This window comes from Vogesella indigofera (assembly GCF_028548395.1).
Classification (GTDB): Bacteria; Pseudomonadota; Gammaproteobacteria; order Burkholderiales; family Chromobacteriaceae; genus Vogesella; species Vogesella indigofera_A.
Genome location: NZ_JAQQLA010000003.1, coordinates 509,860 through 564,771 on the forward strand (window position 1 = coordinate 509,860; position 54,912 = coordinate 564,771).

General features: G+C 65.2%; 57 protein-coding genes (2 of these 57 cut by a window edge). 27 read left to right on the top strand and 30 right to left on the bottom strand.

All coding sequences use genetic code 11. The features are described from left to right. The 4 genes from PQU89_RS04355 to moaC form a co-directional block, all read right to left on the bottom strand. Positions 1-294, bottom strand: partial view of a TOBE domain-containing protein gene (locus tag PQU89_RS04355; protein WP_272764780.1) — the 5' portion only. 462 nt of this gene lie to the left of the window's left edge; the window shows 294 of its 756 coding nt (coding positions 1-294); its start codon is at positions 292-294; the stop codon falls past the left edge of the window. Positions 295-377: 83 nt separating this feature from the next. After that, positions 378-1,031, bottom strand: coding sequence for a response regulator (locus PQU89_RS04360; RefSeq protein ID WP_120809926.1), 654 nt, complete (start codon positions 1,029-1,031; stop codon positions 378-380). Then, positions 1,028-2,929 carry a type IV pili methyl-accepting chemotaxis transducer N-terminal domain-containing protein gene (locus PQU89_RS04365; RefSeq protein ID WP_272764781.1) on the bottom strand — a complete coding sequence of 634 codons (1,902 nt, stop codon included), beginning with the start codon at positions 2,927-2,929 and terminating at the stop codon, positions 1,028-1,030. The genes PQU89_RS04360 and PQU89_RS04365 overlap by 4 nt, the downstream gene beginning before the upstream one ends. Before the next feature lie 23 nt (positions 2,930-2,952). Beyond that, positions 2,953-3,459, bottom strand: a complete 507-nt coding sequence (gene moaC / locus PQU89_RS04370) for a cyclic pyranopterin monophosphate synthase MoaC (RefSeq protein WP_120810102.1) — start codon at positions 3,457-3,459, stop codon at positions 2,953-2,955. Positions 3,460-3,536: 77 nt separating this feature from the next. On the opposite strand from moaC, the gene mobB reads away from it, so the two are divergent. The 4 genes from mobB to mobA are packed head-to-tail and all read left to right on the top strand — an operon-like array spanning position 3,537 to position 5,322. Further along, positions 3,537-4,031 carry a molybdopterin-guanine dinucleotide biosynthesis protein B gene (gene mobB / locus PQU89_RS04375; RefSeq protein WP_272764782.1) on the top strand — a complete coding sequence of 165 codons (495 nt, stop codon included), beginning with the start codon at positions 3,537-3,539 and terminating at the stop codon, positions 4,029-4,031. Beyond that, on the top strand, positions 4,028-4,279 hold the full coding sequence (locus PQU89_RS04380) for a MoaD/ThiS family protein (RefSeq protein ID WP_272764783.1): 252 nt from the start codon (positions 4,028-4,030) through the stop codon (positions 4,277-4,279). The genes mobB and PQU89_RS04380 overlap by 4 nt, the downstream gene beginning before the upstream one ends. Position 4,280: 1 nt before the next feature. Continuing rightward, complete coding sequence (locus PQU89_RS04385; RefSeq protein ID WP_272764784.1) at positions 4,281-4,742, top strand: molybdenum cofactor biosynthesis protein MoaE; 462 nt, start codon at positions 4,281-4,283, stop codon at positions 4,740-4,742. Then, positions 4,735-5,322: a molybdenum cofactor guanylyltransferase MobA gene (mobA, locus tag PQU89_RS04390; RefSeq protein WP_272764785.1), complete on the top strand. Its 588-nt coding sequence runs from the start codon at positions 4,735-4,737 to the stop codon at positions 5,320-5,322. The genes PQU89_RS04385 and mobA overlap by 8 nt, the downstream gene beginning before the upstream one ends. Positions 5,323-5,605: 283 nt before the next feature. Here mobA and PQU89_RS04395 read toward each other — a convergent pair whose 3' ends face one another. The 4 genes from PQU89_RS04395 to fdhD form a co-directional block, all read right to left on the bottom strand. Beyond that, the gene (locus PQU89_RS04395) at positions 5,606-6,250 is read right to left on the bottom strand and encodes a carbonic anhydrase (protein WP_272764786.1); all 645 of its coding nucleotides are present in this window, start codon (positions 6,248-6,250) and stop codon (positions 5,606-5,608) included. A 1-nt stretch (position 6,251) separates the two neighbouring features. Next, the gene (gene moaA / locus PQU89_RS04400) at positions 6,252-7,226 is read right to left on the bottom strand and encodes a GTP 3',8-cyclase MoaA (RefSeq protein ID WP_272764787.1); all 975 of its coding nucleotides are present in this window, start codon (positions 7,224-7,226) and stop codon (positions 6,252-6,254) included. A 188-nt stretch (positions 7,227-7,414) separates the two neighbouring features. Next, positions 7,415-8,296 (bottom strand): formate dehydrogenase accessory protein FdhE, encoded by an 882-nt coding sequence (locus PQU89_RS04405; protein ID WP_272764788.1) that lies wholly within the window; start codon positions 8,294-8,296, stop codon positions 7,415-7,417. After that, complete coding sequence (fdhD, locus tag PQU89_RS04410; RefSeq protein ID WP_272764789.1) at positions 8,280-9,161, bottom strand: formate dehydrogenase accessory sulfurtransferase FdhD; 882 nt, start codon at positions 9,159-9,161, stop codon at positions 8,280-8,282. Before fdhD ends, PQU89_RS04405 begins: the two co-directional genes overlap by 17 nt. Before the next feature lie 9 nt (positions 9,162-9,170). Between fdhD and PQU89_RS17140 the strand changes: the two genes are divergently transcribed. From PQU89_RS17140 to PQU89_RS04420, 3 genes are all read left to right on the top strand, one after another. Next, positions 9,171-9,269, top strand: coding sequence for a helix-turn-helix domain-containing protein (locus PQU89_RS17140; RefSeq protein WP_373322779.1), 99 nt, complete (start codon positions 9,171-9,173; stop codon positions 9,267-9,269). Next, positions 9,248-11,308: a sensor histidine kinase gene (locus PQU89_RS04415; RefSeq protein WP_272764790.1), complete on the top strand. Its 2,061-nt coding sequence runs from the start codon at positions 9,248-9,250 to the stop codon at positions 11,306-11,308. The genes PQU89_RS17140 and PQU89_RS04415 overlap by 22 nt, the downstream gene beginning before the upstream one ends. A gap of 68 nt (positions 11,309-11,376) precedes the next feature. Beyond that, positions 11,377-12,426, top strand: a complete 1,050-nt coding sequence (locus PQU89_RS04420) for a DNA-binding protein (RefSeq protein ID WP_272764791.1) — start codon at positions 11,377-11,379, stop codon at positions 12,424-12,426. Here PQU89_RS04420 and msrC read toward each other — a convergent pair. From msrC to PQU89_RS04445, 5 genes are all read right to left on the bottom strand, one after another. Further along, positions 12,404-12,904 (bottom strand): free L-methionine (R)-S-oxide reductase MsrC, encoded by a 501-nt coding sequence (gene msrC / locus PQU89_RS04425; protein WP_272764792.1) that lies wholly within the window; start codon positions 12,902-12,904, stop codon positions 12,404-12,406. The two genes, PQU89_RS04420 and msrC, sit on opposite strands and share 23 nt — an antisense overlap. A 101-nt stretch (positions 12,905-13,005) precedes the next feature. Then, positions 13,006-13,743, bottom strand: coding sequence for a beta-ketoacyl-ACP reductase (locus tag PQU89_RS04430; RefSeq protein ID WP_047965402.1), 738 nt, complete (start codon positions 13,741-13,743; stop codon positions 13,006-13,008). 125 nt (positions 13,744-13,868) lie between these two features. Then, positions 13,869-14,735: a ribosome small subunit-dependent GTPase A gene (gene rsgA, locus PQU89_RS04435; RefSeq protein WP_255907383.1), complete on the bottom strand. Its 867-nt coding sequence runs from the start codon at positions 14,733-14,735 to the stop codon at positions 13,869-13,871. Further along, a complete protein-coding gene (locus tag PQU89_RS04440) occupies positions 14,732-15,058 on the bottom strand; it encodes a 4a-hydroxytetrahydrobiopterin dehydratase (protein WP_047965400.1) in 327 nt (108 codons plus the stop codon). The genes rsgA and PQU89_RS04440 overlap by 4 nt, the downstream gene beginning before the upstream one ends. Continuing rightward, entirely contained in the window at positions 15,055-16,299 is a 1,245-nt protein-coding gene (locus tag PQU89_RS04445; RefSeq protein WP_272764793.1) for a M48 family metallopeptidase, read from the bottom strand. Before PQU89_RS04445 ends, PQU89_RS04440 begins: the two co-directional genes overlap by 4 nt. Positions 16,300-16,367: 68 nt before the next feature. Between PQU89_RS04445 and orn the strand changes: the two genes are divergently transcribed. The 7 genes from orn to PQU89_RS04480 all read left to right on the top strand — a co-directional run bounded on the left by orn (position 16,368) and on the right by PQU89_RS04480 (position 24,028). Next, on the top strand, positions 16,368-16,913 hold the full coding sequence (orn, locus tag PQU89_RS04450; protein WP_272764794.1) for an oligoribonuclease: 546 nt from the start codon (positions 16,368-16,370) through the stop codon (positions 16,911-16,913). A 34-nt stretch (positions 16,914-16,947) separates the two neighbouring features. After that, on the top strand, positions 16,948-18,597 hold the full coding sequence (gene pgi, locus PQU89_RS04455; RefSeq protein ID WP_272765000.1) for a glucose-6-phosphate isomerase: 1,650 nt from the start codon (positions 16,948-16,950) through the stop codon (positions 18,595-18,597). Further along, a complete protein-coding gene (locus PQU89_RS04460) occupies positions 18,590-19,075 on the top strand; it encodes a CinA family protein (protein WP_272764795.1) in 486 nt (161 codons plus the stop codon). The genes pgi and PQU89_RS04460 overlap by 8 nt, the downstream gene beginning before the upstream one ends. 290 nt (positions 19,076-19,365) lie before the next feature. After that, on the top strand, positions 19,366-20,319 hold the full coding sequence (locus PQU89_RS04465) for a BMP family lipoprotein (protein ID WP_272764796.1): 954 nt from the start codon (positions 19,366-19,368) through the stop codon (positions 20,317-20,319). A 131-nt stretch (positions 20,320-20,450) separates the two neighbouring features. Further along, positions 20,451-21,974 (top strand): ABC transporter ATP-binding protein, encoded by a 1,524-nt coding sequence (locus PQU89_RS04470; RefSeq protein ID WP_272764797.1) that lies wholly within the window; start codon positions 20,451-20,453, stop codon positions 21,972-21,974. Continuing rightward, positions 21,971-23,068: an ABC transporter permease gene (locus PQU89_RS04475; RefSeq protein WP_272764798.1), complete on the top strand. Its 1,098-nt coding sequence runs from the start codon at positions 21,971-21,973 to the stop codon at positions 23,066-23,068. Before PQU89_RS04470 ends, PQU89_RS04475 begins: the two co-directional genes overlap by 4 nt. Before the next feature lie 12 nt (positions 23,069-23,080). After that, complete coding sequence (locus tag PQU89_RS04480; RefSeq protein WP_272764799.1) at positions 23,081-24,028, top strand: ABC transporter permease; 948 nt, start codon at positions 23,081-23,083, stop codon at positions 24,026-24,028. Between the two features lie 65 nt (positions 24,029-24,093). Here PQU89_RS04480 and PQU89_RS04485 read toward each other — a convergent pair whose 3' ends face one another. Next, a complete protein-coding gene (locus PQU89_RS04485) occupies positions 24,094-25,059 on the bottom strand; it encodes a site-specific integrase (RefSeq protein ID WP_272764800.1) in 966 nt (321 codons plus the stop codon). Between the two features lie 390 nt (positions 25,060-25,449). On the opposite strand from PQU89_RS04485, the gene PQU89_RS04490 reads away from it, so the two are divergent. Continuing rightward, positions 25,450-26,448, top strand: coding sequence for a DNA-binding protein (locus PQU89_RS04490; RefSeq protein WP_272764801.1), 999 nt, complete (start codon positions 25,450-25,452; stop codon positions 26,446-26,448). A gap of 231 nt (positions 26,449-26,679) precedes the next feature. On the opposite strand, the gene trpC is transcribed toward PQU89_RS04490, so the two are convergent. The 4 genes from trpC to yjgA are packed head-to-tail and all read right to left on the bottom strand — an operon-like array spanning position 26,680 to position 29,584. Beyond that, complete coding sequence (gene trpC / locus PQU89_RS04495; RefSeq protein ID WP_272764802.1) at positions 26,680-27,471, bottom strand: indole-3-glycerol phosphate synthase TrpC; 792 nt, start codon at positions 27,469-27,471, stop codon at positions 26,680-26,682. Positions 27,472-27,483: 12 nt separating this feature from the next. Beyond that, positions 27,484-28,449, bottom strand: coding sequence for a YheT family hydrolase (locus PQU89_RS04500; protein ID WP_272764803.1), 966 nt, complete (start codon positions 28,447-28,449; stop codon positions 27,484-27,486). Further along, positions 28,446-29,024 (bottom strand): molybdopterin adenylyltransferase, encoded by a 579-nt coding sequence (gene mog / locus PQU89_RS04505; RefSeq protein WP_272764804.1) that lies wholly within the window; start codon positions 29,022-29,024, stop codon positions 28,446-28,448. Before mog ends, PQU89_RS04500 begins: the two co-directional genes overlap by 4 nt. Before the next feature lie 2 nt (positions 29,025-29,026). Next, a complete protein-coding gene (gene yjgA, locus PQU89_RS04510) occupies positions 29,027-29,584 on the bottom strand; it encodes a ribosome biogenesis factor YjgA (protein WP_272764805.1) in 558 nt (185 codons plus the stop codon). 110 nt (positions 29,585-29,694) lie between these two features. On the opposite strand from yjgA, the gene pmbA reads away from it, so the two are divergent. From pmbA to PQU89_RS04525, 3 genes are all read left to right on the top strand, one after another. Next, a complete protein-coding gene (gene pmbA, locus PQU89_RS04515) occupies positions 29,695-31,047 on the top strand; it encodes a metalloprotease PmbA (protein WP_272764806.1) in 1,353 nt (450 codons plus the stop codon). Positions 31,048-31,142: 95 nt separating this feature from the next. After that, positions 31,143-32,285, top strand: coding sequence for a patatin-like phospholipase family protein (locus PQU89_RS04520; protein WP_272764807.1), 1,143 nt, complete (start codon positions 31,143-31,145; stop codon positions 32,283-32,285). 57 nt (positions 32,286-32,342) lie between these two features. Beyond that, positions 32,343-32,837 (top strand): disulfide bond formation protein B, encoded by a 495-nt coding sequence (locus tag PQU89_RS04525; protein WP_047965386.1) that lies wholly within the window; start codon positions 32,343-32,345, stop codon positions 32,835-32,837. Positions 32,838-32,896: 59 nt separating this feature from the next. Here PQU89_RS04525 and PQU89_RS04530 read toward each other — a convergent pair whose 3' ends face one another. The 6 genes from PQU89_RS04530 to ptsP all read right to left on the bottom strand — a co-directional run bounded on the left by PQU89_RS04530 (position 32,897) and on the right by ptsP (position 39,925). Then, positions 32,897-33,019, bottom strand: a complete 123-nt coding sequence (locus tag PQU89_RS04530; protein ID WP_272757430.1) for a hypothetical protein — start codon at positions 33,017-33,019, stop codon at positions 32,897-32,899. Positions 33,020-33,226: 207 nt separating this feature from the next. Further along, a complete protein-coding gene (locus PQU89_RS04535; RefSeq protein ID WP_047965385.1) occupies positions 33,227-33,655 on the bottom strand; it encodes a BLUF domain-containing protein in 429 nt (142 codons plus the stop codon). A 10-nt stretch (positions 33,656-33,665) separates the two neighbouring features. After that, on the bottom strand, positions 33,666-34,388 hold the full coding sequence (gene folE / locus PQU89_RS04540) for a GTP cyclohydrolase I (RefSeq protein WP_272757429.1): 723 nt from the start codon (positions 34,386-34,388) through the stop codon (positions 33,666-33,668). Positions 34,389-34,710: 322 nt separating this feature from the next. After that, a complete protein-coding gene (locus tag PQU89_RS04545) occupies positions 34,711-36,411 on the bottom strand; it encodes a fructose-specific PTS transporter subunit EIIC (protein ID WP_272764808.1) in 1,701 nt (566 codons plus the stop codon). A 53-nt stretch (positions 36,412-36,464) separates the two neighbouring features. Then, a complete protein-coding gene (gene pfkB, locus PQU89_RS04550) occupies positions 36,465-37,424 on the bottom strand; it encodes a 1-phosphofructokinase (protein WP_272764809.1) in 960 nt (319 codons plus the stop codon). Then, complete coding sequence (gene ptsP, locus PQU89_RS04555; protein ID WP_272764810.1) at positions 37,421-39,925, bottom strand: phosphoenolpyruvate--protein phosphotransferase; 2,505 nt, start codon at positions 39,923-39,925, stop codon at positions 37,421-37,423. The genes pfkB and ptsP overlap by 4 nt, the downstream gene beginning before the upstream one ends. Before the next feature lie 159 nt (positions 39,926-40,084). Between ptsP and PQU89_RS04560 the strand changes: the two genes are divergently transcribed. After that, on the top strand, positions 40,085-41,065 hold the full coding sequence (locus PQU89_RS04560) for a LacI family DNA-binding transcriptional regulator (RefSeq protein WP_272764811.1): 981 nt from the start codon (positions 40,085-40,087) through the stop codon (positions 41,063-41,065). Positions 41,066-41,165: 100 nt separating this feature from the next. Here the strand turns inward: PQU89_RS04560 and PQU89_RS04565 are convergent, their stop codons facing one another. Genes PQU89_RS04565 through PQU89_RS04575 form a run of 3 tightly spaced genes read right to left on the bottom strand, consistent with a single transcriptional unit; the run spans position 41,166 to position 44,304 of the window. Further along, on the bottom strand, positions 41,166-41,813 hold the full coding sequence (locus PQU89_RS04565) for a TetR/AcrR family transcriptional regulator (RefSeq protein ID WP_272764812.1): 648 nt from the start codon (positions 41,811-41,813) through the stop codon (positions 41,166-41,168). A 2-nt stretch (positions 41,814-41,815) separates the two neighbouring features. Beyond that, positions 41,816-42,676 (bottom strand): mechanosensitive ion channel family protein, encoded by an 861-nt coding sequence (locus PQU89_RS04570; protein ID WP_272757423.1) that lies wholly within the window; start codon positions 42,674-42,676, stop codon positions 41,816-41,818. Between the two features lie 17 nt (positions 42,677-42,693). After that, positions 42,694-44,304: a peptide chain release factor 3 gene (locus tag PQU89_RS04575; RefSeq protein WP_272764813.1), complete on the bottom strand. Its 1,611-nt coding sequence runs from the start codon at positions 44,302-44,304 to the stop codon at positions 42,694-42,696. 170 nt (positions 44,305-44,474) lie between these two features. Between PQU89_RS04575 and PQU89_RS04580 the strand changes: the two genes are divergently transcribed. From PQU89_RS04580 to PQU89_RS04610, 7 genes are all read left to right on the top strand, one after another. Beyond that, positions 44,475-45,083: a riboflavin synthase subunit alpha gene (locus PQU89_RS04580; protein ID WP_272764814.1), complete on the top strand. Its 609-nt coding sequence runs from the start codon at positions 44,475-44,477 to the stop codon at positions 45,081-45,083. Positions 45,084-45,153: 70 nt separating this feature from the next. Further along, complete coding sequence (gene ribBA / locus PQU89_RS04585) at positions 45,154-46,323, top strand: bifunctional 3,4-dihydroxy-2-butanone-4-phosphate synthase/GTP cyclohydrolase II (RefSeq protein ID WP_272764815.1); 1,170 nt, start codon at positions 45,154-45,156, stop codon at positions 46,321-46,323. 45 nt (positions 46,324-46,368) lie between these two features. Continuing rightward, positions 46,369-46,836, top strand: a complete 468-nt coding sequence (gene ribH / locus PQU89_RS04590) for a 6,7-dimethyl-8-ribityllumazine synthase (RefSeq protein ID WP_047965375.1) — start codon at positions 46,369-46,371, stop codon at positions 46,834-46,836. A gap of 34 nt (positions 46,837-46,870) precedes the next feature. Then, the gene (gene nusB, locus PQU89_RS04595) at positions 46,871-47,320 is read left to right on the top strand and encodes a transcription antitermination factor NusB (protein ID WP_189352676.1); all 450 of its coding nucleotides are present in this window, start codon (positions 46,871-46,873) and stop codon (positions 47,318-47,320) included. Positions 47,321-47,376: 56 nt separating this feature from the next. Further along, entirely contained in the window at positions 47,377-48,318 is a 942-nt protein-coding gene (thiL, locus tag PQU89_RS04600; protein ID WP_272764816.1) for a thiamine-phosphate kinase, read from the top strand. After that, positions 48,302-48,793, top strand: a complete 492-nt coding sequence (locus PQU89_RS04605; RefSeq protein WP_272764817.1) for a phosphatidylglycerophosphatase A family protein — start codon at positions 48,302-48,304, stop codon at positions 48,791-48,793. Before thiL ends, PQU89_RS04605 begins: the two co-directional genes overlap by 17 nt. A gap of 61 nt (positions 48,794-48,854) precedes the next feature. After that, positions 48,855-50,543 (top strand): sensor domain-containing protein, encoded by a 1,689-nt coding sequence (locus PQU89_RS04610; RefSeq protein ID WP_272764818.1) that lies wholly within the window; start codon positions 48,855-48,857, stop codon positions 50,541-50,543. A gap of 86 nt (positions 50,544-50,629) precedes the next feature. Here PQU89_RS04610 and PQU89_RS04615 read toward each other — a convergent pair whose 3' ends face one another. From PQU89_RS04615 to PQU89_RS04625, 3 genes are all read right to left on the bottom strand, one after another. Then, positions 50,630-51,955, bottom strand: coding sequence for a DEAD/DEAH box helicase (locus tag PQU89_RS04615; RefSeq protein WP_272764819.1), 1,326 nt, complete (start codon positions 51,953-51,955; stop codon positions 50,630-50,632). A gap of 299 nt (positions 51,956-52,254) precedes the next feature. Beyond that, the gene (locus PQU89_RS04620; RefSeq protein ID WP_272764820.1) at positions 52,255-53,031 is read right to left on the bottom strand and encodes a hydroxypyruvate isomerase family protein; all 777 of its coding nucleotides are present in this window, start codon (positions 53,029-53,031) and stop codon (positions 52,255-52,257) included. Position 53,032: 1 nt separating this feature from the next. After that, a complete protein-coding gene (locus PQU89_RS04625; RefSeq protein WP_272764821.1) occupies positions 53,033-53,914 on the bottom strand; it encodes an NAD(P)-dependent oxidoreductase in 882 nt (293 codons plus the stop codon). A gap of 240 nt (positions 53,915-54,154) precedes the next feature. On the opposite strand from PQU89_RS04625, the gene PQU89_RS04630 reads away from it, so the two are divergent. Further along, positions 54,155-54,912, top strand: the 5' portion of a protein-coding gene (locus PQU89_RS04630) for a hypothetical protein (RefSeq protein ID WP_272764822.1). It continues 1 nt past the right edge of the window; 758 of the gene's 759 nt are visible here — the first part of the coding sequence; the start codon lies at positions 54,155-54,157; the stop codon is cut by the window's right edge — 2 of its three bases fall inside, at positions 54,911-54,912.

Here is a 54,912-nt window from a genome sequence, read left to right on the forward strand (position 1 = left end):
CTCCTGCTGCGAGCCGGCCTGCAGCGCGACGCCGGTTTTCTCCCACGCGTCCAGCAGCTGTTCGCCCAGCGCGGTCAGCCGCGTGCCGCCGCCGCCCTTGCCGCCGGTCAGCCGCGCCACCAGCGGTTGCGGACTGAGGTTGTTGATGTTGTCGATGTGCTGCCACGCCGCCTTGTAGCTGAGCTGGCACTGGCGCGCGGCGGCGCTGATCGAGCCGTGCTCGCGGATGGCGCGCAACAGCGCGATGCGCTGGCCGGTGCCCTTGCCGGCGAAGGGTTGCAGCAACTCGCTCATCGCTATTCTTTCGCTATTCAAAAACGGGATAACGTTAGCGCGAAACAAGGGGCTGTGCAAGCCCCTTGTCATGACGCGCCGCCTCAGGCCTTGTCCAGGCCGTGCTCCACCGCGTACACCGCCGCCTGCACCCGGCTGCTCAGGCTCAGCTTGCGCAGGATATTCTGTACGTGCACCTTGATGGTGCTTTCCGCCAAGTCCAGCGCACGGGCGATTTCCTTGTTGCTGGCGCCGGAGGCAAGGTAGCTGAGCGTTTCGCGCTCGCGCGGCGTCAGGCTGTCCAGCTCCTGGTTGCGCGGTTCGGCGACCGGTGCGCGCAGGCGCGCCACCAGCTTGGCGGTCATCTCCGGTGACAGCACGCTGTCACCGTCCACCGCGCGGCGGATGCTGCTGAGCAGGAAGTCGGCGTTGATGTTCTTCAGCAGGTAGCCGCGCGCGCCGCTCTTCATGCACTCGGCGAGGTCTTCTCCGTCCTCGGACACGGTCAGCATCAGCACCGCCAGCTGCGGCTGGGTGACCAGAATTTGCGACAGCGCGTCGCGACCGTGCATTACCGGCATGTCCAGATCCAGCAGCACCACGTCGGGCTTGAGCAGTTCGGCCTGCTTGACGCCTTCCAGCCCGTCGGCGGCCTCGCCGATGACCTCGAAATCCGGCTGGCGTTGCAGCAGCGCCTTGAGGCCGCTGCGGAACAGTGTGTGGTCGTCGACCAGTAAGATACGGATGGCAGTACTCATGCGGCTTGTCTTTCTGTGTGCGGCAGGGTGAGGGTGACGGTGGTGCCGCCGCCGTCCCGGTTTTCGATCTGGATGCGGGCGTTGATGCGCGATGCCCGCTCTTGCATGATGGACATGCCGACGTGGCGTGCCTGGCGCGCGGCCAGTACCGCGGCGTCAAAGCCGCAGCCGTCGTCGCTGATGCGCATCACGAAGTCGTCGTGATTGTCGATGTCGATGTCGACGCGGTGTGCCTGCGCGTGCTTGCGCACGTTGGACAGCGCCTCCTGCAGGATGAAGATCACCTGCAGCTGCTGTTCCGGGTTCAGCGGCAGGCCGTTGCCGCGCAGCTGGTACTGGGTCAGCACCCGTGCCTGCTGCTCGAAGCGCTTGAGCAGGGTGTTGACCGCGTCGGGGAAGTCTTCCTTGCTGATGCGGGTGCGGAAGTTGAGCAGCAGCTCGCGCACGTCCTCGTAGCACTCCTGCACCCCGGTCTTGATGAAGGCCAGGTTTTCGCGCGCCTGCTCGTCCTGGGTGTCGCCGAGCGCGCTCTCCAGCATCTGCACCTGCAGGTTGAGGAAGGACAGCGACTGCGCGATGCTGTCGTGCAGGCCCTGCGCCATCAGGTTGCGCTCTTCCGAGACCGCAAACTGGCGGTCGCGGGCGGCGAGACGCAGGTTCTCGATGGCGACGCCGAGGTGGCTACCCAGCGTCTCGATCAGGAACTGCTCCTGCGCACTGAGGCGGGTGTCGTCACGGAAATAGAGGGTGAAGATGCCGACGTTCTGCTGGTTGACGCGAATGTGGAAGATCGACACGCTGCGGAAGCCGGCGCGCTCGCAGTGTTTCTGCTCCTTTTGCGGCAGCTCGCGGAACAGGCGGATCACCGAGCTGGGCTGATCGACGGCGGCGCCGCAGTAGCAGCTGTCGATGTGGGCGCAGTCGTGGGTGTGGATCATGCCGTCCGGCAAGCCGATCTGCGCCACCGGCTCCAGCTTGCCGCGCTTGCTGTCGACGATGCGCACGCTGGCGGCGTCGGCATTGGTCAGCTGGATCAGGCGCTCGATGAAGCCCTTGCACATGGTGTTGAGATCGTGCGACTCGTGCAGGTAGGTGGTGACGCCGTACAGCGTGGTCAGCTGGCGGTTTTTCTCGTCCAGCGAGCGCGTCTTGTCGCGCACCTTGTCTTCCAGCGTCGCGTACAGCTCTTGAAGGCGGCCGGCCATCTGGTTGAAACCGGCGGACAGGATGGCGAATTCGTCGTTGCCGACTACCGGCACCCGGGTCGCCAGCTCGCCATCGCGCACCTGCACGATGGCCTCGCCCAGCTCGTTCAGCGGGCGGATGATCAGCAGGAACATCAGGTACATCATGGTGATGGCACCGATGATGGCCATCGCCATCAGCGTCATCTGGAAGAAGCGCAGCAGCGTGGTATTGCGCGCGTTGTCTTCCTCTACCAGTCGCACCAGCTTGTCGATGCGGTTGACGAAGGCGCCCAGGTCGACGCGGGTGGTATTGCGCCGCGGGTCGAGCTGCGCCTGCGCCATTTTCGGCAGCATCTCGTGCTGCCAGTAGCGGGCGATTTCCGCCGCCTGCGAGCGTACTTCGACATTGTCGGGCAGGAACAGCGGTCGAGCCGGGTCGCCCTTGCGCAGTCGCGCCATGGTATCGCTGAACTGGGCTGCTTCTTGCTGAACCTGGGCCGGATCGGCGCCTTCGCTGACCAGCAGCGCGACGCGGTAGCTGCGCATGCGCAAGCTGCCGGCATCGTTGATGGCGGCGGCGCCGCCTTCCAGTTTCCAGGACAGCACCAGGGTGTAGCCGATGGAGGTCATCGCCAGCACCAGCCAGACGATGGTGAGAATCAGCAGCTTGCTGGACAGGCTGCGCACGGAGGGGGGGGTGGGCAGGGGCATGGCTTAGGTCGTCCGGCGTATGGTCAGCACTGGTCGCGCAGCGCAGAATCGTTGCTGTCGGCTTGCCAGTGGCCGCTCTTGCCGCCTTGTTTTTCCAGCAGGCGTACGCCGTCGATCTGCATGCCGCGGTCTACCGCCTTCAGCATGTCGTAGACGGTGAGCAGACCGGCCATCACGCCGCTGAGCGCTTCCATTTCCACGCCGGTACGGCCTACGGTCTCGCTGGTAACAAAAATGTGTACCCGCGACAGCGCCTCATCCACGCTAAAATCGACGTTGACGCGGGTCAGCGCCAACGGGTGGCACAGCGGGATCAGGTTCGCGGTTTGCTTGGTGCCCTGGATGGCGGCCAGACGGGCGATGCCGATGACGTCGCCCTTCTTGGCATTGCCGCCCTGCAGCAGCGCAAAGGTGGCTGGCAGCATGGTGATATGGCCGGTGGCCACCGCCACGCGGCGGGTTTCCGGCTTGTCGCCGACGTCGACCATATGGGCCTGGCCGGCGGCATTGAAATGGGTAAGCGGATTCATCTGGATCATCGAGTGTGGAGTCTGGTTGAACGATAGCGCCGTATGGCGTAGACCACAATCCACCAAAGGGAGAAGGTATGCAAAAAGTGCTGGGCATTGCCGGCTGGTCCGGCAGTGGCAAAACCACGCTGATCGGCGCATTGTTGCCGCTACTGGCCGCGCGCGGACTGACGGTGTCGGTGATCAAGCACAGCCATCACGATATCGAGCTGGACGTGGCCGGCAAGGACAGCCAGCGTCACCGCGCCAGCGGCGCGCACGAGGTGATGGTGGTATCGCCCTACCGTTTCGGACTGTTTGCCGAGACCCCGCAAGCGCTGACGCTGGAGCAGCAGCTGTCAAGGTTGGCCGCAGTCGACCTGGTGCTGCTGGAAGGCCAGAAAACGCTGCCGGTGCCGCGCATCGAGGTGCACCGCAGCGCCTGCGCCAAGCCGTGGCTGTACCCGGACGACCCGTTCGTGATCGCGCTGGCCAGCGACTGCGCCGCCGAAACCGATTTGCCGCAATTGCCGCTGGACGATCACGCCGCGATTGCCGATTTTATTGTCAACTGGCTGAAGGGTTCTGCATGAGCATCACGCTACTGTATTTTGGTGTCCTCAAGGACACGCTGGGCTGCAGCACGGAAACGCTGGCCTGGGCCGGCGGTACCTCCGCCACCTTGCTGGACGTGCTGCGCGGCCGTGGCGAGGACTGGTCACAGGCACTGGCGCCGGGCAAGGTGTTCCGCCTGGTGGTCAACCAGCAGATCGTGCGCGGCGACGTGGCGATTCCGGACGGTGCCGAAGTCGGCATCCTGCCGCCCGTGACCGGGGGCTGACATGTACTGCGACATTACCGTACAAAGCGCCGCCTTCGACCTTGGCGCCGAAGAGCTGGCGCTGCGCGCGCACGCCGGCGACGCCGGGGCGCTGGTGGCCTTCCAGGGCATGGTGCGTGCCCACGACGAAGCAACGCCGCTGGCGGCACTGTTTCTCGAGCACTATCCCGGCGTGACCGAGGCCGAAATCCGCCGCATCGCCGAGCAGGCCGCCGCGCGCTGGCCGCTGAGCGCCTGTCGCGTCATCCACCGCGTCGGGGCGCTGGCGCCGGGTGAGCCCATCGTGCTGGTGATCATCGCCGCCGGCCACCGTGCCGGCGCCTTCGCCGCCGCCGAATACCTGATGGACTACCTGAAAACGCAGGCCCCGTTCTGGAAACGCGAGGATTTTGTCGACGGCAGCAGCCGCTGGGTCGAAGCCAAGGCCAGCGACGACGCGGCATGCGGGCGCTGGCATGACTGAACAGGTGGCAGTGCTGCTGCTGGCCGGGGGCGAAGGCCGGCGTATGGGCGGTCAGGACAAGGGCTTGCTGCCGTGGTGCGGCCAACCTTTATACCGCCACGTGCTGGCACGGCTGGCGCCGCAGGCCGGCTGGCTGGCGATCAGCGCCAACCGTCATCTGGCTGACTACACCGCCAGCGGCCACGCCGTGTTTGCCGACGAGGCCGCCTGGCAGGGCATGGGGCCACTGGCCGGGGTCGCCACCCTGGCGGACAAGCTGCCGGACGGCATCGACTACGTGCAGCTGGTGCCGTGCGATGCGCCCTTGCTGCCGGCCGATCTGGTGGCGCGGCAGCTGGCCATCCTGCAGGCAGAGCGTCGCGCCGACGCCTGCTGTCCCTACACCATCAACGGGCCGCAGCCGGTGTGTGCGCTGCTGCGCCGCAGTGCGCTGGCGCGGCTGCCGGACTATCTGGCCAGCGGCGGACGCAGCCTGCGCGGTTTTCTCGCATTGCTGGATTGCCGCATCGTCAATTTCGACGACACCCGCGCCTTCAGCAATCTCAACGACCCGCAATCGCTGGCCCAGCTCGGCCAGTAGCCTGACGCGCTCCCGCGAGCCGGTCCTGAAAAACATTGCGGCCAACCTTGCACAAGGTTGGCCGCAATGTTTTGCAGGTTTAGTTTGCCGCTTGTTCGTCGGGCGCTGGTGGTGGCTTTCTGTTGAAGTCGTCTCGTACGCATGGTCGTGCGCTGATCGTCAACGCGTGGCGATCAAGGCTGGGGCGGATGGCGATCCGGGTGCGCTTTTCCCAGGCCGGCTTGCTTGCGGCAAACGCAAAAAGGGCGCCACGAAGGCGCCATTTGCATGCAACAGCCGGGGCTTATTGCTGGCCGAGAGGACAGACCAGCGGCACGAACTGGTTGGACGGTGCGTCCAGCCCCCACAGCGTGCCGTCGTTGAGATCGAAATACCAGCCGTCGAGGGCGACTTCGCCGGTTTTCACCTTGTCGGCCAGCCACGGGTAGGTCAGCAGGTTGTTGAGCGACACCAGGATGCCGGCCTGCTCGCAACGGCGCAGGCGGGTGGCCTCGTCCTCGGCCGCGTGGTGGCGGTAGACCAGCTCGCGCGCCGGGGCGGCGATGTCCAGCCAGCGCGTCAGTGCACTGTCCTGGGGCGTGCTGCGCTGCATTAGTGCACGAATGCCCCCGCAACCGGCATGGCCCATCACGATGATGCGCGCCACCTGCAGGTTGAGCACCGCGAATTCCAGTGCCGCGGCGACGCTGGCGTGCTGGTTGTCCGGCGAGCAGGGCGGCACCAGATTGGCCACGTTGCGGATCACGAACATCTCGCCGGGCTGGCTGCCCATCAGTGCCGGTGGATGCACGCGCGAATCGCAACAGGCGATCACCAGCGTGACAGGGTGCTGGCCATGGCGCAGCGCGGCAAACAGGTCGTTATCGGGAGAGAAGTACTGCTGCTGGAAACGGCGGAAACCTTCCAGCAGCGGGTCGGCCAGTGGCATGTCAGCCTCCGGTCATCGACATGAAGCGCACGATGCGCGTCGGTTGCTCGAGGAATTCGTGCTTTTCCGGCTTCAGCTCGATGGCGTCGCGGATGGCGGCCTCGAGCTCGGCATCGCTACAGCCGGCACGCAGCAGCGGGCGCAGCTCGAAGCGTTCTTCCTGCCCCAGGCACATGTACAGCGTGCCATCCACCGACAGTCGCACGCGGTTGCAGCTGGCACAGAAGTGCTGCGAGATCGGGGTAATCAGGCCGAGGGTGAAGCGGCCGTCCGGCGTGCGCCAGTAGCGGGCCGGGCCGCCGCCCAGCGGCTTGTCCGACGGCAGCAAGCCAAAGCGCGGCTGCAGTTGTGCCAGCAGCTTTTGCAGGTCGAGGCCGGCGGTGTGCTGGCCGGTGCTGCCCATCGGCATCGCCTCGATCAGACGCAGGATGAAGCCGTGCTCGATGCAGAACGCGACCATGGCCTCGATGTCGCCGTCGTTGACGCCCTGCATCGGCACCATGTTGATCTTGATGCTGTCGAAACCGACCTGGCTGGCGCTGGCGAGGCCGCCGAGTACCTTGTCCAGACAGTCACTGCCGGTGATGCGGCTGACGCAGTCGTCGCGCAGCGAATCGAGGCTGACATTGATGCGGTTGACGCCGGCGTCGCGCAGCGACTGCGCCTGCAGGCTGAGCTGGGTGGCGTTGGTGGTCAGCGACAGGTCGTCGACGCCGTCCAGTGCTGACAGGCTAGCGGCCAGTGCTGGCAGGTTGCGGCGCAGCAGCGGCTCACCGCCGGTGAGGCGGAAGCGGCGGGTGCCCATGCGGCTGAATGCGGCCACCACGCGGGTGATCTCGTCGAAGGTCAGCCAGTTGCTCGGTTCCTCAAAGCCCTTGAAGCCTTTGGGGATGCAATAGGTACAGCGCAGGTCGCAGCGATCGGTGACTGAAATACGCAGGTAGTCGATGGTGCGGCCGAAACGGTCTGACAACATGCGGCGTCCTTCCGTTAAATGGGGGGTATGTCTCATTCTACTCACTAGCAAACAGCCTGCCAGTCACACAAAGCATTATCGCGGCTAGATCGTAAGAACTAGGGCGGCGCCCTGATACTTGGTCGTGGCAGGGCGCCGCAGCTTACAGCGCGTGGTGAAACGGCGTGTTTGCCGGCCGGCGCTAAGGCTCAGTCCTGGGCCGGCAGGAAGTAGGGGTTGAAGCCGATGCGGCCGTAGCCGGCGTCACCGGCGAGCAGGTCCAGCGCCAGCGACGCCACATCGTCGGCAAAGGCATCTGCATCGGCATCCTGCAGGCGCGACACCACCTTCAGCGCGCCGTGGCAGCTGTCACAGCATTCCAGCTCCTGTGTGCCGCGATGGGCGTGCGGCTGCTTGCGGTCCGGCTGCGGCGCTGCGGCGTCACGGTCGGCGAGGCTGCGGTACTGCAACTGGCGGGTGTTACCGCAGGCGACGCACTTGACGCGGCTGACGTGCCATTCGCTGGCGCACAGCGAACAGCAGACGTGGCGCACGGCGTGGCCGCTATCACCACGGCGCAGCACGGACGCCACCGGCAGGCCGCCGCAGGCCGGGCAGCATGCCGACTCGCCGGCCGGCAGCGCGGCAATATCCTGCTGCCGCACGACGATGGTGGCCTGCACCTGCAGGGCGGCACCGAGCAAGGGCCAGGCGGCGGCCAGTGGGCTGTGCGCGTCGTACTGGCCGTGGCGCAGCGCGTCGGCCAGCGCCTGCAGCGCGGCATCGTCCAGTGCCAGCAGGCACAGCAGCGCACTGTGGCTGTCCGGCGGCAGCTCGACGTCAAGATGGCGCTGCAACAGCGTCAGCAACTGGCGCAGGCTGGCGCTGTTGGCCACCGCGTGTTCCACCCGGGTGGCCAGACAGGCGTGCTGGGCGCGGGCCAGCGCGGCACAGAACAGCAGGAAGTCGCGCATCGGGTGGCCTGCGGCCAACGTTGTCAGGCGCTCGGCGCGGCGGCTGAACACGGTCATGCCGGCCAGGCGCAGCGCCGGGGTGACGGCGGGGGCGGCGGTATCAACAAACAGGGTCATGGTGGGGTCTCGTCAATTCGGGGCAGATCAGGCGCGGCAGCTGGCTGTAGGCCACCAGCCGCCCGGGGCGGGCAAAGCCGGCCAGCAGCAGGCCACAGGACTCGGCCAGCGTCACCGCGTAGGAGGTCGGCGCCGATACCGCCACCAGTGCGGCGATGCCGGCGCTGGCGGTCTTTTGCACCATCTCGTAGCTGGCACGGCTGGAAACCAGCACAAAGCCGTCGCCGGTGTCGATCCGCTGCCGGCGCAGCGCACCGATCAGCTTGTCCAGCGCGTTGTGGCGGCCAACGTCCTCGCGCGCCAGCAGGATGTCGCCGTCGGCGTTGCAGAAGGCGGCGCCGTGGGCGGCACCGGTGGCGTGGTGCCACGGCTGCCAGTGCGGCAGCTCCGCCACCGCGCGGGCGACCGCGGCGGCGCGCAAGGTTGGCCGCAACGGCAGCGGCGCGATGCTCTGCGCCACCGCGTCCAGACTGTCGACGCCGCACAGGCCGCAGCCGGTACGGCCGGCCATGCTGCGCCGGCGCTGTTTCAGCGCGGCAAAGCGCGCGCTGGCGATCTCCAGCCGCAGCTCGACGCCGTGCTCGCCGGCGACGATCTCGCAGTCGTACAGCTCGCCAGGCGCGTGCAGGATGTGCTCGCTCAGCGAAAAGCCGAGCGCGAAGTCAGCCAGATCGCAGGGCGTGGCCAGCAGCACCGCGTGTGACACGCCGTTGTACACCATCGCAACCGGCACTTCCTCGATCAGCTGATCCTCGGCTATCTGCCGCAGGATCTGCCGGCGACGCGACTGCCTTCGGCCGTCGGCGAACTGGCGGCGGGGGTGGTGCCGGCGGAAGAAAGCCTGAGCCAGGTCGAAACCCGCCATATCCGCGCGGTGCTGGCCGCCTGCGCCGGCAACAAGTCGGAGGCGGCGCGCCGGCTCGGCATTTCCCGCAAGACACTGGAGCGCAAATGCCTGTCCTGGGGCGAGTAACCGGCCTGTGGCGGCGCCTGCTGCTGCCGCTGAACCGTTCGGTACGCACCCGTTTCGTCACCCTCGCGCTGCTGCCGCTGGTAGTCGGCTTTCCGGTGCTGCTGCTGTTGCTGGCAGGCTGGGGCGGGGCGGCGTTCGAGGAGCTGCTGGTTTTCAAGGTGCGCAGCGATCTAGCGGTGGCGGCTACCTATTTCGAACGGGTGCAGAGCGACGTTGGCCGTAGCATCGAGGCACTGGCCAGTTCCGAGGCGCTGGCCGATACCCGGCGCCAGCCGCGGACAAGCTCGCCCGACGCGCTGCTGCGCGAGCGCGCGCGCAGCCTGGGGCTGGACTACCTGCTGTTGCTGGACGCGCGCCAGCGAGTGGTGGCCGCTTCGCTGCCAGCCAGCCACGGCCTGCGCTACCCGCAGCCGGCGGTGGTGCTGGCCGCCAGCGGCGGCACGCAGCGTGCCACGCTGGACGTGTTCAGCCCGGCGCAGCTGGCCGCGCTGTCGCCGCTGCTGCAGGCGCGCTCGCACATCGAATTGCTGGCGACGCCCGGCGCGCGGCCGAGCCGGCGCAACGTCAGTGACAACGGCCTGCTGCTGCACGCCGCGGCCAAGGTGCCGGGGCAGCCGCTGGTGCTGGTCGGCGGCGTGCTGCTTAACCGCAACATTGAGTTCATCGACCGCATCCGCCATCTGGTGTATCCGCAGGGTTCGCTGCCGATCCGCAGCCGCGGCTCTGCCACGCTGTTCCTCGACGATACCCGCATCGCCACCACGGTGACTTACCCGCGTGGCGGGTGTGCCATCGGCAGCCGCGTGTCGCAGGAGGTGTCGGAGCAGGTACTGGGCCGCGGTCAGGCTTGGCTGAACCGGGCGAGGGTGATCGGCGACTGGTATGTGTCCGGTTACCAGCCGCTGCTGGACAGCCGCGGCCAACGTATCGGCATGCTGTACGTCGGTTTCCTGGAGCAACCGTTCGTGCTGGCCAAGTGGATGGCGCTGGCGGTGCTGTTCGTGCTGTTCGCCATCACCATGGCGGCGGCAACATGGGTGAGCTGGCGCTTTGCGCGCTCGGTAATCGACCCGGTGGAGCGCCTGCGCCAGACCATGAGCGCGGTGGCCGCCGGCCGGCTGGATGCCAGGGTCGGGGCCTTGCCGCAGCAGGACGAGCTGGCCTTGCTGGCCGCGCATTTCGACGCGCTGTTGGCGCGACTGGAGTCGCAGAACCAGGCCATGCTGCGCTGGGCCGGCGAGCTGGACGACAAGGTGGCGGAGCGCACGCGCGAGCTGGCGGCGGCCAACCATACCCTGCTCAGCGCGCAGCAGCAGCTGTTCAAGTCCGAAAAACTGGCCGCCATCGGCCAGCTGGCGGCCGGCACCGCGCACGAGATCAACAATCCGGTGGCGGTGATCCAAGGCAATCTGGAGCTGATGCAGGAGCTGCTCGGGGAGGCGGCGGCACCGGTGCAGCCGGAGATCCGCCTGATGCGCGAGCAGGTGCAGCGCATCCAGCTGATCGTGGCCAAACTGCTGCAGTACGCGCGACCGAGCGAATACGCCGGCGACCTGCAGCAGGTGCAGCCGCAGGAGGTATTCCAGGACAGCCTGTTGCTGGTCGGCTACCAGATGAACCGCGGCAATATCGCGGTGGTGAAACAGTGGCACAGTAGCGCCACGCTGCTGGCCAACCGTTTCGAGCTGCAGCAGATCCTGATCAACCTGATCCTGAACGCGATCCAGGCGATGCCGCAGGGCGGGGTGCTGACGCTGTCGGCGCACGACGCGCCCGGCAGCGACGGCCGCCCCGGTCTGCGCCTGAGCGTGGCCGACAACGGCAGCGGCATCGCCGAGGCCGATATGGCGCGGCTGTTCGATCCGTTCTTCACCAGCAAGCACGACGGCACCGGCCTGGGGCTGTGGGTGTGTCAGGGGCTGGCGGAGCGCAGTGGCGGCGTGATCGAGGCTGCCAACCAGTCGCAGGGTGGCGCGGTGTTCAGCGTGTGGCTGCCGTGCGAGCCGGCACTGGCCGCGGTGGGGCTGGCAGTGTTATAAGCACCGCTGCAGAAATCGGCGTGTCGTGCCGACGCAGAACAAGGCAGACAGCCAGCAGGTAAACAAGCATGGATATTCATACACGAGTGCGCGACGTGGCGCTGGAACTGGTCAGCGCTGGCGTGTGGCCGACGGTGCAGGAGGTGCGCGCGCGGCTGGGCACCGGCTCCAACACCACCATCAACAACACCCTGCGCCAGTGGCGGCAGGAATTCCTCGGCAAGATGGCGGCCAGTGCCCGCCACCCGGAGTGGTCGCCGGCGCTGGCGCAGGCCTTTGCCCAGGTCTGGCAGCAGGCCTGCGGCGAGGCGGAGCAGAACCTGGCCGGCTTGCGCGAAGAAGCACAACAGGAAGTGGCGCGACTGGTCGCCGAGCTGGCGCAGGCGCAGCGCGAACTGGCCACCGCCAGCGCGCAGCAACAGGCACTGATCCAGCGCTGCGACAGCGCCGAGCAGGAGCGGCAGCAGCTGGCCGCCAGCCTGACACAGCTGCAGCAGGCGCTGGCGGCGCAGGAGACACGTGCCCTCGCCAGCGAGGCGGCACTGCAGGAGGCGCGCGGCCAGATCATCGCCACCCAGCAAGCAGCCGACCAGCGCGTCGAGGCGCTGGAAGCGCGCCATGCGGTGCAGTTGCAGCAGTTGCAGCAGGATGGCGAGCGGCGCGAGGCGCTGGCCTACGAGCGGCTGGAAGGCATGCGCATCCAGCTGTACCAGCAGGTGGAAGACGAACGCACGCTGCTGCGTCAGCGCGAGCAGCAGTGGCAGGCGGAGCGGCAACAGCTGGCACAGCAACTGGCGGCGCTGCGCGACAGCAGCCAGCAGCAGCTGGCGCAACGCGCGCAGGAGAATGGCAGGTTGGCCGCAGAGCTGGCGGCGCTACAGGAACGGCTGGCGGACAGCGACACGCTGCGACAGCAATGGCAGCAGCGTCACGCCGATCTGGCCGCCGCCGAGCAGCAGCGCAGCAGCGCCCTGCAGCAACTACAGCAGGAGCAGGCGCTACTGCAGCAGCACCGCCTGCCGCACCTGCTGCTGTGGCTGCAGGCCGAACAGGCGCAGCTGGCCGCGATGCCGGCGGCGCAGCTGGCGCAGCAGGTCAGGCGCTTGCTGGCTGGCTGAACAGTTTGCCCAGCGCCGCGCACACCGGCGCCAGGTAGCGCTGGTCAAGCTCGCTGAACTGCGCCAGTTCGCTGGCGTCGATGTCCAGCACCGCCACCACCGTACCGGCGGCATCGCACACCGGCAGTACGATCTCGGAGCGCGCTGCCGATGAGCAGGCGATGTGGCCGGGGAAGGCGTCCACGTCCGGTACGATCAGCGTCTGCGCCTGCGCCCAGGCGCTGCCGCACACGCCGCGACCTTTCGGGATGCGGGTACAGGCGATCGGCCCCTGGAACGGTCCCAGCACCAGCTGCTCGCCCTTGACCAGGTAGAAGCCGGTCCACAGCCAGTTGAAGGTCTGCTGGATCGCGGCACTGCAGTTGGCCATGGCGGCGATGATATCGCTCTCGGATTCGATCAGTGCCAGCACCTGCGGTAACAGGGCCTGGTATTGCGCCTCGCGCGAGCCTTCGACGATCAGCAGCTGTTCTGCCATGGCAGGACTCCATCAGTGTGAAAAAGGGGAACGCAGCATAGCAAAAAAGCCGGGAATGCATCCCGGCTTTTTGCGTGCGGCCAACCTTGCGGCGGGCGTGCTTACATCATGTGCTGACCGCCGTTGATGGCGAAGTCGGCACCGGTCATGAAACCGGCCAGGTCGGAGGCCAGGTAGTTGACCAGACCGGCGATTTCTTCCGGCTGGCCCAGGCGGCCAACCGGGATCTGCGCGATGATCTTGTTGCGCACGTCTTCCGGTACCGCCATCACCATGTCGGTGCCGATGTAACCCGGGCTGATGGTGTTGACGGTCACGCCCTTGCGCGCCACTTCCTGTGCCAGCGCCATGGTGAAGCCGTGCATGCCGGCCTTGGCGGCGGAGTAGTTGGTCTGGCCGAACTGGCCTTTCTGGCCGTTGATCGACGAGATGTTGATCACGCGGCCAAAACCGCGCTCCAGCATCGATTCCACCACCGGCTTGCACACGTTGAACACGGAGTCGAGGTTGGTGCTGATCACCGCGTCCCAGTCGGCCTTGCCCAGCTTGCGGAAGCTGGCGTCGCGGGTGATGCCGGCGTTGTTGACCAGCACATCCACCGGGCCAAGCTGCTCGGTGATGGCGGCAACTGCCTGCTGGCACGAATCAAAATCGCTGACATCACACTGGAAGGCGTGGAAGTCGTAACCCTGGCCCTTCATGTCCGCCAGCCAGGCCTGGTCCTTGCCCGGCTTGCTGTAGGTGGTGGCCACGATGTGGCCGCTGTCGGCCAGCGCCTTGCAGATGGCGGTGCCGATGCCGCCCATGCCCCCGGTAACCAACGCGATTCGCTTGCTCATGATGCTGACTCCTTGTCTTTTTGTCGGAATGAGGGGGATGCTAGCTCCCCCTTGTTGTCATTTCATGACAGATTAGGGTCATCACCAGAAAATGTAAACGGCTTGTTACGCGAAAATTTTATTCGTTAGGCATTAACTAGCTGATTCGTCAGTTTCTGCAGCAAAGCCAGCCGGGCCGGGCGTATGCGGCCTTCATCACAGGCGCCCTTGATCGCGCAATTGGGCTCGGCGCGGTGAGTGCAGTTGTGGAAGCGGCAGTGACCGATGTAGGGGCGCATTTCCGGGAACAGGCCGGCAAGCTCGGTGGCTGCTAGGTGGCTGAGGCCGAATTCCTGCAGGCCGGGCGAATCGATGAGGTGGCTGTCTTCGTCCAGATGGTAGAGCGCGGCGTGGGTGGTGGTGTGGCGGCCGGCATCCAGTGCGATGGAAATATCGCCGACGCGCGCCTCGGCAGCCGGCAGCAGTGCATTGGTCAGCGTCGACTTGCCCATGCCGGACTGTCCGACAAAAACCGAGGTCTGGCCCTTGACCAGCGGCAGCAGCTCATTGATGTCGTGCAGGGCGCTGACGGTGACCAGGGTGTAGCCCAGTTCGCGGTACGGCTGCAGCTTGGCCAGCCAGTCGGCGGTTTCCGGCAGGTCGCACTTGTTGACGAGGATGATCGGCTCGATGTCGGCGGCCTCGGCGGCCAGCAGGCAGCGATTGAGCAGCTCTTCGTTGGGCGAGGGTACCGCGGCGGTAACGAACACGATGCGCGTGACGTTGGCCGCAATCAGCTTGGTGCGCCAGTCGTCCTGACGGTAGAGCAGGCTCTTGCGTTCGCAGGCCTTTTCGATCACCGCCTGCTCGCCGTTGATGATCGACAGTTCGACGTGATCGCCGCAGGCGTAATCGACGCGCTTGCCGCGGGTGGTGCAATCGTATTGCTGGCCGTCACACTCGACGATGAAGCGGCGGCCGTAACTGCGGATGATCTGACCTTGCTGCTTCATTTGCCGGCCGCCAGTGCTTCGGTCTTGGCGGCGCAGATGAAATCGTTGAGGGTCAGGCCCCCGGCGTCGTGGGTGCTGAAGCGGACCACGGTGCGGTTGTAGTGCACCGACAGGTCGGGGTGGTGATCCTGCTGGTGGGCGATGAAGGCCAACGCGTTGACGAAGGCCATGGTGCGGTAGTAGTCGTCGAAGCGGAAGGTCTTGACCAGCTCGATGCCCTCTACCGCCCAGCCGTCGAGGTGGGCCAGCAGCTCGGCGCGGGTCTGTTCGCTGAGGGAGTGCAGGCCGTGCTGAGCCTCGCAGTGCATGTGTTGCAGATTCATTGTGCTTGCCTTTCCAGGTGGGCGATGCGCAGGCTCGCCGGTGGATGGGAATCGTAAAAGCGCGAGTGTAGCGGGTCTGGCGTCAGTGTGCTGGCATTGTCACGGTACAGCTTGACCAGCGCGCTGATCAGTTCGCTGGCACTGCTGTGGCGGGCGGCGAAGTCGTCGGCCTGGTATTCGTGACGCCGCGACAGCAGGCTGAACAGCGGTGTCAGCGGGAAGGTGTACGCCGGCGCCGCCAGCATGAACAGCACCAGCCCCAGCGCCGGTGCCGTATCGACAACACCCAGGCCGTTATAGAACGCCGGCAGCGTCAGCAGCCAACCAAGCAAAGCCAGACTGAGGAAGGACAGCAAGAAGGTGGTGGCGATGCGCTGGCGGATGTGGCCGTGCTTGAAGTGGCCCAGCTCGTGCGCCAGCACCGCCTCCACTTCGCCCTCGTCCAGCTGGGTGAGCAGGGTATCGAAGAACACGATGCGCTTGGTTTTGCCAAAGCCGGTGAAGTAGGCATTGCCGTGGCTGGAGCGGCGCGAGCCATCCATTACGAACACGCCGTCACTGTGAAAGCCGGTGCGTGCCAGCAGGTTGTCGATGCGCTCGCGCAGCGCCGGATCGGCCAGCGGCGTGAAACGGTTGAAGCGCGGCGCGATCAGCGTCGGGTACGCCCACAGCATCGCCAGGCTGAACAGCGTCCAGCTGCACCATACCCACAGCCACGCCCAGTCGCCGGCGGCATGCAGCAGCCACAGGATCAACGTAACCAGCGGCGCGCCGACGATGGCGGCCAGTACGCCGCCCTTGGTCATGTCGGCGATATAGAGTGGCCAACTGGTGCGGTTGAAGCCGAAGCGCTTCTCGGTAACAAAGGTGCGATACAGGCTGAACGGCAGGCTGAGCACGCTGCTGAGCAGCGCCAGCACGCCGATCAGCGCCACTCCTTGCCACAAACCGCCCAGGCCGTACGCGGCCAGCAGCTGCCACAGCCACTGCAGGCCGCCACCCAGCGTCAGCGCCAGCAGTAGCACGCTGTCGGCGGCCGCCTGCCACTGTCCGGGGCGCTGCCGCGCCACGCAATAGTCGGCGGCCAGCTGGTGCTGCTGCAGCGTGATGCGGTCACGGAAGGCGGCCGGCACCTTGGCCGCATGCTGCTTTACATGGCGGATCTGGCGTTGCGACAGGTATAGCCGCAGCGCCAGCGACAGCAAAACGGCGAACAGGAAAGACCAGGTGAATAAATTCATGGCGAGCCAGGTTTGCCCAAGGGCGGTTATTAAAGGAAAATGCCTGCATTTCGTTAGAGACGAGCATTATGCCGCAAGATCCCAAGCATCTCATCTGGCTGGACATGGAAATGACCGGGCTGGAACCAGACACCGACCGCATCATCGAAATCGCGATGGTGGTCACCGACAGCCAGCTGAACGTGGTCGCCGAATCACCGGTGCTGGTCGTGCACCAGAGCGACGAAACGTTGGCCGCAATGGACGAATGGAACACCAATACCCACGGCAAGACCGGGCTCACCGCCCGCGTCAAGGCGTCGACGCTGAGCGAGGCCGAGGCCGAGCAGCAGCTGCTGGCCTTCCTGCAGGAATACATCGCCAAGGGCGTGTCGCCGATGTGCGGCAATTCCATCGGCCAGGATCGCCGCTTCATGGCGCGCTGGATGCCGGAGCTGGAGCGCTACTTCCACTATCGCAACCTCGACGTATCGACGTTGAAAGAGCTGTGCAAGCGCTGGCGTCCGGACATCGCCAAGGGCGTGGTGAAGAAGGGCAAGCACGAAGCGCTAGCAGACATCCTTGAGTCGATCGAGGAACTGCGCTATTACCGCGAACACTTCCTCAAAGTGTAAGGCGATGCCCGAGATGAGCAGTTTCCTCGAGCAGATGGCGCGCCAGCGCCACGCCGCGATCAACAGCACGCCGGTGTGGGCGCGGCTGCACCAGCACCAGCGCGCCACCCGCCACGTGCACATGCGCGAGCTGTTCGAGCAGGATGCGCAGCGCTTTTACCGCTATTCGCTGGAGCTGGACGGTCTGTTGCTGGACTACTCCAAGAACCGCATCACTGACCGCACCGTCGAGCTGCTGCTGGAGCTGGCCGATGCGGCCAACCTCAAGCAGTGGCTGCAGTGGATGCGTGACGGCGAGCGCATCAATGTCAGCGAACAGCGCGCGGTGCTGCACACCGCGCTGCGCCAGCCAGCTGGCAACAGCGTGCTGCTGGACGGCGTCAACGTGGTGGATGAAGTGCAGCAGGTGCTGGCGGCTTGCAACCGCTTTGCCGAGCAGGTGCGCAGCGGCGACTGGCGCGGCTACGACGGCCAGCCCATCCGCGACGTGGTCAATATCGGCATCGGTGGTTCCGACCTTGGCCCGCTGATGGTGCACGAGGCGCTGCGCCCGTACTGCCAGCCGGGACTGAATGTCCACTTCGTCTCCAATGTCGACGGCCAGCATCTGGCGCAAACGCTGGAACAGTGCCAGCCGGCGACCACGCTGTTCATCGTCGCCTCCAAGTCGTTCACCACCCCGGAAACGCTGCTCAACGCCCACGCCGCCCGTCGCTGGCTGGTGGCTGCCGCCGGCGACGCGGCGGTGGGGCGGCATTTCGTGGCGATTTCGAGCAACCGCCCGGCGGTGCAGGCGTTCGGCATCAATGCGGCTAACATGTTCGGCTTCTGGGACTGGGTCGGCGGCCGCTACTCGGTGTGGTCGGCGATCGGGCTGCCGGTGATGCTAGCGATCGGGCCGGATCAGTTCCGTCAGTTTCTGGCCGGCGGCGCGGCGATGGACGAACACTTCTTCAGCGCGACGTTCGCGCGCAACATGCCGGTGCTGCTGGCGCTCCTCGGCATCTGGTACAACACCTTCTATGGTGCGCACACCCACGCCATCATGCCCTACGACCACGGCCTGCGCCGCCTGCCGGCGCACATCCAGCAGCTGGACATGGAATCCAACGGCAAGCGCGTCGGCCGTTGCGGCGAGCGGCTGGATTTCGACACCGGGCCGGTAATCTGGGGCGAGGAGGGCGTCAACAGCCAGCATGCCTTCTTCCAGCTCTTGCACCAAGGCACGCGCCTGGTGCCCTGCGACTTCATCCTGCCGCTGAATTCGCACTACCCGCAGGGCGACCAGCATCGAGTGCTGGTTGCCAACTGCCTGGCGCAGACCGAGGCACTGATGCGCGGCAAGAGCGAGGCCGAGGTGCTGCGCGAGATGGCGCACCTGCCGGGCGATGAGCTGGACATGCTGCTGCCGCAGAAGCTGTTTCCCGGCAACCAGCCGTCCAACACCCTGGCGCTGGATCGGCTCACCCCCTATACACTAGGCATGCTGCTGGCGCTGTACGAGCACAAGGTGTTCGTGCAGGGCGTGATCTGGGGGGTCAACTCCTTCGACCAGTGGGGCGTGGAGTATGGCAAACAGTTGGCCGCACAGCTGCTGACGGAGATGGGCGGCAAGGCCTCTGCTCCCCACGACGCCTCCACCAGCGGCCTGATGCGACATTTCCAGGAGCGCTTTCATGGATGAATTACAGCTGGCGGCCCGGCTTGGCGAGCTGTTGCTGGCGCGCGACGAAAAGGTGACCACCGCCGAGTCCTGCACCGGCGGCGGCATCGCGCAGGCAATTACCGCTACCGCCGGCAGTTCCGGCTGGTTCGACATGGCCATCGTCAGCTACAGCAATGACGCCAAGCAGCGCCTGCTGGGGGTGCCGCCGCAGCTGTTGCTGCAGCACGGCGCGGTCAGCGAGCCGGTGGTGGCGGCGATGGCCAGCGGTGCGTTGCGGCTGGCCGATTGCCACTGGGCGCTGGCGGTCAGCGGCATCGCCGGCCCCGACGGCGGCAGCGCCGACAAACCGGTCGGTACCGTCTGTTTTGCGCTGGCCGGGCTGGCGCTGCCGCAGCCGCTGACATACACGCAACACTTTACCGGCGATCGCGCCGCCATCCGCCAACAGTCGGTGTGCAGCGCGCTGTCTACACTTTGCGCGCAATTGGCGTTGTGAATGTGGCGTGCCGGCCGCGCCGTTTTACGCATTGCGCGTAATCTGTCCGTGGTGGCCGTTTTTTTGCTAATAACTTTTTGTGACTGTGCTTATAATCACGCCCCTGTCGCAAATCGGGCCACGGCTGGCTGATGCCGGCGCCCGTGCTCGCCGACATGCACAACGAATGGCGCGCGCATGCCGAACCAATTATGGTTACCATGACCCGTTCGTTGTAACTACACGCACATTGAGGGAAACATCTCATGCAAATTTCCAAAAAACGGGGTATTGCCGCTGCTGTCATGCTGATGACGGCATCCGCAAGCTGGGCATTTGTACCGGCCGTGGTTTACGACCAGGCTGGCAAGTTTGACAAGAGCTTCAACGAAGCGGCCTACACCGGCGCCGAACGCTTCAAGAAGGCTACCGGCATCGCCTACCGCGAAGCCCAGATCGCCAACGAAGCTCAAAAAGAGCAGGTGCTGCGCAACCTGGCGCGTCGCAACGTCGACCTGATCGTGGCCGTGGGTTTCTCCTTTACCCAAGCAGTGCAGACCGTTGCCGCCGAGTTCCCAAAAGTGAAGTTCACCATCGTTGACGACGTGGCCAAGGGCGCCAACGTGCAGTCGATCGTGTTCAAGGAACAGGAAGGCTCCTACCTCGTCGGCATGGCGGCCAGCATGGCCTCCAAGTCGAAGAAGGTTGGCTTCATCGGCGGCATGGACGTGCCACTGATCCGTGCCTTCGGTTGCGGCTACACCCAGGGCGCCAAGGCGGCCAACAAGAAGGTGGAAGTGGTCTCCAACATGACCGGCACCACGCCGCAGTCGTTCAACGATCCGGCACGCGGTGGCGAGCTGGCACGCAGCCAGTTTGACCGTGGCGTCGACGTGGTCTTCCACGCGGCCGGCGGTACCGGCATGGGCGTGCTGCAGGCGGCCAAGGACAAGAACAAGCTGGGTATCGGCGTGGACTCCAACCAGAACCACCTGTTCCCGGGCTTCGTGCTGACCTCGATGCTGAAGCGCGTCGACAATGCCGTTTACGACATCATGATGTCCGGCAAGAACAACAGCTGGAAGCCGGGTCTGGTGACCATGGGCCTGAAGGAAGGTGGCGTGGATTGGGCTGTGGACGCCAACAACCGCAAGCTGATCTCCAAGGACATGGAAGCCAAGATCACCCAGGCCAAGAAAGACATCGTGGCCGGCAAGATCAAGGTGGTCGACTACCGTGCTGGCAACAGCTGCCCGGTACAGTAACCATTCGTTATTAATCGTCTGAATCCCGGACGACCCGCGCGGCAAGCAGGTTTCCTGCTTGCCGCGCTCTTTCGTGTGCTGCCGTTTTGCAGGCCATGCCGGGATGAGTATTGATCGAGAGCTGAATCAATATGGCCGAACTCGCTATCGAGCTGACTGGCGTCAACAAGTATTTTGGCGAAGTCCACGCCAACAAGAACATCTCCTTCGCCGTCGCCAAGGGCAGTATCCACGGCATCATCGGCGAAAACGGGGCCGGCAAGTCGACGCTGATGAGCATCCTGTACGGCTACTACCAGGCCGATTCCGGCAGCATCCGCCTGAACGGGCAGGAAGTGCGCATCCGCAACAGCCACGACGCCATCGCCCGCGGCATCGGCATGGTGCACCAGCACTTCATGCTGGTGGACACCTTTACCGTACTGGAAAACATCGTGCTCGGCGCCGAGCAGGGTATCGCGCTGAAGCAGAGCATGCTGGCTGCCCGCACGCACCTGGCCACGCTGAACCGCGATTACGGTCTGCAGGTCGATCCGGACGCCATTGTCGGTGAGCTGGGGGTGGGCGAGCAGCAGCGCGTGGAAATCCTGAAGGCCTTGTACCGCGGTGCCGACGTGCTGATCCTTGACGAGCCGACCGCGGTGCTGACACCACAGGAGGCGGACGACCTGTTCCGCATCCTCGGCCTGCTCAAGGCGCAGGGCAAAACGGTACTGCTGATCACCCACAAGCTGCGCGAGGTGCTGGACATCACCGACGCCGTCACCGTGATGCGCGCCGGCGAGATCGTCGGCAACGTGGTCACCGCCGAAGTGGGCAAGGAAGACCTCGCCGACCTGATGGTTGGCCGCAAGGTCAACCTGCAGCTGGACAAGGCACCAGCCACGCCGGGCAAGACGGTACTGCAGGTGAGCAATCTGTCGCTGACCGACGCGCGCGGCGTCAAGCTGCTGGACGACGTCAGCTTCGAGCTGCGCGAGGGCGAGATCGTCGGCATTGCCGGCGTTTCCGGCAACGGCCAGTCCGAGCTGCTGGAAATCCTGTCCGGCATGCGCGAGGCCAGCGCCGGCTCGGTGCACTACAACGGCACCGAGCTGACCACGCTGCAAACGCGCGAGCCGAAGGCGGCCGCCTATCGTCGCCTCGGCATCGCGCACGTGCCGGAAGACCGTTCGCGCGAAGGGCTGATCAAGGATTTCTCCACCTATGAGAACGCTATCCTCGGCTATCACGACGATCCGGCGATCCAGCGCGGCCTGCTGTTCAACCGCAAGGCGATCATCGAACGCTGCCGCCATTTCATCAGCGAGTTCGACGTGCGCCCGGCCAACGCCTTCCGCCGCAGCGGCCTGTTCTCCGGCGGCAACCAGCAGAAGGTGATCCTGGCGCGCGAGATCGACAGCGATCCGCAGCTGATGCTGATCGGCCAGCCGACACGGGGCGTCGACATCGGCGCCATCGAATTCATACACAAACGACTCATGGCCCTGCGCAACGCCGGCAAGGCGTTGCTGCTGGTCTCGGTGGAGCTGGACGAGATCCTGGCGCTGAGCGACCGCATAATCGTGATGAACGCCGGTCGCGTCAGCGGCGAGCTGCCGGCGGCGCAAGCCAGCGCCACCGAACTGGGCCTGTTGATGGGGGGGCATAAATGAGCCAGCCAAGTAACCTGCCGCGCTGGGCCACCTTGTGGCTGATGCCGGTACTCAACCTGTTTGCGGCACTGTTGGTGTCCGGGCTGGTGATTACGCTGATCGGCGAAGACCCGGTCGAGTGTCTGCAACTGATGATCAACGGCGCCTTCGGCTATCCGGAAGGCATCGGCTACACGCTGTTCTACACCACCAGCTTCATCTTTACCGGTCTGGCGGTGGCGGCGGCGTTCCACGCCGGCCTGTTCAACATCGGCGGCGAGGGGCAGATGTATCTCGCCGGCCTCGGCGTGACGCTGATCTGCCTGGGGCTGGATTTCCTGCCCGGCTGGGTGGTGATCCCGCTGGCGCTGCTGGCGTCGATGGTGTTCGGCGCGGCGTGGGCGTTCATTCCCGGCTACCTGCAGGCCAAGCGTGGCAGCCACATCGTGGTCACCACCATCATGTTCAACTTCATCGCCAGTGCGCTGATGACCTGGCTGCTGGTCGACAAGCTGATCATGCCCGGTTCGCAGACGCCGGCGACACGGCTGTTCGCCGAATCGGCGTGGATTCCGATGCTGCACGAGCTTGCGGCCAACCTTGGCGTCGAATTGCCGCAGACACCGCTGAACGCGACCTTCTTCCTGGCGCTGATTTCGCTGGTGGTGTTCTACCTGATGGTGTGGCGCAGCCGCTGGGGCTATGCGCTGCGCACCGTCGGCCTCAACGAGAAGGCGGCGCGCTATGCCGGCATGCCGGTGTCCAAGGTGATCATCGTGGCGATGTGCTTCTCCGGCGCGCTGGCTGGCCTCGCAGCGGTCAACGAGCTGCTCGGCTCCACCCACCGCATGAACCTGGCGTTCACCAACGGCATCGGTTTTGTCGGCATCGCGGTGGCGCTGATGGGGCGCAACCACCCGTTCGGTATCCTGCTGTCGGCGCTGCTGTTCGGTGCGCTGACCCAGGGCGGCCTGGACCTGTCCTTCGAGAAGCCGGCAATCACCCACGAGATGATTATCCTGACCCAGGGCCTGATCATCCTGTTCTGCGGTGCGCTGGAAAACCTGTTCCAGACCCCGCTGGCGCTGGCGTTCAAACAGATGATGAAACGATAAGGAGACGCTGACATGGACAGCTTTTTCAGTGTGCTGGACGCCACCATCCGCGTCGCCACCCCGCTGGTGCTGGCGGCGCTGGCCGGCCTGTTTTCCGAGCGCTCCGGCATTGTCGATCTGGCGCTGGAAGGCAAGATGCTGGCCGCCGCGTTTGCCGCCGCCTGCGTCGCCTACATGATGCAGTCGCCGTGGGCCGGCCTCGCCGCCGGCATGGCCGCCGGGGTGATGGTGGCCTTGCTGCACGGCATCGTGTCGATCGGCTACAACGGCAACCAGCTGATTTCCGGCGTTGCGCTCAACATGATGGTGTCCGGCCTGACGCCGGTGCTGGCGCTGGCCTGGTTCCAGCAGGGCGGCCGCACGCCGACGCTGGACGACGCGGCGCGCTTTCGCAGCGTCGAGCTGCCGTTTGCCGACGCCATTGCCGCCTCGGCGCCATTGAAGGCGCTGTTCGGCCACAACATCCTGGTGTATCTGGCGGTGCTGGTGATCGTGGTGGTGAGCTGGGTGGTGTACAAGAGCCGTTTCGGCCTGCGCCTGCGCGCGGTGGGCGAAAACCCGCACGCCGCCGACGCCGCCGGCATCAACGTCAAGCTGGTGCGCTATCTGGCGCAGAGCATCAGCGGCGCCCTGTGCGGCGTGGCCGGTGCCTATCTGGTGCTGGCGCAGACCGGTGCCTTCATCCAGGACATGACCGCCGGCAAGGGCTACCTCGCGCTGGCGGCGCTGATCTTCGGCAAGTGGCGGCCGTGGGCGGCGGTGTCCGGCTGCCTGCTGTTCGCCTTTACCGACGCGATCCAGATCCGGCTGCAAGGCTCGGCGCTGCCGCTGATCGGCAACATTCCGGATGCCTTCATCCAGGCGATTCCGTACGTGTTGACGGTGGTGCTGCTGGCTGGCTTCATGGGCAAGGCGGTGGCGCCGAAGGCGATCGGCGTGCCGTTCGTGAAGTCGCGCTGAGCAACGCGGCACGTCAGCAAAAAGCGGACACCTCGGTGTCCGCTTTTTTGTTGCCCTGCGCCGGCTCAGTCCGCTTGCGGCGACAAGGTCAGAGGCGACGGCAGGCTGCGTTCGATGCGTTGCCGCGCAAACGGATCGGCGGCGTCGATATAGCGCATCGCCGACTGGATGTCCTTCCAGCCGACGTAGGCCATCAGCGTCTTCACATCCCAGCCGCTGGCACTCGCCCAGTTGGCAAAGCCGCGTCGGAAGGAGTGACCGCTGAAGCGCGCCGCCTCCGGCAGCCCGGCGGCGGTAAACAGCCGGCGCAATAGCGGAATCAGGCTGTTGATGTGCAGGCCGTCCACACCGATCACGCCCCAGCGGCTGATGCCGCGAAACACCGCGCCCTCGCGCAACCCGCTATCGGCCAGCCATTCGCCGTAGGCACTAACCGGGCATAGCCGCGACAGCTGCGGCACCCGGAACACGCGCCCCTGTAGCTGGCGGTCGCTCTTCGATTGCGCCAGAAAACAGTTCATGCCCTCACCGGCGACGAGTTCGATGTTTTCGATCTGCAGGCGCAGCAGCTCGTCACCACGAAAACCGCGCCAGAATCCGAGCAGCAACAAGGCCTTGTCGCGGCGGCAGCGCAAGCGAGCAGCGTGATCCTGCTGCCGTGCTGCCTGTTCGATGCCGGCATCCAGCCAGGCAACCAGCTGTTCCAGCTGCCGGATTTGCAGCGGCAGCGCCTGTTTCTGTTGTGTCGGATGCAGCGCGCGGATGCCCTTCAGCACCTGGCGCACTACCGGCGCCTTGGTCGGATCGGGAAAGCCCTGTTGCTGGTGCCACTGCGCCAGTGCGGCCAACCTTTGCTTCAGCGTGTTCACCGATAGCGTCTCGGCATGGTCCGCTAGGTAGCGCGCCATGCTGTCGGAGGTGGCCGGCAGGAAACCACCCCATTCCACCTCGAAATGACGAATGGCGGCCGCATAGCTGCGCCGCGTGTTGTCGCGGGTGGCGGCGGCGAGATAGTGGGCGATTTTTTCCATGGTGACAACGGGCTCGGGAGGTGGCGGGCTATGTGCTGCTTGGGTCTGCTGCGGTTGACGCGGCCACTTGGGGCGGCGGCGAATTATAGCAGCGCTGCCGGCTGCGGCTGCGCAAGGGTTGGCCGCAACTGGTCATGAGTAGATGGGGGGGCGCTTGTGCTGCCGATCGTGTCGTTTGTGTCGCGAATTTTTTGAGGCATTTTGCCCGTGGCAGGCGGTGCAGCAGTGAAACGTACGCAGTTTGGCCGATTCTGGTGGTTCGATAACATCAAGGCGTGATAATTCATGATTATCACGCTTTTTATTCTTATAAATTTGAAAAATTTAATTTTATAATTGGTATGTATTATCATGGTACGTAATACGTATCAAATTTCAGCGGAGCTTAGCATGGCCAGAAGCGGCATCTACAAATCGGAAGTCCTGCGTGCCAGGGATAATCTGCTGGCGCAGGGGCGCAATCCGTCGATTGACGCCATCCGCTCCGAACTCGGCAACACCGGCTCCAAGACCACCATTCATCGCTACCTGAAAGAGCTGGAAGAGGAAGAGGGCACCGGCGGCGGCGCAAAGGTCGCCGTCAGCGAGGCCATCCAGGAGCTGATCGGTCGGCTGGCCGCCCGCCTGCACGAAGAGGCCGACGAGCGCATTGCCGCGATGGCGGCGGAGTCGGCCGCACAGCTGGCGCAGTGTCGCGAGCAACTGGCGCAGACCACCGCGCAAGCCGAGGTTTGCCAGCAGCAGCTGCAGCAGGTGAGCCAGACGCTGGCGGTCGAGCAGCAGGCGCACGCCGCCACCCGCCTGGCGCTGCAGGCGGCGCAGCTACGCGACGGTCAGCAACAACAGCAGATCATCGGCCTGCAAGAACGGCTGGCAGAAAACCAGGCGCACCGCGTGTCTCTGGAGGAAAAGCATCAACATGCACGCGAAGCGCTGGAGCACTACCGTCAATCGGCGAAGGAGCAGCGTGATCAGGAACAACGCCGCCACGAGCAGCAGGTGCAGCAACTGCAGGCCGAGCTGCGCACCCTCGGCCAGACCTTGATCGTCAAGCAGGACGAGCTGACTCGGCTGTATCAGGACAGCGCCCGCACCGGCGCCGAGCTGCTGGCCGCCAGTCGTGCCCTGCGACAGCAGGAGCAGGAGAGCGCGCGACAGGCACAGACCATGGCGGGGCTACAGGCAAGGATCGTGGAGCAGGAACGCTTGCTGGCGGTGCTGAACGAACGCCTTGAGCAGGCGATCAGCAGCCGCGAGGAGGTGTGGCAGCTATTGCAGCAAGCCAGTACGGCGCCAGCAGCCACGGCGGGCGAGGGACCGACTACTGCGACGAAGGCCGATGGCGGGATAGGGGCCGGCACGGACGAAGCCACCACGCCTCCGGCTTAGCCGTGACCTTGCGGCCAACGTTGGCCGCAAGCTCAGACGCGCATTGAAAGTGGCGCCGGTAGTGTCCGAAAAACCGACGGACAGCGCCCTTGCTTCTAGCCAGGGCTGGCGTGAGCAGCAATCGCCGCCATGCATCAGGGAGAGTGTCGCCGGCACCACCACCGACCCCGAACGACATGTCATAAAAAAACCGGCTCTCGCGGAGCCGGTTTTTTGATGTCGTGCTGCGCTTCAGGCAAACAGCTGCTGCAGGGCGGTGCCCGGGTCACTTTCGCGCATGAAGGCCTCGCCAACCAGGAAGGTGTGCACCTCGTGATCGCGCATGCGCTGCACGTCGTCACGGGTGACGATGCCGCTTTCGGTGACGGCGATGCGGTCATTGCCGATCATCGGCAGCAATTGCAGCGTGGTGTCGAGATTGACCTCGAAGGTGCGCAGATTGCGGTTGTTGACGCCGACCAACGGCGTGCGCAGTTGCAGCGCCGCTTCCAGCTCTGCCGCGTCGTGCACCTCCACCAGCACCGCCATGCCCAGTTCGTGGGCCAGCGCCTCGAAATCCTGCATCTGCGACAGGCTCAGCGCCGCCGCGATCAGCAGGATGCAGTCGGCGCCGATGGCGCGCGCTTCGTAAATCTGATACGGATCGACCATGAAATCCTTGCGCAACACCGGCAGGTTGCAGGCGGCGCGGGCGGCGATCAGGTAGTCCTCGTGCCCCTGGAAGTAGGGTGCGTCGGTCAGCACTGACAGGCAGGCGGCACCGGCCGCTTCGTAGCTGCTGGCGATCGCGGCAGGGTCGAAATCGGCGCGGATGATTCCCTTGCTGGGGCTGGCCTTTTTCACCTCGGCAATCACCGCCGCCAGCTGCTGCTGATGCTTGCTGCGGATGGCGGCCACGAAGTCGCGGTGGTCGCCGCGCTTGGCCTCGGCTGCGGCTCGCACACTGGCCAGCGACTGCTGCGCCGAGCGGGCGGCCACTTCCTCGAATTTGGTGGCGCAGATTTTGTTGAGAATGTCGGACATGCGGATTGTCTTTCAGTCGGTGCCGGTACTGCCCGGCAGGTGAAGATCGAAAAAGGTCAGCAGCCGTTGCGGCAGCCACTGCAGGTGGCCGGGGAAGCGGCCACTGACGAAGCCGACGTGGCCACCATGCTCCGGCTGTTCCAGCGTCACCGCCGGGCTGACTTCGCCATTGCCGGGCAGCGCCGACACTGGCAGAAACGGATCGTTGCGCGCATTCAGCACCAGGGTTGGCCGCACGATATCCTTCAGCAGCGGCTTGCTGCTGGCGCGGCGCCAGTAATCCTGCACGTCGCGATAACCGTGCAGTGGTGCGGTGACCAGATTGTCGAACTCGACGAACGTCTTGCTGTTGCGTACCGCCACGGCATCGAACAGGTCCGGGTGCTGCGCCAGCTGCGCCAGCGATTTCGGCTTCAGCGTATTGAGGAACATGCGGGTGTAGACATGGCGCCCGAAGCCACTATCGAGACAGGTGCTGGCCGCCGCCAGATCCAGCGGCGCCGAGATCGCTGCCGCCGCCTGTGGCAGCGCACGGGCGCCGTGCTCGCCGAGGTAACGCAGTAGCATGTTGCCGCCCAGCGACACGCCGGCGACAAACAGCAGCGCATTGCCGACCGCCAGTCGCTGCAATATCCAGTCGATCTCGGCGGCATCGCCGGCATGGTAGGCGCGGCGCAGCAGGTTGGGCTGGCCGCCACAGCCGCGAAAGTGCGGCACCACACCACGCCAGCCGCGCGCCTTGACCGCGTGCATCAGTGCGCTGGCGTAGTGGCTGTGACTACTGCCTTCCAGACCGTGAAACAGCACCACCAGTGGCGCGCCGGCATCACCATCGACATAGTCGACGGCGATCTCGCCGCCATCCGGCGTCGGCCAGACCTCGCGGCGATAGGCGGGTGGTTGTGATTTGAGAAACAGCGCCGGCCAGATGGTTTGCAGGTGACTGCCGAGCAGCCAGCGTGGCGGGCAATAACTCATGCGCCGGGCTTGACCGCGGATTTCGGACGGAAGGCCTTGACCACCGCATCACGGGTTTCCAGCCAAGGCGCACCGATCAGGTCCAGGCAGTAGGGCACCGCGGCAAAAATGCCGGGTACCACCACCTGCTCGCCGTCGCGCAGGCCTTCCAGCGTCTCACGGATCGCCTTCGGCTGACCGGGCAGGTTCAGGATCAGGCTCTGCTTGCGGATCACGCCCACCTGTCGTGACAGGATCGCGGTCGGCACGAACTTGAGGCTGACCTGGCGCATCTGCTCGCCAAAGCCGGGCATCACCCGGTCGGCAACCGCCAGCGTGGCTTCCGGCGTGACATCGCGCGGCGCCGGGCCGGTGCCGCCGGTGGTGAGCACCAGGTGACAGCCGACGTCGTCGACCAGCTCGCGCAGCGTAGCTTCGATCAGCGCCTGCTCGTCGGCGATCAGCCGGGTTTCGGTGCTGAACGGCGTGGCGATGGCCAGACTCAGCCAGTCCAGCAATGCCGGAATGCCCTTGTCTTCATAAATGCCCTGGCTGGCACGATCAGAAATGGAAACCAGACCGATCTTGATGCTCATGTTCACTCGTCCTGCGTGTCGTCTTGCTCGTCGTCGCTATTGGCCGGCTTGCCCTGTTCCGGAATCAGCTCTTTCAGCAGCTGGAACACCTGGCGGTTGGCTTTCGGCGGCTTGCTTTCCTCGCGCTCCTTGCGGGCATTGCGCACCATGGTGCGCAGCTGCTGCACGTCCAGCTGCGGAAAGTCGTTGATCAACTGCTGCACGTGGCTGTCGTCTTCCACCAGCCGTTCGCGCCAGCGCTCCAGCAGGTGCAGCCAGCGGGTATGGGCACTGGAATCGCCGCGCAGCGCGGCCAGTTGCTGTTCGATCGGCTCCGGATCGATGTCGCGCATCAGCTTGCCGATGTACTGCAGCTGGCGGCGCTTGGCGCCGTTGGCGGTGATTTTCTGGAAATCGAGTACGGCGACCAGCAGGCCGTCGTCCAGATTCATTTTCTTCAGTTTGGCGGCCGGCAGTTCAGTCAGTGCGCGGCCGATGTCCTGCAGCGCATCCATGTCGCGTTTGCGTTGCGATTTGCTGGCAGGTAGCGCATCAGCGCCATCATTATGGTATTCAGGCATGGTAAGGCTTGGTTACGGTTTCAAGCTGGTATGATACCGGAAAAGCACAAGCCACGGCCGATCACCGTGCCATTCCGTGGCGCTATCGTTGACAGATGAAGAAGGCTGCTATGTCAGAACAGATTTTTTCCTACAGCTCACCCGAGCTGGAGTCCATCGCCAGCCGGATACTGGAGCTGGCGCGCGCCGGCGGCGCCACCGCCGCGGAAGCCGACATCTCCGAAGGCTGCGGCCATAGCGTGTCGGTGCGCCTAGCGGAAGTGGAGACCATCGAGTACAACCGCGACAAGGGCGTCTCGATCACGCTGTATCTGGGCCAGAAGAAGGGCCACGCCAGCACCTCCGATTTTTCCGACGTCGCCTTGCAGGACACCGTCAATGCCGCGCTGAACATTGCGCGCTATACCGCCGCCGACGATTGCGCCGGGCTGGCCGATCCGGCGCTGCTGCTGAAGGCAGAGCAGGATCGCGATCTCGATCTCTACCACCCGTGGGATCTGCCGGTGGAAACCGCGATCGAGCTGGCACGCGAATGCGAGGCTGCCGCGCGCGCGGTGGACGCCCGCATCCGCAATTCCGAAGGCGGCACCGTGTCCACCCACGCCACCCGACACTGCTACGCCAACAGTCACGGCTTCATCGGCAGCCAGACCACCTCGCGCCACAGCCTGTCGGCGGCGGTAATCGCCGAGAGCGCCGACGCGATGCAGCGCGACTACTGGTACAGCGCCGCGCGCTGCGCCGATGATCTGTTGTCCGCGGCCAACGTTGGTCGCATCGCCGGCGAGCGCACCGTGCGCCGTCTCGACGGTCGCCGCATCAAGACCGGGCAGTACCCGGTGGTATTCGAGGCACCGATTGCCGGCTCGCTGCTCGGCCACCTGGTGCAGGCGGTCAGCGGCGGCAGCCTGTACCGCAAATCCAGCTTCCTGCTCGATTCGCTCGGCACCGAGGTCTGCGCCGACATCATCACCATCGACGAAGACCCGTTCGTGCTGCGCGGCCTGGCCAGTGGTTGCTGCGACGACGAGGGGGTGGCGACGCGAGAGCGGCGGCTGGTGGACAACGGCGTGCTGCAGGGCTACTTCCTCGGCAGCTACTCGGCGCGCAAGCTGGGCATGCAAAGCACCGGTCACGCCGGCGGCCCGCACAATCTGGCGGTGAAGCCAACACTGGCCGGCGGCCTGGACGCGATACTGCAACGCATGGGCAGCGGCCTGCTGGTCACCGAGCTGATGGGGCAGGGCATCAATATGGTGACCGGCGACTATTCGCGTGGCGCCAGCGGCTTCTGGGTCGAAAACGGCGTCATCGCCTACCCGGTGGAAGAGTTGACCATCGCCGGCAACCTGCGCGACATGCTGAAGCAGATTGACGCCGTCGGTGACGATATCGATCGCCGCGGCAGCCGTCATATGGGTTCGGTGCTGCTGTCGTCGATGATGGTGGCCGGCGAGGCCTAAGCGCGAGCTAACAAGCGCAATCCAATGGTGCCGCGCCCGGTGCGGCACCCGTTTCGGCGCCCGGCTACGGGCGTGTTTTGACAAGGGGGCAGGGCATGACAAAACCTGTCGTGGGTCTGGTGCTGGCCGGCGGTGGCGCGCGGGCAGCCTATCAGGTCGGGGTGCTGATGGCGGTGGCCCGCATGCTGCCGCGCCATGCGGCCAGCCCGTTCCAGGTCATCAGCGGCACCTCTGCCGGCGCCATCAATGCCGTCGGCCTTGCCGCCGGCGCGCAGCATTTCCGCCGCACTACCGCGCACCTGGTGCGGATGTGGCAGTCGGTGCGGGTGGAGGACGTCTATCGCGTTGACGCACCATACTTCGTCAAGGCCTTCCTGCAGTGGGGGGGCTCGCTGCTGACCGGCGGCAAGCTGGTGCACACGCCGCCCAGCTTTCTCGATAACCGTCCGCTGTACCACTACCTGACGCGCACGGTGCAGCTGGAAGGCATCGAGACTGCCATCCAGAGCGGCGCGCTGCGCGCACTGGCGCTGACCGCCTCCTGTTACACCACCGGCCAGTCGGTGAGCTTTTTCGAGGGCAGCGAACAGTTCGAGCCGTGGCACCGCCACCAGCGTTGCGGCCAACGTGAGCGCCTCAGCATCGAGCACCTGATGGCGACCTCGGCGATTCCGCTACTTTTCCCCTCGGCGCGCGTGGACGGCCGCCACTATTGCGATGGCGCCATCCGTCAGATGGCGCCGCTGTCGCCGGCGCTGCACCTCGGCGCGGAACGGCTGTTCGTGATCAATCTGGTCAACCACCAGGAGCGGCACGCCGAACGGCGGCATGCGCAGCAAGCGACCGCGCCCAGCCTGGCTCAGATCTTCGGTCACCTGCTGGATAGCATTTTCATGGACAGTCTGTCGGCGGACATGGAACGGCTGGCGCGCGTCAACCACACCGTGTCGCTGCTGGACGAGTACACCCGCAACCACAACACCGCGCTGAAACGGGTCGAGGTGTTCAATATTTCGCCGAGCGTCTCGCTGGACAGCATTGCCCACCGCCATTTCGATGGCTTCCCGGCGACGATGCGCTTCCTGTTGCGCGGTGCCGGCGCCATGCGGCAGCGCGGCTCGGCGCTGGCCAGCTATTTGCTGTTCCATCCGGCGTACGGCAAGGAACTGGTCGAGTTGGGCTACAAGGATGCGTTTGCCAAAAAAAACGAAATCATGAATTTTTTGTCCGGACGCTAGTCCGATTCACTCCCGTGCCGCCGCCGTGGCGGCATGGTTACTACCAAGGGGTCATCAATGAGTTTTCTGACGCGACGCCAGCTGTATGGCGTGATTGCGGTAATGTGTGCCGCCGCGATGGGCTATGCCCTGTATGCGCAGTATGTGCTGGAGCTGGAACCGTGCCCGCTGTGCATTTTCCAGCGCATCGGCGTGATTGCCGTCGGCAGCTTGGCGCTGCTGGCCGCCATCTTCAACCCGCAAAGGTTGGCCGCAAAACTGTGGTCACTGCTGATCGCCGTGGCGGCGGTGGCCGGGGGCAGCGTGTCGGCGTGGCAGGTATACCTGCAGCACCTGCCACCGGAGCAGGTGCCGGCGTGCGGGCCGGGGCTGGATTTCATGCTGGAAACGCTGCCGATGACCCAGGTGCTGGAGAAGGTATTCAAGGGTAGCGGCGAGTGTGCGCAGATCGACTGGACTTTCCTTGGCCAGTCGATGCCGTTCTGGGTGGGGGCCTTCCTGCTGCTGACCTTGTTGCTGGCGCTGTACAACGGCTGGCGCCAGACCCGCTAAGCCCGCGCGACACTCCAAAAAACAAGGCGCCTGATCGATTCAGGCGCCTTTTTTGCCGGCTACTGTTCGCGGGACTCGCGTTCCAGGCGGCGCCGTTCGATCTCGCGCCGGGCGTTGGCGTTGCGGATGTCGCTGGGACTGGTGCGCGGCATCGGCTTGCCAGTCAGTTCATTGCTGCGCATTTCAGCGCGGACCTGTACGAAATCGGATCTGGGATGAAAGCGTGCCATGGCGTTTCTCCGAATTGTCTACTGGACAGTGCCACCGATTAAAACGGCTGCACATTGCTACTGTATTACACGTTTGACAGAATTTTGGCAATTGGTGCTGCACTGCACTGTTGCCAGTGTGCATAAAAAAGGCCTGCCGGTATGGGCAGGCCTGGTGGCTCAGTGACAGCGTCCGACAATGGCGGCGGTGGCGATCAGCTCCTCCAGTAGCGCCATCGACGCCGAACCGCGCACGCTGAACGGGTCCAGCAGCGGTTTCTCGGAAAAACGCAGCAGCAGCGACGGGTTGACCTTGGCCAGGTTGACCTGACCCATGGTCCAGTTGGCAAAGCGGCGCTCGCGAATTTCCTCGAAGTGCAGCAGCTCGACATTCTGGTGACGCGGATCGCGCACAATGCTGTTGTACAGCGAGGACACCTCGGCGCGGCCGCCTTCCAGCACCTGGATGAAGATGTCGCCGCTATAGCACAGGATGCCGGTCAGGCCGCGCTCCGGATTGTGCTTGTGGGACTGGGCGAGGATGTTGTCGAGCACTTCCGCGCTGTAGGGCTGGGCGGCGCGGCTGGCGTAGAGCAGACGAACGAGCATGACAGTTTCCTCAGGCTTTCTTGTTGGGCAGCAGCGCCAGGAATTCGCGGCGCAGGTCCGGGTTCTTCAGGAACGAGCCGCGCATCACGCTGTTGATCATCTTCGATTCCATGTCCTTCACGCCGCGCCAGTTCATGCAGAAGTGGTCGGCTTCCATCACGATAGCGAGACCGTCCGGGTTCATTTTGTTTTGTAGCAGATCGGCCAGCTGGATAACGGCTTCCTCCTGGATCTGCGGGCGGCTCATGATCCATTCCGCCAGCCGCGCATACTTGGACAGGCCGATCAGGTTGGAGTGCTCGTTCGGCATCACGCCGATCCACAACTTGCCGAGGATCGGGCAGAAGTGGTGCGAGCAGGCGCTGCGCACGGTGATCGGGCCGACGATCATCAGCTCGTTGAGATGCTCTGCATTGGGAAACTCGGTGACCGGCGGCTCGGCGATGTAACGGCCCTTGAATACCTCGTTGAGGTACATCTTGGCGACGCGGCGCGCGGTGTCCTGGGTGTTATGATCGCTGTCGGTATCGATGACCAGGCTTTCCAGCACCGCTTTCATTTTGTCCTGCACTTCGTCCAGCAGTTCTTCCATCTCGCCCGGTTCGATGAAGGCGGCGATATTGTCATTGGCGTGGAAACGCTGCCGCGACTGGCGGATGCGCTCGCGGATGCGGGTCGATGCCGGCGCTTTGTACTGGGTTACGGCATCGTTTTTTTGGCTGTCGTTACTCACGCAGGATCTCCTGTGGCGTGGCTGCGGCACGCGGGGTAGTGCGCACCAGTGGTGGGTAGCCGCTGCAGGTGGGAACATGGCGGCCTGCAGCCGGATCTGGGATGGTAATCCATGCCATATGGTGCCAATTATGCGTTCTTAAACAGGCGGGTCATAGTTTTCTGTCGCACCGGCTGTGCTGTTGCCGGCCCGGCGGCACGATCAGCGCGTGTCCGGCGCCGTCCCTGTCTGGAGCATAGCTAATAAAATAACGGGCTGACCGCGTTTGGCGGTCAGCCCGGCTGCAAAACGCAAGCAAGGGAGAGTAATCGTCAGGTGGCGCTCAGTCGGTGCGCGCCTTCTTCAGTACGCCGAGCAGCACGGCGGTCAGCGCGGTACCGGCCGCCAGTGCCACCAGGTACATGCCGAGGTTGGTCACCGCATTCGGGATCGGCAGCACGAACACGCCGCCGTGCGGTACGCGCAGCTCACAACCGGCCGCCATGGAGATGGCACCAGCCAGCGCCGAGCCGGCCACCAGCGCCGGGATCACGCGCAGCGGGTCCTTGGCGGCAAACGGGATCGCGCCCTCGGTGATGAAGGAAATACCCAGCACGCCGGCGGCCTTGGCGCCTTCGCGCTCATCGGCGGAGAAGCGGTTCTTGAACAGCAGCGCGGCCAGCGCGATGCCCAGCGGCGGCGTCATGCCGGCGGCCATCACCGCCGCCATCGGCGCGTACACCTGGCTGGCGAGCAGGCCGGTGGAGAAGGTGTAGGCCGCCTTGTTGATCGGGCCGCCCATGTCGAACGCCATCATGCCGCCGAGGATCATGCCCAGTGCCAGTGCGCTGGAGCCCTGCAGGCCCTTCAGCCATTCGGTGACGATATTGAGTGCCACGGCCACCGGCTGGCCCAGCACGTAGTACATCAGCAGGCCGACGATGGTGGTACCCAGCAGCGGCAGGATCAGCACCGGCTTCAGGCCGTCGAAGTTGCGGCCGAGCTGGATTTTCTCGTTCAGGTATTTCACCGCGTAACCGGCGATGAAACCGGCGACGATGCCGCCGAGAAAGCCGGAACCGATCGAGCTGGCGATCATGCCGCCGGCCATGCCCGGTGCGATGCCGGGACGGTCGGCGATGGAGTAGGCGATGTAACCGGCCAGGATCGGCACCATCAGTGCAAAGGAGGCCTTGGCGCCGATGGTGAACAGCGTCCAGCCGAGGGTACCCTTGAACGCGTCTTCGTAAACGTAGATGCCGCCCAGCGCGAAGCCGAGTGCGATCAGCAGACCACCGGTGACCACGAACGGCAGCATGAACGACACGCCGGTCATCAGGTGCTTGTAGGCGCCACTGCGTTCCGACGTGGCGGCAACGTTGGCCGCAGCGCTGGCGGCCGCCTTGCCGTTGGAGGCATGTGCGCGGGCCTCGATCTGTGCACGCTTGATCAGCGCCTGACCGTCATTGATGGCGGCCTTGGTGCCGCTGCTGAACACGCGCTTGCCGTCGAAACGCGACAGGTCGACCTGGGTGTCGGCGGCGATGACCACCAGGTCGGCATCGCCAATGTCGCTGGCGGTGAGCGCGTTCTGCGAACCGACCGAGCCCTGGGTCTCGACCTTGATCTGGTGACCCAGTTGCTGCGCGCCCTGGGTCAGGCCTTCGGCGGCCATGAAGGTGTGCGCGATACCGGTCGGGCATGAGGTGATGGCGACGATGCGCAGCGTGGTGACCGGCTCGTGCGCGCCCAGCGCTTTGCCTATCACCGCGCCGGCGTCGGCCAGCACCGCTTCCAGCGTGGCCTGATGGGCCGGCTTGCCGCCCAGACGGGCCAGGTCGGCGTCGCCTTCGGCGATCACCACCACCGCGTCGGCGCTGGCGATGCGGCCGGCGTCCAGCAGGCCCTGCACCCCCTGCGCATTGCGGATTTCAATACTGATCTGGTGGCCGGCCTGGGTGGCGGCCTTGCGTAGCGCTTCGGCGGCGAGTTGGCCCTGCGCTACCCGCTGCGGGCAGGCGATGATGGCCAGAATGGTGGACATGGTGAATCTCCTCTTTGTGTGTGCCGGATCGGCTTATGTGTGGTACGCAGTGCTTACTCGGTAATGCGCTCGATCTGGATACGTTCCGCCAGCTGGCAGACGTCTTGCCGTGGCGGCAGGTTGGGGCCGAACTGCCCCAGCTTGGCGGCGGCAAAGGCCATGCCCAGGCGCAGCACCTCCGGCCACGCCAGCTGCGCGCTCAGCGCCGCCACCAGCCCGGCGACCAGCGCGTCGCCGGCGCCGACGCTGCTGTGGATGTCGCTGAGTGTCAGCGGCTCGGCAAACCAGCAGCCGTCGGCGCAGCAGAGCAGGGCGCCGTCACTGCCCAGCGACACCACCACCACCGCGATGCCGCGCTGCTGCAGCTCGCGGGCGGCGGCGACCAGTTCGTCGCGGCTGGCCAGCGTGCGGCCAAGGTACTGTTCCAGTTCGTGCTGGTTGGGCTTGATCAGCCATGGCAGCTCGTCCGGCGGCAGCGCCAGCGCCTGCTGCAACGCGGTGCTACTGCTGTCGAGCAACACGCGGGCGCCGAGGCTGCGCAGCTGGCGGCAGAATTGCGCCCAGCTGTCGTCGCCGACGCCGGCGGGCAGGCTGCCGGCCAGCACCACGTAACGGTCGGCGTCAGCCTGCTCGTCCAGCAGTAGCTGCAGGCGGTCGAGCGCTTCTTCATTGGCGCTCATGCCCGGCAGGTTGATGTCGGTGGTGTCCAGCGTGCTGCGGTCGACCAGCTTGATGTTGGTGCGGGTGCTGCCGGCGACGCGGATGAAGGCGTCGCGGATGCCCTTGTCGGCAAACAGGTTCTCGAACGGCGCGGCGTTGTCGCGGCCGAGCAGGCCGCTGGCGATCACCGGCACCCCCCAGTCGGCGAGGCAGCTGGCGACATTGACGCCCTTGCCGCCGGCGTTGACGTGCACCTCGCCGGCGATATTGACCGCGCCGGGGCGCAGCGCGTCCAGCGTCACCGTCTGGTCGATGGCCGGGTTCAGTGTCACGGTGATGACCGTTGTGCTCATGCTGAGGCTCCGGTCAGCGCGCGCACTTCGGCGGCGCTGTCGCAATTGAGGGCACGCTGCGCCAGCTGCTGCAGCTCGGCAAGGTTGGCCGCACGGATGCTGGCCTTGGCGCCGGGAATGTCGCGCGGGCTCATCGACAGCTCGGCCACGCCGAGGCCGGTGAGGATCGCCGCGCCCAGCGGATCGCCGGCCATGCCGCCGCAGACGCCGACCCAGCGGCCGTGGGCATCGGCGCCGGCCACGGTCTGCGCGATCAGGCGCAGCACCGCCGGGTGCAGGCTGTCGGCTTCCGCCGCCAGTTCCGGATGCTGGCGGTCGATGGCCAGCACGTACTGCGTCAGGTCGTTGGTGCCGACCGAGAAGAAATCGACATGCTCGGCGAGGCGGTCGGCCATGGTGGCGGCGGCCGGCACTTCCACCATGATGCCCAGCGGCACCACCGGCGCATTCAGTGCCACGCGCACCTGTTCGCACTGCGCGCGCAGCGCCTTCACCTCGGCCAGGGTGCTGACCATCGGGAACATGATCGACAGCGGGCCGTGGCTGGCGGCGCGGTACAGCGCGCGTAGTTGCGGCAGCAGCAGATCGGGGCGGCGTAACAGCAGGCGCACGCCGCGCACGCCGAGGAACGGGTTTTCCTCGTGCGGCAGATTGAGATAGGGCACCTGCTTGTCACCACCGATGTCCAGCGTGCGGATCACCAGCGGCTTGCCGTCCAGCGCGCTGAGCATGCCGCGATAAGTCTGGTACTGCTCTTCCTCGTCCGGCGCGTCGTCGCGCTCCAGGAACAGGAATTCGGTCCGCATCAGGCCGACGCCCTCGGCCCCGGCCTGCAGCGCGGCGGCGACTTGCTCCGGGCGGTTGACGTTGGCCGCCACCTCGATCTGGCGCGCGCCGTCGGCGGTGACGGCCGGCTGCTGTGCGGCGCTGGCGGCTTGCTGCTGCTTGTCGCGCTGCGCCTGTTGCCACTGCTGCGCGCTGGCGAGGTCTTCGTCGCTGGCGTTGAGATAGATGGTGCCGCTGTCGCCATCGACGATCAGCGTGGCGCCGTCCTGGATGTCCAGCACCGCGGCGCCGGCGGCGACCACCGCCGGCAGGTCCAGCGTACGTGCCAGGATGGCTGTGTGCGAGGTCGGGCCGCCCTGGGCGGTGACCAGCGCCAGTGTCTGCTGCGGATTCAGCGTCGCGGTGTCGGACGGGGCCAGGTCATTGGCAATCAGGATTTCATTGTGGCCCTGGGTCCTGGCGCCATCCTGCAGCTGCAGATCCGGTGCCAGTCGGGCCAGCACGCGGCGGCCAACGTCACGCAAATCGGTGGCACGCGCGGCCAGCAACGGGTTGCCCAGCGCCGCCAGGCGGTCGGCGAGGCGTTGCACCGCCTCGTGCCACGCCCACGCCACGCCGTGGCCTTCCACCATCAGCTGGCAGGTGAGGGTAATCAAGTCGGTGTCGGACAGCAATTCGGCCTGCGCCAGGAAAATGCTGCCTTCGGTCTTGCCGAGGCGGCGGGTGGTGTCTGCGGCCAACGTTTGCAGCTGCTCACGGGTGGCTTGCAGCGCGCTTTCCAGCAGGTCGCCGTCGTAACCCAGTGTGGCCGGGATGTCCGGCACCTGGATTGCCTGCGACTTCATCACCCGCGCCTGACCAATCACCAACCCTGGGCTGGCGCTGATGCCGCGCAGCGCCAGGACTTTGCCCGGCGCCTGCCAGTGCTGGCGCTTGGCGTTGGCGGCGGCCTTGCGTGCCGCTTCGGCGTCGGCCACTTCCTGCGCGGTGAGCTGGTTGGCGGTCGCCAGCAGCGCGTCCAGCGCCGCGGCGGCGTCAGGGCCGTCGGCGGAGAAGTGCAGCTGGTGGCCGAATTCGGCGCCGATCTGCAGCAGGCCGATCAGGTTCTTGGCGTCGGCGACTTCGTTGCCGTTGCGGATCTGCAGCGTGGCAGCAAAGCGGCGTGCCTGCTCGGTCCACAGCCGTGCCGGCCGTGCGTGCAGGCCGTTGGGGTAGTTCATCTGCCAGCTAAGGCTCAGGCTCAGGTCGCTGGCGGCGGCTTGTGGTGCGGCCGGTGCCACCGCGCTGTCGTCCAACGCACTGATCAGCGCGTAGGGGTCGGCGGTGGTGAACAGCTCGCCCAGCCGGGCCTCATCCTGTAGCAGGCGGGTCAAACGGCGCAGCAGCGCGATGTGTTCGTCGGATTGCGCGGCGATGGCGATCACCAGATGCACGCGCTGGCCCGGATTCCACTCCACGCCTTCCGGCACCTGCAGGATGGCAATGCCGGTTTCGTTGATCAGGTGGCGGTCTTCGATCATGCCGTGAGGAATGGCGACGCCATGACCCAGAAAAGTATTGGCAACGGTTTCGCGGCGCAGCAGGCTGTCGATGTAGGCGGGGGCGATGCGGCCGGCCTTGGCCAGCAATTCGCCTGCCGCCTTGATTGCAATGGTTTTTTCGCTAACGGTGGCGCCAAGCTGGATCAGCTCGTTGCGGATAATCTGGGTGGTCATGGCATCCTGTCTCCGGTGTGTTTTTCTGTATCGCTGACTACAATTGAAATCGATACCACTTTTTGTGTCAATATTTGTTGCACGATTGGTGTTAACATTTCGACAAAATTGTCAGGCAGGCCAACTACGGTCTGATGAAATCGATTCCGGAGCAGGCGAGTGGCAAAGATCAAGGATGTGGCAGCAGCGGCGGGTGTCTCCCCGTCAACCGTCTCCAGGGTGTTGTGTAACGGCCCGGTCAGCGACAAGGTGCGCAAGCGGGTCGAGGCGGCGATGGCCAGGCTGGACTACCGCCCTAATCTGGCGGCGCGACGGCTGCGCTCCCAGCACACCGACACTATAGGATTGATCGTGTCGGATATCCGCAACCCGTTCTTTACCGCGGTCAGCCGCGCGGTGGAGGACGAGGCCTACCGTAACGGCATGCGCGTGATCCTGTGCAATACCGACGAAAACCCGGACAAGGAAGCGATGTACCTGCGCCTGATGCAGGAAGAGCGCGTCACCGGTGTGATCTTTGCGCCGACGCGACAGATGGTGGCCAGCATCGACCCGCAGGCGCTGGGCTTTCCGGTGGTGATGATCGACCGCGTTAGCGCCGATGCCGCCACCGATGCGGTGGTGCTGGACAACCGCCGTGCCGCCGCGCAGCTGGTCGGCCACCTGTTGCAGCAGGGCTATCGCGACATCGGCGGCCTGTTCGGCAATACCAGCAACACCGGCATGGAGCGCCACGCCGGATTTAGCGAGGCGCTGCAGCAGGCCGGCTTGGCCGCGCCGGCGCGTTTCGTGGCGCCAAGCGTGGAGGCGGCGGAGCAGGCGGTGCTGCAGTGGCTGGCCGAGCCGGCGCGACCGCAGGCGCTGCTGGTCAGCAACGGTGTGCTGCTACTGGGCGCGGTGCGCGCGATCAAGTCCGCCAGCCTGCACTGGCCGCAGGATGTGGCGCTGGTCGGCTTCGACAACGAGGTGTGGACTGATCTTCTCGGCGACGGCCTGACCGTGGTGGAGCAGCCGGTGAACGAGATCGGCCGCACCGCGATGGCGATGTTGCTGGAGCGGCTGGACGAGCCGGAGCGCAGCCAGCGCATCGTGGTGCTGCAGGGCAAACTGGTGGTGCGCGGCAGCAGCCTGACGCTGTAAGAACCTGCTCAATGCCTGCCGCGCTTCGGCGCATCAAAAAACACTGCGGCCAACCTTGTGCAAGGTTGGCCGCAGTGTTTTGCCGGAGCCGGTTTATCGCTCAGTCGCGCAGGTGGCGTGCCAGCAGTTGCTGGAAGGCGGGCAGGAATTCGGGGCTGACGTAGGGCTTCAGCAGTGCCAGCACCTGACGCACGCCGCGATGACCGGACGCCTCGTTAATCGGCTCGTTGGGGCGCGCGGTCTGCTCGAAGGCGAACCAGAACTTCACCACCAGCCAGATATTGATCGACACCGCCTCGATGTCCTCCAGTGCCATCTGCAGCAGGCCGAGGCGGATGAACTCGCGGAAGTGGCCTTCCAGGATCGCCTTCATCTCGTTGTGCACGAACTGGTGATAGTCGCGCTGCAGCTGCGGATTGCGCGCCATCAGCCCGGGCAGATCGTAGAACATGAAACGGAAGCGCCACATCGCCTCGAAGGCGGTGTCCAGATAATTCACCAGGTCGGTGACATCCATCGCCCGGTCCTGCGGCACAGCCAGTCGCTCGGTGATGAAGCCACGATAGAGCAGGAAGATCTGGTAGACGATCTCTTCCTTGTTGCGGAAGTGGTAGTACAGGTTGCCGGGACTGATACCGAGGTGGGCGGCGATGTGGTTGGTGGTGATGCTGCGCTCGCCGTGCTCGTTGAACAGGGTCAGGCTCTCCTGCACGATGCGGTCGTAGGTCTTGATGCGGGTTTTTTGCATGGTCAGTCCGCGGCGGGCGCCGCCGGGTGCGGTTCTGTTTCCGGGAAGCACTCGAACATGAAGCGATGCAGGATCGCCTGCTCGATGCGCTGTCGTTCACGCGGCGGCAGCGCAATGCGAGCGATCAGCCGGTATTCCTTTTCGCTGGCCGGCTGCAGCGAAATGCGCGGCTCCACCGACGGCGTGTCCATCAGCAGCTTGCTTTCCAGCATTGCCATGTGACGGCGGGCGCCTTCCAGATGCGGCGCGCAGGCCTCGTTGGCGATCTCCTGCAGCAGGCGTTCCGCCCTGGCCGGGCGCACGCTGTACGGCAGCGGGATGGTGATGATGTGCATCACGTAATCGCCGGTGAAGTTTTCGCGTGCCACCGCCTGCGTCAGCAGCAGGCTGTTGGGGAAGTTCAGCGAGCGGCCGGTGGCCTGGTGCGCATCGTGGCGCGGGCCGATCTCGATGATGGTGGTGCTGAGCATGGTGATGTCCATCACCCGGCCGCGGATGGTGCCGATCTCGATGATGTCGCCCAGCTCGTAGCTGCCCGACATCGAACGCACCAGCCCGCCGCCGAGGCACATCAGCAGCTCCTTGGTGGCCACCACCAGCGCCGCGGTGAACGCCACCATCGACAGCGCGATGGTCTGCAGCTCGCGCGCCCAGATGGTAACGAAGCCGGCCAGCCCGATGATGATCAGCGCGTTGCGGATGTTGATCATCCAGCGGCGGCGGGTATCCACCGGCACCCGCGGGTTGGCCGCAATGGTGCGCACGATACTGCCGTAAATCAGCAGCAGCACCACGACCAGCACCGCGGAGCGGAAGAAGTCCGAACCGTAGCTGTGGAACAGCGAGACTAGCCAGGCGGGCATCAGCGCATCCCCCGTCATCAATCGTTCAGTTTCACTGCGTGTTCACGCGTTTCGTGGAACACGATGTCAGGCCAGCGTTCCTGCGTCAGCGCCAGGTTGACGCGGTTGGGCGCCAGATAGGCGAGGTTGCCGCCGGCGTCGGTGGCGATGTTCATCACCAGCGCGTCACTGAATTCGTCCAGCTTCTTGCGGTTGTCGCAGCTGAACCAGCGCGCCGACCAGATGTTGGACGATTCGAACACGGCATCGACGCCGTACTCTGCGGCCAGGCGGGAGGCCACCACTTCAAACTGCAGCACGCCGACCGCGCCGAGGATCAGGTCGCCGCCGCTGTGCGGCTTGAACACCTGCACCGCACCTTCTTCGCCCAGCTGTTGCAGGCCTTTTTGCAGCTGCTTCAGCTTCAGCGGGTTCTTGATGCGCACACTGCGGAACATTTCCGGGGCAAAGAACGGGATGCCGGTAAAGGTCAGCTCTTCGCCGGAGGAGAAGCTGTCGCCGATCTGGATGTTGCCGTGGTTGGGGATGCCGATGATGTCGCCGGCAAACGCCTCTTCCACGATCTCGCGGTCGTGCGACATGAAGGTCACCACCGAGCTGGCGGCAATGTCACGGTTCAGGCGCAGGTGCTTCATCTTCATGCCGCGCTCGAAACGGCCGGAGCACACGCGCAGGAAGGCGATGCGGTCGCGGTGTTTCGGGTCCATATTGGCCTGGATCTTGAACACGAAGCCGGAGAACTTGCCCTCGGTCGGCGCCACGTCGCGCACGGTGGCGTCACGCAGCTGTGGCGCCGGCGCCCAGTTGATCAGCGCGTCCAGAATCTCGCGCACGCCGAAGTTGTTGATCGCCGAGCCGAAGAACACCGGTGTCAGCTCGCCGGCGAGGAATTCGTCCAGATTCCACTCGTTGGAGGCGCCCTTGACCAGTTCGATCTCCATGCGCAGCTGCTCCATTTCCAGCGGGAACAGCTCGTCCAGACGCGGGTTGTCGATACCCTTGATGATCTCGATGTCGCTGATCAGCTTCTCGCTGCCGGCTTCGAACAGGATCACCTCGTCAGACAGCAGGCTGTACACGCCGCGGAAGGCCTTGCCCATGCCGATCGGCCAGGTGATCGGCGCGCAGCGGATCTTCAGCACGTTTTCGACTTCGTCCAGCAGCTCCAGCGAATCGCGCACTTCACGGTCGTACTTGTTCATGAAGGTGACGATAGGCGTGTTGCGCAGGCGGCAGACGTTGAGCAGCTTGATGGTCTGCTCTTCCACGCCCTTGGCGGCGTCGATCACCATCAGCGCGCTGTCCACCGCGGTCAGTACGCGGTAGGTGTCTTCGGAGAAGTCCTGGTGACCCGGGGTATCCAGCAGGTTGACGGTGTGGTCGCGATAGTCGAACTGCATTACCGACGACGCCACCGAGATGCCGCGCTGCTTCTCGATTTCCATCCAGTCGGAGGTGGCGAACTTGCCGCCTTTCTTGCCCTTGACGGTACCGGCCATCTGGATCGCACCAGAGAACAGCAGCAGTTTTTCGGTCAGCGTGGTTTTACCGGCGTCAGGGTGGGAGATGATGGCGAAGGTGCGGCGACGGGCAACTTCATCGGCAATGCGGATCAGTTCGGCGGACATGGCTTCCAGTAGGGCAAAGATTCGAAAAAACAGGCGATTGTACTGGATTTCGGCCGGCTTTTGCGCGCCGGCATACGCTGCTGCGGCCAACCTTGCTGGCAGCGAGGTCGGATTTTGCGCTGCAACGCGGTACAATCGATGATCGTTTGTCCTGAAATGAAGGCAAAACCATGTTCACTGGCATTGTGCAAGGCATGGCGCGCATCGTCGCCATTGAAGAAAAAACCGCATTCCGCAGCCACCGGCTGGCGCTGCCGGCCGCGTTGTTGCCCGGCCTGCAGATCGGCGCCTCGGTGGCACACAACGGCTGCTGCCTGACGGTGACCCGCATCGACGGCGAGGAAGTCAGTTTCGACCTGATGGCGGAAACCCTGCTCCTGACCAATCTCGGCACGCTTAAGGTCGGCGACCTGGTCAACGTCGAGCGCGCCGCGCGTTTTGGCGACGACATCGGTGGCCACGCGATGTCCGGCCACATCATGTCCACCGCCACCGTGACCGAGGTGATCAGCAGCCCGGACAACCGCACCGTCTGGTTCCGTCTGCCGGCTGCGCTGACCAAATACGTGCTGAAAAAGGGCTATATCGGTATTGACGGCTGCAGCCTGACCATCGGCGACGTATCGGGCGACACCTTCTGCGTGCACCTGATCCCGGAAACGCTGCAGCGCACGCTGATGGGCGTACGCCAGGCCGGCGACATCGTCAACATCGAGATCGACCCGCAGACCCAGGCCATCGTCGACACCGTGGAACGGGTACTGGCGGCGCGGACATGACGCGCTGCGGCCAAGGTTGGCCGCAACAATAGATACAGATTACAGGCGCGCGGACGCAAGCTGCCCGCGCATGAATGCAGTTACGCAGCAAGTCTGGCACGCACGGCGTGCGGGAGAACACAGCATGAGCATTTCCCCGGTTCAAGAAATTATCGCCGACATCAAGGCCGGCAAGATGGTGGTCCTGATGGACGCCGAAGACCGCGAAAACGAGGGCGACCTGGTGATGGCCGCCGAACACGTGACGCCGGAGGCGATCAACTTCATGGCCAAGTTCGGCCGTGGCCTGATCTGCCTGACGCTGACCGAAGAGCGCTGCAAGCAGCTGAACCTGCCGATGATGGCGACCAACAACGGCACCAGCTTCGGCACCAACTTCACCGTATCGATCGAAGCCGCCGAGGGCGTCACCACCGGCATCTCCGCCGCCGACCGCGCCCACACCACGCTGGTGGCGGTAGCGCGTGACGCGCGGCCGACCGACATCGTGCAACCCGGCCACGTGTTCCCGCTGAAGGCGCAGAAGGGCGGCGTACTGGTGCGTGCCGGCCATACCGAAGCCGGTTGCGACCTGTCACGCCTGGCCGGGCTGGAGCCGGCGTCGGTGATCTGCGAGATCATGAACGACGACGGCACCATGGCACGCCTGCCGGAACTGCTGGAATTCGCCAAGGAGCACGGCCTCAAGGTCGGCACCATCGCCGACCTGATCCACTACCGCAGCCGTACCGAGTGCTTTGTCGAGGAAGTCGGCCAGCGGCTGGCGGAAACGCCGTTCGGCGCCTTCCAGCTGCACGTGTTCCAGGACGTGCTGACCCGCGCCACCCATCTGGCGCTGGTTTGCGGCCAACCACACGCCGACCGGGAAACGCTGGTGCGCGTGCACGAGCCGCTGTCGGTGATGGACCTGCTCGACCCGATGGGCGGCCAGCACAGCTGGACCATCCCCAACGCGCTGGAAGAAATCGCGGAAAAAGGCTGCGGCGTGGTGATCCTGCTGCACCGTCCGGAATCCGGCGCCGACATTCTGGCGCGCGCGCTACCGGAACAGGCGGAGAGCACCGTCCGCCAGCGCTGGGACAGCAAGACCTTCGGCATCGGCGCGCAGATGCTGCGCGCGCTGGGCGTGGGCAAGATGAAGTTGATGGCATCGCCGATCAACCTGCCGTCGATGGCCGGTTTCGGGCTGGAGGTCACCGGCTTTGTCCAACCTGAACACGTGCACGTCGATTTGGATTAAAATACGCCCCTTTTCGTGATTGGCTTTCGCCGCAAGGAGAACCGGATGCTGGACCAAGTAAACCGTATTGCCCCCGACCTGTCTGCCAACGGCCTGAAAATCGGCGTCGTCATGGGCCGTTTCAACGACGTGGTATGCCATGGTCTGCGCGATGCGTGCTTGTCCGAGCTGGTGGCACTGGGCGTGAACCCGGCCGACATCACCCTGGCCACGGTGCCGGGTGCGTTGGAAGCACCGCTGGTACTGCAAACCATGGCCAAGTCCGGCCGCTTTGACGCGCTGATCGCACTGGGCGCGGTGATCCGCGGCGAGACCTATCACTTCGAGCTGGTATCCAACGAATCCGGCGCGGGCGTCACCCGTGTCGGTCTCGATTTCGACATCCCGATCGCCAATGCCATTCTGACCACCGAAACCGACGAGCAAGCCGAAGTGCGCATGTCGGTGAAGGGGCGTGAAGCCGCGCAAGTGGCGGTCGAAATGGTCAATCTGCACAAGACCCTGCGTGGCTGAGCCGCGCCTGTTCTTTAAATAAAGGAAGCCGTACATGAAAACCGCACGCCGCCGTGCCCGCGAATACGCTGTCCAGGGCATTTACGAGTGGCAGCTGAATGCTGACCGTCCCGCGTCGCTGATCGAAAAACACCTGCGCGAGAACGATTACTTCGTCAAGGCCGACGAAGCGCTGTTCCGTGAAATCCTGTTCGGCGTCCTGCGCGACGTGGCCGATCTGTCCAAACGTCTGCAGCCGTACTACGACCGCGACGAGCAGGAAGTCAGCCCGGTCGAGCGCGCCATCATGCTGATGGCGGCCTTCGAGCTGTGCTCGCACCCGCAAACACCGTATCCGGTGATCATCAACGAAGCCATCGAGATCGCCAAGACCTTCGGTGGCACCGACGGTCACAAGTTCGTCAACGGTGTGCTGGACAAGTTTGCCGCCGACGTGCGCGCCGACGAAGTGCAGGCCATCCGCAGCCGTCGTCAGGGTGCCTGAGCGCTGCTTGCTTCCATGCCACACCCGCCACGGCGGGTGTTTTTATTTGTCACGCCATGAATGAATTCGAACTGATCCGCCGTCACTTCACCCAGGCCGCACCGGACGCCGTGCTCGGCGTCGGCGACGATGCCGCCATCGTGCGCCCCAGTCCCGGCCACGACCTGCACGTGTCGGTGGACATGCTGGTGGCCGGGCGCCACTTCTTCCCCGATGTCGACCCCGAGGCGCTGGGCCACAAGACGCTGGCTGTCAACCTGTCCGACATGGCGGCGATGGGTGCCACGCCTCGCTGGGCGGTGCTGGCGCTGGCACTGCCGCAACTGGACGGCGCCTGGGTGGAAGCCTTCGCGCGCGGCTTTTTCGGGCTGGCGGCGCAGCACGGCGTCAGCATCATCGGCGGCGACACTACCCGTGGCCCGCTGACACTGTCGGTGACCATCTTCGGCGAAACGCCGCACGGGCAGGCGCTGCGTCGTGACGCGGCCCAGACCGGCGACGACATCTGGGTGTCCGGCGAACTGGGGTTGGCCGCGGCCGCGTTACAGCAACGCCTCGGTCGCCTGAACCTCGCGCTGCCGCCCGAATGCCAGCGGCAGCTGGAATGGCCGCAGCCACGGGTGGCGCTGGGCCGGGCCTTGCTCGGTATCACCCACGCGGCACTGGATATTTCCGACGGCTTTGCCGCCGACCTGCACCACATTCTCGACCGCTCCACCTGCGGCGCCGAGGTCTGGCTGGACGCCTTGCCGACCCATCCGGTCCTGCATAGTGCCCGTGCGCAACTGCTGTCCTGCATCGCCGCCGGTGGTGACGATTACGAGCTGTGCTTCACCGCCAGCCCGGCTCGGGCAGCCGAAGTCGAGGCGGCAGCACAGCAGGCCGGCGTGGCGGTAAGCAAGGTTGGCCGCATCGTGGCCACGCCGGGATTACGGCTGCTGGACCGGCACGGCACCGCCGTGACACTGGAAAGACTGGGCTATGACCACTTCGCGTAAACCGGATCGCGTCTTTTTGCTGGCGCGCCCGGCGCACTTCCTGGCGCTGGGCTTTGGCAGCGGCCTGATCACGCCGGCGCCCGGCACCTGGGGCACGCTGGCGGCCTTGCCGCTGGCCGCGCTCTTGCTGTGGCTGGGCGTCAGCGGCGGGGCGCTGGCACTACTGACGCTGCCACTGTTCCTGCTTGGCATCTGGCTGTGCGACGTCACCGGCCGCGCGCTGGGGGTGGCCGATTCCGGACACATCGTGTGGGACGAGATCGTGGCGATGCTGCTGGTACTGGCGCTGGTGCCGGCCACGCCGCTGTGGTGGCTGCTGGCTTTTGCCGCCTTCCGCCTGTTCGACATCGTCAAGCCGTGGCCGATTCGCTGGCTGGACCGCCACGTGCATGGCGGCTTCGGCGTGATGCTGGACGACGCCGTCGCCGCACTGTTTGCAACACTATTGTTACGACTATTGCAGCCGCTGCTATAGAAGTCTTGTTACCACTATGACATATCCGTAATATGCCAAAACTTTTTCCCGGGTTACGGATATGCAGAACGTGCTTGATGATGGCCTGCTGACGCTACTGCACAGCGCGGTAGCACCCTGGCTGGTACTCGATGCGCAACAGCGGCTGCGCGCCTGCAATCCCGCGGCTGGGCAATTACTGGGCGAGACGGCCAGCGTCGGCACGGTGCTGCCGCTTGCCCGCGCCGGCGAGTGGCAGGGCGTACCACTGCCGGCAGAGATGCTGCCCTGCCAGCTGGCCTCGCGCCTGTTCGGCCTACTGCCCGGCCCGCAGGCGAACGCGCTGACCGCCTACCGGTTGGTGCCGCTGCAAGACTGGCACGAGCAGGAGCAGAAGCGCCGCCAGCGCGAACACTATCTGCAGATTCTCTCCGATCTGGCCGCCTCCAGCGAAAAAGACCGCCTGCACCGGCTGGACAGCGCGCTGGCCGCCGGCGCGGCGGCGCTGGGTATGGAGATTGCCTTTGTCGCTCAGCGCAAGGGCGCGCAGCTGGAAATCGTTGCCTGTCACGCCGGCGACGATCTGAGCCGCGGCAAGTCCCTGCCGCTGGACCTGACCTATTGCGAACGCACGCTGCAGAACGGCCAGCTGCTGTGTCTGCCCGACGTGCTGGAAACAGCGCTGGCCGACAGTGCCTGCTACCGCGAATTCCGCTTCCGCGCCTACATCGGCATACCGCTGCTGGTACAGGGGCAGATTTTTGGCACGCTCGCCTTCTGCGCCAGCGCGCCGCGCGCACCGTTTTCCAGCGCCGACACCGAGTTCGTGCAGCACCTGGCGCGCTGGACGGCGGTCGTAGTGGAACGCAAGCTGGCCGCCGACGAGGCGATGCAGACCCAGCAAGCGATGGAAGAACAGTTAGGGTGGCTGCGGCTGGCAGGGCAGGTGGCCCGCCTCGGACACTGGAGCTACGCACCGCAGGATGGGCAGGTGTCGCTGTCGCAAGAGGCCTGCCGCCTGCTAGCCGTCGCGCCGCGCCCGCTGCTGCCGCTGGTGGAGGTGGAGCGCCGGATGCTGGTGCAGGATCGCCAGCGTTGGCGCGACGCGCTACAGCACAGCCTTCAGCAACGCACACCGCTGGCAGTGGAAGTGCGCCTGCGCCACGGCGACAGTGGCTACGGCTGGCTGGCACTGCGCGCGCAGGTGGTGGAACGCGACGGCGAACCACTGCTGTTTGGCGTGCTGATGGACGTCACCGACGCCAAGGAGTCGCAGCAGCTGATCCAGTACCAGGCCTCGCACGATGCGCTGACCGGCTGCATCAATCGCACCCTGTTGTTCGACCGCCTGGGGCAGGAGATCCGTCGCGCGGAACGGCTGCATCAGCAGTTTGCGGTGATGTTCGTCGATCTGGATCGCTTCAAGCAGGTCAACGACCGCTACGGTCACGCCGCCGGCGACAAGGTGTTGCAGACCGTGGCCGACCGGCTGATGGCCCTGCTGCGCCGTTCCGATACGGTGGCGCGGGTCGGTGGCGACGAATTCGTGCTGCTGATTCCGCAGGTCAGCGACGAGCTGACCCTGGCAACGCTGGCACGCAAGGTGGAGATGGCCATCGACCGACCGGTGCGCGACGAGGGCGCGCTGTATCGCGTCTCTGCCAGTATCGGCGTGGCGCTGTACCCGGAGGATGGCGACGAGCCGGAACTACTGCTGCGCGCCGCCGACCGCAAGATGTACTCCGACAAGTCGCACGCCGCGCGCCACTGAGCCGGCAGCGCCAATCTAGGGCGACCAGGGTTGGCCGCAAGCAAAAAAAATCCCCGATGCAGGCATCGGGGATTTTTCATTTTGGCTTATTCAGCGCGTGGGGCACGGCTACCGCTGTAGCTGCTGCCGCCGCCACTGCCGCTGCGGCGTGGACCGCTGCTGCTGCGACCGGCGTAACCGCCACCGCTACCCGGCTTGCGATCGCCGTAGCCACCGCCATTGCCGCGACGCGGGCCGTTGTTACGGGCACCAGCCGGACGGCCTTTTGGCGGACGACGGGTCGGTTCCAGACCAGGAATCACGGCTTCGGTCAGCGAGCGCTTAATGTACTGCTCGATACGGCGCACGCGGTGGAATTCGCGCGACTCGGCGATGGTGATCGCCACGCCGCTACGGCCGGCACGACCGGTACGGCCGATACGGTGCACGTAGTCTTCCGCCTGTTTTGGCAGGTCGTAGTTCACCACCAGGCCGATGGCTGGCACGTCGATACCGCGGGCGGCCACGTCGGTGGCAACCAGGATCTTGATGCGACCGCGACGCAGGTCGTTCAGGGTACGGTTACGCCAGTTCTGCGGCATGTCGCCGTGCAGGCAGGCAGCGGAGTAGCCCATATCCGACAGCTTGTCGGCGATTTCTTCGGAACCGATCTTGGTGGCGCTGAACACGACTGCCTGTTCGAAATCGGATTCTTTCAGGATGGCGTCCAGCAGACGGGCCTTGTGGGCATTGTCGTCGGCGTAGAGCAGGTGTTCTTCGATGCTGCCGCCGTCTTCCTTGCGGGCAATCTCGATGCGCTGTGGCGAGCGGGTCATTTTCTCTGCCATGCGGCCAACGGTGCCGTCCAGCGTGGCGGAGAACAGTAGGGTCTGGCGTTCGGCCGGGGTGGCGGCAACGATGGTTTCGATGTCTTCGATGAAGCCCATGTCCAGCATGCGGTCGGCTTCGTCCAGAATCAGCATTTCCAGACGGGAGAAGTCAACACGGCCGGAGCGCATGTGGTCCATCAGGCGGCCTGGAGTGGCGACGATGATGTCGACCGGGCGCGACAGGGCGCGGGTCTGGAAGCCGAACGAAGCGCCGCCAACCAGCGTCACGGTGCGCAACCAGCGCAGGTGCTCACCGTAAACCTGGGCGTTCTTTTCTACCTGGGATGCCAGTTCGCGGGTCGGGGTCAGCACCAGAACGCGCGGGCCATTGCCGGAGCCTTTGGAGCGCTCGCCCATTTTGGTCAGGGCTGGCAGCAGGAAGGCGGCGGTCTTGCCGCTACCGGTTTGTGCCGATACCAGCAGGTCCTTGCCCAGCAGGGCGGCAGGAATGGCTTCAGCCTGAACGTCGGTCGGGCTTTCGTAGCCGGATTTGGTCAGTGCTTGAACGATAGGTTCTGGAAGTCCGAGATCGGAGAAATGCATGGTGATCCTTTCAGTCCGGCTTATGGCCGGTGCGTTAGCCCGCTAAGGGTTACAGGTCATCGAACCAACCTGACAAAGCGGCGAACTGCAGTCCGAACGGAAAGGACGAGGCGAGAAACGAAGCCAAAAACGGTCAGATACGATGAAATCGTGGAAGCTGGCGGCGCGGGTGTTTCCGCTCAGCAAATCAGGAAAGGGCGCATTCTATGGAAATTAATTACGCTTGGCAAGCGTTTTCTGCGAACAACAGCGGCAAGTAGCTGATTTTTAATTGTGCTGCGCCGCAACAAACGAAAAAATCAGCACCGGGAAGCCAGCCAGGACAGGCTATCCGCCGTGCTGGTGGCCGGTTTGTATTCGGCGGCGCACCATCCGGTATAGCCAAGCTCGTCCAGCAAGGCAAAGATTTGCGCCAGCGGCAGCTCGCCCGTGCCAGGCTCGTGGCGTCCGGGACAGTCGGCAAACTGGATATGGCTGGTCTGCGGCAGGTACTGCACCAGAGTGCCGGCCAGGTCCAGCCGCATCCGCGCCAGATGGTAGAAGTCCAGCTGCATGCTGACATTGGGGTGTGCCGTCTCGGCCAGTACGGCGGCCAGCTCGACCGGCGTGCTCACCACAAAACCGGGCATATCGAGAGTGTTGATCGCTTCGCAGGTGACGCGAATACCGTGCGCCGCCAGTCGCTCGCCAGCCAGAGCCAGGTTGGCCGCAAGGGTCTGCCGTGTCAGCGCCGCGTCCTGTTGCACATCGAAGCGACCAGCCAGCACATTGACCATCTGCACGCCCAGCACCTGCGCGTAGTGTTCGCCCTCGGCCAGCGCCACCCGGAATTGCGCGGTGCGCGCCGGGTGGCTGGCCAGACCGCAGCCGCCGGCCATCAGGTCACCGGCCGGCAGATTGATCAGGATGATGTCGACCGCGGCCGCGGCCGCCGCGTCACGCAGCAGTGTCGCCGGATAGTCGTAGGGAAACTGGATCTCGACGGCGTCAAAACCGGCGGCCGCGGCAGCGGCGAAACGTGCCGGTAACGGCAGCTCGGTAAACAGCAGCGACAGGTTAGCGGCAAAACGCGGCATCTCAGCGCTCCTCGCTATCGGGCAGATAACAAGCAATCACCGTGCTCAGGTCCTGTTCGGCGTAGCCGGCCGCGGCATGACCGGCCATCATCCCGGCCGCGAGGCTGGCCAGCGGCAGCGCTGCACCATGCTCGGCCGCCAGCTGGCGGGCATTGCCGAGGTCCTTGAGCAGGGTGGTCACCTTCCATTGCAGCGGCAGATACTGACGCTGCGCCATGCGTGGCGCCAGTATCTGGAACGGCAGCGAGTCGGCAAAGCCGCCGGCCAGCGCCGCCGGCAACAGGCTGGCGTCGATACCGGCCGCCTCAGCCAGCTGTACCGTTTCGGCGATCAGCATCGCATTGCTGGCCACAATCAGCTGGTTGCAGATCTTGGCGACTTGTCCGGCGCCATGGCTACCGATGTGGCTCAGCCGTTGCGACAGGCAGCCGGCAATAGGCTGCAAACGGGCAATATCCGGCGCCAAGCCACCGGCCATGATCACCAGCGTGCCGTTTTCCGCGCCGCGCACGCCACCGGACACCGGCGCATCGACCCAGGCGGCGCCGTGCTCGGCCGCCTGCTGCGCCAGTTGCCGGGTCAGCGCCGGCGACGTACTGGAGAAGTCGATCAGCAACTGGCCGGGACGCAGCCGCGCACGGATGCCGTCTTCCGCCTGCCACACTGCCTGCACCGCCTCGTCATTGGCCAGGCAAAGCATGATGATGTCGCTGCCGAGGACCAGCTCGCCAAGGTTGGCCGCAACCATGGCACCCGCGGCACGCAGGCTGTCGGCCTTGGCGACGGAGCGGTTCCATACCGTCAGCGGATGCCCGGCTGCCAGCAGGCGCCGGCACATCGGCACCCCCATCAACCCCAATCCGACAAAGCCCAGAGTTGTCATCGCTTGCTCCCTGAATCCGGCGTCCGCCACGCGAAAAAAAGCCGGCACGAGGCCGGCCACAAAGCACTTTGTAAAACAAGGGAAGGATGCTTGCACAACCAGTGTGCAGGCGTCCGCGCCTAGCATTGCAAGCAACTTTCAGCGCGATATCGAGCTTACCCGCTTTCAGATGACATCACAATGCAGGTTCGTGGCGGCGCGGCTTTCCGCTACAATCGCGCCTTTTTCCGGAGCCATCCCGTGTCAGTCCCGTTCCATCCTGTTCGTTATGCTGCCAGCCGGCCATGGGCCAAGCGGGTGGCGCACCTGTTTGAACATGGCGGCAAGACCGCCGTCGCCGACTGCGACGCCTTGCTGCGCCGCACGCTGCAGGCGGCCCCCGGTGGTGTGGGGATGGGTGCGACACGCCAGGAGGCCGAGGGACTGCTGGCCCAGGCGTATGGCCACTTCGTTCGCCACGGCCGCCAGCTGCTGCTGTGCGACGCGGCACTGGGCGCCGCACTGGCGGCGACACACCCGCCCAAGGCGCTGCCGGCGACGCCAACCCTACCGCTGGCGGCGTGCTTCATCGCGCTACCCGATAACTGCGGCGCCTATGTACACAGTGACGAGGAGGGCGCCTGGCAGGTACTGATGCTGGCCGCCGGCTTTGCGCAAGGAAACAGCGGCTGGTGGCAGCAGAATGCCGAGGTGCTGGCGCTGACCTTGCGCGGCGGTGACAGCCTGCAGTTGCCGGACATCCCAGCGGTGCAGCCTTGGCGCGCGGCACTGCTGAGCCTGTTCAACCACCTGGCCCTATTGGCGCAGCCACGCTGCCTGTTGACCGCAGCCAGCAGCCCCGCGGAGCAGGCCGAGGCCTTGCGCCGAGGCAAGCTGCCGGTGCGCCGGCTATCGTGGGAGGGCGATTTGGTGCAGTCCGAAGCCTTCGACAAGGAAGGATACTGGCGGCGTCAGACCACCGGTGCCGCAGAACGCCTGGTGTGGGTGCCGCCACGCTG

Coding starts and splice junctions, on each gene's coding strand:
- PQU89_RS04360 (WP_120809926.1), bottom strand. CDS start 1,031: ATGAGTACTGCCATCCGTATCTTACTGGTCGACGACCACACACTGTTC.
- PQU89_RS04365 (WP_272764781.1), bottom strand. CDS start 2,929: ATGCCCCTGCCCACCCCCCCCTCCGTGCGCAGCCTGTCCAGCAAGCTG.
- moaC (WP_120810102.1), bottom strand. CDS start 3,459: ATGAATCCGCTTACCCATTTCAATGCCGCCGGCCAGGCCCATATGGTC.
- mobB (WP_272764782.1), top strand. CDS start 3,537: ATGCAAAAAGTGCTGGGCATTGCCGGCTGGTCCGGCAGTGGCAAAACC.
- PQU89_RS04380 (WP_272764783.1), top strand. CDS start 4,028: ATGAGCATCACGCTACTGTATTTTGGTGTCCTCAAGGACACGCTGGGC.
- PQU89_RS04385 (WP_272764784.1), top strand. CDS start 4,281: ATGTACTGCGACATTACCGTACAAAGCGCCGCCTTCGACCTTGGCGCC.
- mobA (WP_272764785.1), top strand. CDS start 4,735: ATGACTGAACAGGTGGCAGTGCTGCTGCTGGCCGGGGGCGAAGGCCGG.
- PQU89_RS04395 (WP_272764786.1), bottom strand. CDS start 6,250: ATGCCACTGGCCGACCCGCTGCTGGAAGGTTTCCGCCGTTTCCAGCAG.
- moaA (WP_272764787.1), bottom strand. CDS start 7,226: ATGTTGTCAGACCGTTTCGGCCGCACCATCGACTACCTGCGTATTTCA.
- PQU89_RS04405 (WP_272764788.1), bottom strand. CDS start 8,296: ATGACCCTGTTTGTTGATACCGCCGCCCCCGCCGTCACCCCGGCGCTG.
- fdhD (WP_272764789.1), bottom strand. CDS start 9,161: ATGGCGGGTTTCGACCTGGCTCAGGCTTTCTTCCGCCGGCACCACCCC.
- PQU89_RS04415 (WP_272764790.1), top strand. CDS start 9,248: ATGCCTGTCCTGGGGCGAGTAACCGGCCTGTGGCGGCGCCTGCTGCTG.
- PQU89_RS04420 (WP_272764791.1), top strand. CDS start 11,377: ATGGATATTCATACACGAGTGCGCGACGTGGCGCTGGAACTGGTCAGC.
- msrC (WP_272764792.1), bottom strand. CDS start 12,904: ATGGCAGAACAGCTGCTGATCGTCGAAGGCTCGCGCGAGGCGCAATAC.
- PQU89_RS04430 (WP_047965402.1), bottom strand. CDS start 13,743: ATGAGCAAGCGAATCGCGTTGGTTACCGGGGGCATGGGCGGCATCGGC.
- rsgA (WP_255907383.1), bottom strand. CDS start 14,735: ATGAAGCAGCAAGGTCAGATCATCCGCAGTTACGGCCGCCGCTTCATC.
- PQU89_RS04440 (WP_047965400.1), bottom strand. CDS start 15,058: ATGAATCTGCAACACATGCACTGCGAGGCTCAGCACGGCCTGCACTCC.
- PQU89_RS04445 (WP_272764793.1), bottom strand. CDS start 16,299: ATGAATTTATTCACCTGGTCTTTCCTGTTCGCCGTTTTGCTGTCGCTG.
- orn (WP_272764794.1), top strand. CDS start 16,368: ATGCCGCAAGATCCCAAGCATCTCATCTGGCTGGACATGGAAATGACC.
- pgi (WP_272765000.1), top strand. CDS start 16,948: ATGGCGCGCCAGCGCCACGCCGCGATCAACAGCACGCCGGTGTGGGCG.
- PQU89_RS04460 (WP_272764795.1), top strand. CDS start 18,590: ATGGATGAATTACAGCTGGCGGCCCGGCTTGGCGAGCTGTTGCTGGCG.
- PQU89_RS04465 (WP_272764796.1), top strand. CDS start 19,366: ATGACGGCATCCGCAAGCTGGGCATTTGTACCGGCCGTGGTTTACGAC.
- PQU89_RS04470 (WP_272764797.1), top strand. CDS start 20,451: ATGGCCGAACTCGCTATCGAGCTGACTGGCGTCAACAAGTATTTTGGC.
- PQU89_RS04475 (WP_272764798.1), top strand. CDS start 21,971: ATGAGCCAGCCAAGTAACCTGCCGCGCTGGGCCACCTTGTGGCTGATG.
- PQU89_RS04480 (WP_272764799.1), top strand. CDS start 23,081: ATGGACAGCTTTTTCAGTGTGCTGGACGCCACCATCCGCGTCGCCACC.
- PQU89_RS04485 (WP_272764800.1), bottom strand. CDS start 25,059: ATGGAAAAAATCGCCCACTATCTCGCCGCCGCCACCCGCGACAACACG.
- PQU89_RS04490 (WP_272764801.1), top strand. CDS start 25,450: ATGGCCAGAAGCGGCATCTACAAATCGGAAGTCCTGCGTGCCAGGGAT.
- trpC (WP_272764802.1), bottom strand. CDS start 27,471: ATGTCCGACATTCTCAACAAAATCTGCGCCACCAAATTCGAGGAAGTG.
- PQU89_RS04500 (WP_272764803.1), bottom strand. CDS start 28,449: ATGAGTTATTGCCCGCCACGCTGGCTGCTCGGCAGTCACCTGCAAACC.
- mog (WP_272764804.1), bottom strand. CDS start 29,024: ATGAGCATCAAGATCGGTCTGGTTTCCATTTCTGATCGTGCCAGCCAG.
- yjgA (WP_272764805.1), bottom strand. CDS start 29,584: ATGCCTGAATACCATAATGATGGCGCTGATGCGCTACCTGCCAGCAAA.
- pmbA (WP_272764806.1), top strand. CDS start 29,695: ATGTCAGAACAGATTTTTTCCTACAGCTCACCCGAGCTGGAGTCCATC.
- PQU89_RS04520 (WP_272764807.1), top strand. CDS start 31,143: ATGACAAAACCTGTCGTGGGTCTGGTGCTGGCCGGCGGTGGCGCGCGG.
- PQU89_RS04525 (WP_047965386.1), top strand. CDS start 32,343: ATGAGTTTTCTGACGCGACGCCAGCTGTATGGCGTGATTGCGGTAATG.
- PQU89_RS04530 (WP_272757430.1), bottom strand. CDS start 33,019: ATGCGCAGCAATGAACTGACTGGCAAGCCGATGCCGCGCACCAGTCCC.
- PQU89_RS04535 (WP_047965385.1), bottom strand. CDS start 33,655: ATGCTCGTTCGTCTGCTCTACGCCAGCCGCGCCGCCCAGCCCTACAGC.
- PQU89_RS04545 (WP_272764808.1), bottom strand. CDS start 36,411: ATGTCCACCATTCTGGCCATCATCGCCTGCCCGCAGCGGGTAGCGCAG.
- pfkB (WP_272764809.1), bottom strand. CDS start 37,424: ATGAGCACAACGGTCATCACCGTGACACTGAACCCGGCCATCGACCAG.
- ptsP (WP_272764810.1), bottom strand. CDS start 39,925: ATGACCACCCAGATTATCCGCAACGAGCTGATCCAGCTTGGCGCCACC.
- PQU89_RS04565 (WP_272764812.1), bottom strand. CDS start 41,813: ATGCAAAAAACCCGCATCAAGACCTACGACCGCATCGTGCAGGAGAGC.
- PQU89_RS04570 (WP_272757423.1), bottom strand. CDS start 42,676: ATGCCCGCCTGGCTAGTCTCGCTGTTCCACAGCTACGGTTCGGACTTC.
- PQU89_RS04575 (WP_272764813.1), bottom strand. CDS start 44,304: ATGTCCGCCGAACTGATCCGCATTGCCGATGAAGTTGCCCGTCGCCGC.
- PQU89_RS04580 (WP_272764814.1), top strand. CDS start 44,475: ATGTTCACTGGCATTGTGCAAGGCATGGCGCGCATCGTCGCCATTGAA.
- ribBA (WP_272764815.1), top strand. CDS start 45,154: ATGAATGCAGTTACGCAGCAAGTCTGGCACGCACGGCGTGCGGGAGAA.
- ribH (WP_047965375.1), top strand. CDS start 46,369: ATGCTGGACCAAGTAAACCGTATTGCCCCCGACCTGTCTGCCAACGGC.
- nusB (WP_189352676.1), top strand. CDS start 46,871: ATGAAAACCGCACGCCGCCGTGCCCGCGAATACGCTGTCCAGGGCATT.
- thiL (WP_272764816.1), top strand. CDS start 47,377: ATGAATGAATTCGAACTGATCCGCCGTCACTTCACCCAGGCCGCACCG.
- PQU89_RS04605 (WP_272764817.1), top strand. CDS start 48,302: ATGACCACTTCGCGTAAACCGGATCGCGTCTTTTTGCTGGCGCGCCCG.
- PQU89_RS04610 (WP_272764818.1), top strand. CDS start 48,855: ATGCAGAACGTGCTTGATGATGGCCTGCTGACGCTACTGCACAGCGCG.
- PQU89_RS04615 (WP_272764819.1), bottom strand. CDS start 51,955: ATGCATTTCTCCGATCTCGGACTTCCAGAACCTATCGTTCAAGCACTG.
- PQU89_RS04620 (WP_272764820.1), bottom strand. CDS start 53,031: ATGCCGCGTTTTGCCGCTAACCTGTCGCTGCTGTTTACCGAGCTGCCG.
- PQU89_RS04625 (WP_272764821.1), bottom strand. CDS start 53,914: ATGACAACTCTGGGCTTTGTCGGATTGGGGTTGATGGGGGTGCCGATG.